Annotated in this window: 46 protein-coding genes (2 of these 46 cut by a window edge); 25 read left to right on the plus strand and 21 right to left on the minus strand. The window is 35.2% G+C overall.

Annotated elements, in window-relative coordinates:
* Positions 1–113 carry the start of an aminoacyl-histidine dipeptidase gene (locus AACZ49_RS11735; RefSeq protein WP_339654963.1) on the minus strand. It extends 1,333 nt beyond the left edge of the window, so only the first 113 of its 1,446 coding nucleotides appear in the window; its start codon is at positions 111–113; the stop codon falls past the left edge of the window.
* A 67-nt stretch (positions 114–180) separates the two neighbouring features.
* On the opposite strand from AACZ49_RS11735, the gene AACZ49_RS11740 reads away from it, so the two are divergent.
* From AACZ49_RS11740 to AACZ49_RS11755, 4 genes are all read left to right on the plus strand, one after another.
* Positions 181–1,248 carry a DUF3810 domain-containing protein gene (locus AACZ49_RS11740; RefSeq protein ID WP_339654966.1) on the plus strand — a complete coding sequence of 356 codons (1,068 nt, stop codon included), beginning with the start codon at positions 181–183 and terminating at the stop codon, positions 1,246–1,248.
* A 173-nt stretch (positions 1,249–1,421) separates the two neighbouring features.
* A complete protein-coding gene (locus AACZ49_RS11745) occupies positions 1,422–4,376 on the plus strand; it encodes an amidohydrolase family protein (protein WP_339654968.1) in 2,955 nt (984 codons plus the stop codon).
* Positions 4,377–4,421: 45 nt separating this feature from the next.
* Positions 4,422–5,714, plus strand: a complete 1,293-nt coding sequence (locus AACZ49_RS11750) for an amidohydrolase (protein WP_339654970.1) — start codon at positions 4,422–4,424, stop codon at positions 5,712–5,714.
* 205 nt (positions 5,715–5,919) lie between these two features.
* Entirely contained in the window at positions 5,920–8,319 is a 2,400-nt protein-coding gene (locus AACZ49_RS11755) for a penicillin acylase family protein (protein ID WP_339654971.1), read from the plus strand.
* Between the two features lie 297 nt (positions 8,320–8,616).
* Here AACZ49_RS11755 and AACZ49_RS11760 read toward each other — a convergent pair whose 3' ends face one another.
* The 12 genes from AACZ49_RS11760 to AACZ49_RS11815 form a co-directional block, all read right to left on the minus strand.
* Positions 8,617–9,702 (minus strand): response regulator, encoded by a 1,086-nt coding sequence (locus AACZ49_RS11760; protein WP_339654973.1) that lies wholly within the window; start codon positions 9,700–9,702, stop codon positions 8,617–8,619.
* Positions 9,695–10,792 carry a response regulator gene (locus AACZ49_RS11765; protein ID WP_339654975.1) on the minus strand — a complete coding sequence of 366 codons (1,098 nt, stop codon included), beginning with the start codon at positions 10,790–10,792 and terminating at the stop codon, positions 9,695–9,697. The genes AACZ49_RS11760 and AACZ49_RS11765 overlap by 8 nt, the downstream gene beginning before the upstream one ends.
* Positions 10,785–15,272, minus strand: a complete 4,488-nt coding sequence (locus AACZ49_RS11770) for a PAS domain S-box protein (protein ID WP_339654977.1) — start codon at positions 15,270–15,272, stop codon at positions 10,785–10,787. The genes AACZ49_RS11765 and AACZ49_RS11770 overlap by 8 nt, the downstream gene beginning before the upstream one ends.
* Positions 15,273–15,810: 538 nt before the next feature.
* Positions 15,811–16,197 (minus strand): response regulator, encoded by a 387-nt coding sequence (locus AACZ49_RS11775; protein WP_339654980.1) that lies wholly within the window; start codon positions 16,195–16,197, stop codon positions 15,811–15,813.
* A gap of 776 nt (positions 16,198–16,973) precedes the next feature.
* Positions 16,974–17,393, minus strand: coding sequence for a hypothetical protein (locus AACZ49_RS11780; RefSeq protein ID WP_339654983.1), 420 nt, complete (start codon positions 17,391–17,393; stop codon positions 16,974–16,976).
* A 63-nt stretch (positions 17,394–17,456) separates the two neighbouring features.
* Positions 17,457–18,458, minus strand: a complete 1,002-nt coding sequence (locus AACZ49_RS11785; RefSeq protein ID WP_339654986.1) for an XdhC family protein — start codon at positions 18,456–18,458, stop codon at positions 17,457–17,459.
* Complete coding sequence (locus AACZ49_RS11790; RefSeq protein WP_339654989.1) at positions 18,451–19,587, minus strand: VWA domain-containing protein; 1,137 nt, start codon at positions 19,585–19,587, stop codon at positions 18,451–18,453. The genes AACZ49_RS11785 and AACZ49_RS11790 overlap by 8 nt, the downstream gene beginning before the upstream one ends.
* Positions 19,588–19,669: 82 nt before the next feature.
* A complete protein-coding gene (locus tag AACZ49_RS11795) occupies positions 19,670–20,542 on the minus strand; it encodes a MoxR family ATPase (protein ID WP_339654992.1) in 873 nt (290 codons plus the stop codon).
* A 66-nt stretch (positions 20,543–20,608) separates the two neighbouring features.
* The gene (locus AACZ49_RS11800) at positions 20,609–21,079 is read right to left on the minus strand and encodes an SRPBCC family protein (RefSeq protein ID WP_339654995.1); all 471 of its coding nucleotides are present in this window, start codon (positions 21,077–21,079) and stop codon (positions 20,609–20,611) included.
* A 227-nt stretch (positions 21,080–21,306) separates the two neighbouring features.
* On the minus strand, positions 21,307–23,673 hold the full coding sequence (locus AACZ49_RS11805; RefSeq protein ID WP_339654998.1) for an aerobic carbon-monoxide dehydrogenase large subunit: 2,367 nt from the start codon (positions 23,671–23,673) through the stop codon (positions 21,307–21,309).
* A gap of 24 nt (positions 23,674–23,697) precedes the next feature.
* Positions 23,698–24,189: a (2Fe-2S)-binding protein gene (locus tag AACZ49_RS11810; RefSeq protein WP_339655001.1), complete on the minus strand. Its 492-nt coding sequence runs from the start codon at positions 24,187–24,189 to the stop codon at positions 23,698–23,700.
* A 6-nt stretch (positions 24,190–24,195) separates the two neighbouring features.
* Positions 24,196–25,065, minus strand: a complete 870-nt coding sequence (locus AACZ49_RS11815; protein ID WP_339655004.1) for a xanthine dehydrogenase family protein subunit M — start codon at positions 25,063–25,065, stop codon at positions 24,196–24,198.
* Between the two features lie 197 nt (positions 25,066–25,262).
* Here AACZ49_RS11815 and AACZ49_RS11820 point away from each other — a divergent pair, with 197 nt between their 5' ends.
* On the plus strand, positions 25,263–26,438 hold the full coding sequence (locus tag AACZ49_RS11820) for a cysteine desulfurase family protein (RefSeq protein ID WP_339655007.1): 1,176 nt from the start codon (positions 25,263–25,265) through the stop codon (positions 26,436–26,438).
* A 140-nt stretch (positions 26,439–26,578) separates the two neighbouring features.
* Here AACZ49_RS11820 and AACZ49_RS11825 read toward each other — a convergent pair whose 3' ends face one another.
* Complete coding sequence (locus AACZ49_RS11825; protein ID WP_339655009.1) at positions 26,579–27,685, minus strand: XdhC family protein; 1,107 nt, start codon at positions 27,683–27,685, stop codon at positions 26,579–26,581.
* Positions 27,686–27,775: 90 nt separating this feature from the next.
* Here AACZ49_RS11825 and moaA point away from each other — a divergent pair, with 90 nt between their 5' ends.
* The 4 genes from moaA to AACZ49_RS11845 all read left to right on the plus strand — a co-directional run bounded on the left by moaA (position 27,776) and on the right by AACZ49_RS11845 (position 31,075).
* Positions 27,776–28,759 (plus strand): GTP 3',8-cyclase MoaA, encoded by a 984-nt coding sequence (gene moaA / locus AACZ49_RS11830; protein ID WP_339655011.1) that lies wholly within the window; start codon positions 27,776–27,778, stop codon positions 28,757–28,759.
* An 86-nt stretch (positions 28,760–28,845) separates the two neighbouring features.
* A complete protein-coding gene (locus AACZ49_RS11835; RefSeq protein ID WP_339655013.1) occupies positions 28,846–30,060 on the plus strand; it encodes a molybdopterin molybdotransferase MoeA in 1,215 nt (404 codons plus the stop codon).
* A 9-nt stretch (positions 30,061–30,069) separates the two neighbouring features.
* Positions 30,070–30,534 carry a hypothetical protein gene (locus AACZ49_RS11840; protein ID WP_339655016.1) on the plus strand — a complete coding sequence of 155 codons (465 nt, stop codon included), beginning with the start codon at positions 30,070–30,072 and terminating at the stop codon, positions 30,532–30,534.
* 64 nt (positions 30,535–30,598) lie between these two features.
* Complete coding sequence (locus tag AACZ49_RS11845; RefSeq protein WP_339655019.1) at positions 30,599–31,075, plus strand: hypothetical protein; 477 nt, start codon at positions 30,599–30,601, stop codon at positions 31,073–31,075.
* Between the two features lie 43 nt (positions 31,076–31,118).
* Here the strand turns inward: AACZ49_RS11845 and AACZ49_RS11850 are convergent, their stop codons facing one another.
* From AACZ49_RS11850 to AACZ49_RS11875, 6 genes are all read right to left on the minus strand, one after another.
* On the minus strand, positions 31,119–31,898 hold the full coding sequence (locus AACZ49_RS11850; protein ID WP_339655022.1) for a sulfite exporter TauE/SafE family protein: 780 nt from the start codon (positions 31,896–31,898) through the stop codon (positions 31,119–31,121).
* A complete protein-coding gene (locus tag AACZ49_RS11855; protein WP_339655025.1) occupies positions 31,889–32,956 on the minus strand; it encodes a HesA/MoeB/ThiF family protein in 1,068 nt (355 codons plus the stop codon). The genes AACZ49_RS11850 and AACZ49_RS11855 overlap by 10 nt, the downstream gene beginning before the upstream one ends.
* Positions 32,957–32,958: 2 nt before the next feature.
* Positions 32,959–33,549, minus strand: a complete 591-nt coding sequence (locus AACZ49_RS11860; protein ID WP_339655027.1) for a molybdenum cofactor guanylyltransferase — start codon at positions 33,547–33,549, stop codon at positions 32,959–32,961.
* Positions 33,533–34,006: a cyclic pyranopterin monophosphate synthase MoaC gene (moaC, locus tag AACZ49_RS11865; protein ID WP_339655029.1), complete on the minus strand. Its 474-nt coding sequence runs from the start codon at positions 34,004–34,006 to the stop codon at positions 33,533–33,535. The genes AACZ49_RS11860 and moaC overlap by 17 nt, the downstream gene beginning before the upstream one ends.
* 116 nt (positions 34,007–34,122) lie before the next feature.
* The gene (locus tag AACZ49_RS11870) at positions 34,123–34,542 is read right to left on the minus strand and encodes a molybdenum cofactor biosynthesis protein MoaE (RefSeq protein WP_339655031.1); all 420 of its coding nucleotides are present in this window, start codon (positions 34,540–34,542) and stop codon (positions 34,123–34,125) included.
* Positions 34,542–34,784: a MoaD/ThiS family protein gene (locus AACZ49_RS11875; RefSeq protein WP_339655033.1), complete on the minus strand. Its 243-nt coding sequence runs from the start codon at positions 34,782–34,784 to the stop codon at positions 34,542–34,544. The genes AACZ49_RS11870 and AACZ49_RS11875 overlap by 1 nt, the downstream gene beginning before the upstream one ends.
* A gap of 207 nt (positions 34,785–34,991) precedes the next feature.
* Here AACZ49_RS11875 and AACZ49_RS11880 point away from each other — a divergent pair, with 207 nt between their 5' ends.
* The 16 genes from AACZ49_RS11880 to AACZ49_RS11955 all read left to right on the plus strand — a co-directional run bounded on the left by AACZ49_RS11880 (position 34,992) and on the right by AACZ49_RS11955 (position 57,108).
* Entirely contained in the window at positions 34,992–35,804 is an 813-nt protein-coding gene (locus AACZ49_RS11880; protein ID WP_339655034.1) for an RNA methyltransferase, read from the plus strand.
* A gap of 44 nt (positions 35,805–35,848) precedes the next feature.
* Positions 35,849–37,081 carry a M48 family metallopeptidase gene (locus AACZ49_RS11885; RefSeq protein WP_339655036.1) on the plus strand — a complete coding sequence of 411 codons (1,233 nt, stop codon included), beginning with the start codon at positions 35,849–35,851 and terminating at the stop codon, positions 37,079–37,081.
* A gap of 44 nt (positions 37,082–37,125) precedes the next feature.
* Entirely contained in the window at positions 37,126–39,330 is a 2,205-nt protein-coding gene (locus tag AACZ49_RS11890; RefSeq protein WP_339655038.1) for a RelA/SpoT family protein, read from the plus strand.
* A 50-nt stretch (positions 39,331–39,380) separates the two neighbouring features.
* Positions 39,381–39,857, plus strand: a complete 477-nt coding sequence (locus AACZ49_RS11895; protein WP_339655041.1) for a transcriptional repressor — start codon at positions 39,381–39,383, stop codon at positions 39,855–39,857.
* 19 nt (positions 39,858–39,876) lie between these two features.
* Entirely contained in the window at positions 39,877–41,148 is a 1,272-nt protein-coding gene (locus AACZ49_RS11900) for an adenylosuccinate synthase (RefSeq protein ID WP_339655044.1), read from the plus strand.
* Between the two features lie 139 nt (positions 41,149–41,287).
* Positions 41,288–42,085: a DUF1080 domain-containing protein gene (locus tag AACZ49_RS11905; RefSeq protein WP_339655047.1), complete on the plus strand. Its 798-nt coding sequence runs from the start codon at positions 41,288–41,290 to the stop codon at positions 42,083–42,085.
* A gap of 11 nt (positions 42,086–42,096) precedes the next feature.
* Positions 42,097–43,533 carry a Gfo/Idh/MocA family oxidoreductase gene (locus AACZ49_RS11910; protein WP_339655050.1) on the plus strand — a complete coding sequence of 479 codons (1,437 nt, stop codon included), beginning with the start codon at positions 42,097–42,099 and terminating at the stop codon, positions 43,531–43,533.
* Positions 43,534–43,624: 91 nt separating this feature from the next.
* Complete coding sequence (locus tag AACZ49_RS11915) at positions 43,625–46,786, plus strand: PVC-type heme-binding CxxCH protein (RefSeq protein WP_339655052.1); 3,162 nt, start codon at positions 43,625–43,627, stop codon at positions 46,784–46,786.
* Positions 46,787–46,813: 27 nt separating this feature from the next.
* Positions 46,814–47,797 carry a ThuA domain-containing protein gene (locus AACZ49_RS11920; protein WP_339655055.1) on the plus strand — a complete coding sequence of 328 codons (984 nt, stop codon included), beginning with the start codon at positions 46,814–46,816 and terminating at the stop codon, positions 47,795–47,797.
* A gap of 119 nt (positions 47,798–47,916) precedes the next feature.
* Entirely contained in the window at positions 47,917–49,572 is a 1,656-nt protein-coding gene (locus AACZ49_RS11925; RefSeq protein WP_339655079.1) for an OstA-like protein, read from the plus strand.
* A gap of 9 nt (positions 49,573–49,581) precedes the next feature.
* A complete protein-coding gene (locus AACZ49_RS11930) occupies positions 49,582–50,775 on the plus strand; it encodes an aspartate aminotransferase family protein (RefSeq protein WP_339655058.1) in 1,194 nt (397 codons plus the stop codon).
* An 84-nt stretch (positions 50,776–50,859) separates the two neighbouring features.
* Positions 50,860–52,263 carry a tetratricopeptide repeat protein gene (locus tag AACZ49_RS11935; protein WP_339655061.1) on the plus strand — a complete coding sequence of 468 codons (1,404 nt, stop codon included), beginning with the start codon at positions 50,860–50,862 and terminating at the stop codon, positions 52,261–52,263.
* Positions 52,264–52,280: 17 nt separating this feature from the next.
* Positions 52,281–53,195 carry a DUF368 domain-containing protein gene (locus AACZ49_RS11940; RefSeq protein WP_339655064.1) on the plus strand — a complete coding sequence of 305 codons (915 nt, stop codon included), beginning with the start codon at positions 52,281–52,283 and terminating at the stop codon, positions 53,193–53,195.
* Positions 53,196–53,207: 12 nt separating this feature from the next.
* Positions 53,208–54,221 carry a DUF368 domain-containing protein gene (locus AACZ49_RS11945; RefSeq protein WP_339655067.1) on the plus strand — a complete coding sequence of 338 codons (1,014 nt, stop codon included), beginning with the start codon at positions 53,208–53,210 and terminating at the stop codon, positions 54,219–54,221.
* Positions 54,199–54,951: a shikimate dehydrogenase gene (locus AACZ49_RS11950; protein ID WP_339655070.1), complete on the plus strand. Its 753-nt coding sequence runs from the start codon at positions 54,199–54,201 to the stop codon at positions 54,949–54,951. The genes AACZ49_RS11945 and AACZ49_RS11950 overlap by 23 nt, the downstream gene beginning before the upstream one ends.
* Before the next feature lie 147 nt (positions 54,952–55,098).
* A complete protein-coding gene (locus AACZ49_RS11955; protein WP_339655072.1) occupies positions 55,099–57,108 on the plus strand; it encodes a DUF349 domain-containing protein in 2,010 nt (669 codons plus the stop codon).
* 172 nt (positions 57,109–57,280) lie between these two features.
* On the opposite strand, the gene rny is transcribed toward AACZ49_RS11955, so the two are convergent.
* Positions 57,281–57,671: part of a ribonuclease Y coding region (rny, locus tag AACZ49_RS11960; RefSeq protein ID WP_339655074.1), annotated on the minus strand (this coding region is incomplete at its 5' end). 1,177 nt of the annotated region lie beyond the right edge of the window; the window shows 391 of its 1,568 annotated nt.

A 57,671-nucleotide genomic window follows, 5' to 3' on the forward strand; every position in this document is an offset into this window, starting at 1 on the left:
AAACTTAACATAAAAGCAATCACCCTTTCTTCCTTTTTTGAAGGTCTTGGCACTGCATTTAATTTTGAGAAATTATGCCAAACCGATTTAGGTTCTAACTGATCAATATTCATAGCTTATTTTCATAGTTAATGACCACAAAAATACTGATAGAAAAAGGATTTCGCTATTTTTGAGATAATGAAGATATCATTTAAAAATGCCGTAGCACTTTCATTGATTCCCCAAATCATAATCGTAAAATGGGTTGGCAATTACTCAAATTTCGTTGAAAATTATTACAGCACAGGTTTTTATCCATTTATCTCAAGACTTTTTAGAACATTGTTTGGTTGGATTCCTTTTTCTATCGGTGACCTTATCTATTTCGCCCTAATAATACTGGCTCTAGCTTATCTATATCGAAATAGAAAATCTATCTGGAAAAACAAATTGGCTTTTGCCCGAAACGTATTAATGATACTTTCTGTCTCATATTTCACCTTTCATTTTATGTGGGGCATGAACTATTATAGAGCGCCATTAGCAAATAAGTTAGACTTGACAGAAACTAGAGACTATCAAGAACTATTGGATTTTACTCAGCAATTAATTCGAAAAACCAACGATGCGCAATTAAAAATTACTAATGATTCTAGTTTAGCCGTTAATATTCCATATAGTCATAAGAAAATTTTTGACAAGACTATTATTGGGTATGATAAGCTTAAAACCAAACATCCATTTTTAACCTATACTACCCCTAGCGTAAAAACTTCTTTGTTTAGTACTGGACTAACATATATGGGTTACGCTGGCTATTTAAACCCTTTCACCAATGAAGCTCAAGTAAACGGTTTACTTCCAAATTTTAGATTTCCAGTGGTAGTAGGTCATGAAATTGGTCATCAATTGGGCTATTCCGCAGAAAACGAAACAAACTTCATAGGCTATTTAGCTACTGCTAATAATGATGATATTTATTTTCAATATGCAGCTTACGCATATGCTTTAGGATATTGTTTAAGTGATATACGAAGAGCAGACAAAGAAGAATTCAATAGATTATTATCAACTTTAAATCCTGGGGTTAAAAACAACTTTCAGGAAGTGTCCGATTTTTGGAATTCTTATGCGAATCCGATGGAGCCTTTTTTCAAATCTATTTTCAATTCATTCCTAAAAGCGAATAATCAAACTGAAGGCATTAGAAGTTACAATGCTGTAGTTTCTCTTTTAGTAGCCTACCACAAACAACATCCATTATAATTGATTTATACATTCCGCAGTCAAATTAAGTAATAACAATCTTTTATATAATATTTTAAGATTAAAATACATATTATGAATTAAAGAACTTTCAACTGTTAAACAAAAGTGAAATAGACCGTACATACTGGTAAATCCAAGTATTTTTAAAATACTAATTCAAACCAAACATAATGAAAAAACTAATTTTCACACTATGCCTTCTTTGGTGTAGTACTTTTTTAACTGCTCAAGAATATTTCCCTGAAAATGCCGGGGTAAAAGTCAAAAACAATAACTACACGGCTTTTACGAACGCTAAAATTTATGTAACTCCAACACAAATAATTGAAAAAGGAACATTACTAATTCAACATGGTAAGATTGTAAGTGCCTCTAGCACCGCCAGCATACCAGAAAACTCAATAATTATTGACCTAAATGGAAAGTCAATATACCCTTCTTTTATTGATGTCTATTCTAAATTTGGTGTTGAACAACCTAAAAAGAAACCAGGTAGTGGACGATCTGCAGAATACGCGCCTTCAAGGGATGGCTATTATTGGAACGACCACATTATGCCAGAGAACGAAGCAATTACCAAATTTAAATATGATGATAAGGAGGCTAAAGTTTTACGTGAAGCTGGTTTTGGTGTCGTAAATTCTCATATACAAGACGGTATTGCAAGAGGAACCGGAGTCTTAATTGCCCTAAACGGTGAAGGTACAGACGCTAATCGTATTCTAGACAATAAATCTGCACAGTACTTTTCTTTTGATAAAAGTATTGCTAAAGGTCAATCATATCCTAGCTCATTAATGGGCTCCTTAGCACTATTAAGACAAATGTATAACGATGCCGTATGGTATTCAAAAGGTAATTCGACAACTACCGACCTATCATTGGAAGCGTTAAATGCTAATAAAAATTTAGTTCAAATTTTTGAAGCGAAAGATAAAGGAAATGATTTACGTGCCGATAAAATTGGTGATGCCAATGGAATTCAATACACCATTTTAGGCGGCGGCAATGAGTTTGAAAGAATCGAAGAAATTAAAGCAACAAATGCGAAGTTTATAATTCCGATTAATTTCCCTGATGCCTATGACGTTTCCGACCCATATGCAATCGGTTATGTTTCCTTACAAGATATGCGTTTCTGGAATCAAGCACCTACCAACCCAAAAGTATTGGCAGATAACGGCATTCAGTTTTCACTAACTACCTATGATTTAAAATCTCCTTCAAATTTTAAGGAAAAATTACTGAAAGCCATTGAATATGGACTACCTAAAACTAAGGCTTTAGAAGCGTTAACCACTATACCGGCTCAAATTTTAGGAAAATCAAATCAAATTGGTTCTTTAAAAACGGGTGCATACGCAAACTTCTTAATTACCTCGGGTGATGTATTTGAAAGTTCAACTACCTTATTCGAAAACTGGGTACAAGGTTCTAAAAGTGTCATCAGTTCTATGGATACAAAGGATATTCGAGGAGATTACAACTTAAACGTTCAAGGTAAAATGTACGCGATATCGATAACGGGTGAAATTTCAAAACCTTCAATAGCGGTAAAACAAGACACCATGAAACTTACCTCTAAAATTGCATATGACAACAATTGGTTGACAATGTCATTTGCTACAGATAAAGGTGAGAATACGTATAGAATGACCGGAGCCATAATTGAAAGCTCTGATAATCTTTCTGGTCTGTTAGTTCTTCCAAACGGAACTGAAACTCAATTCACAGCCACTAAATCTAAAGCTTTTGAAGAAAAAGAAGGGGGAAATGACAAAGCTAAGGACGCACCAAAAGTAATGCCTGTAATGTACCCGAATGTAGGGTATGGCTTTGCTGTCAAACCAAAATCAGAAACGGTATTATTCAAAAATGCTACTGTATGGACCAGTGAAGAAGCCGGTGTTTTAAAAAATACCGATGTACTCATCAAAAATGGAAAAATAGCCAAGATTGGAATAAACTTAAGCTCAGGAGGTGCTAAAGTAATAGATGCTACAGGAAAGCATTTAACAGCTGGCATTATTGACGAGCACAGCCATATAGCAGCATTAGCAATAAACGAATCAGGTCATAATAGCACTGCCGAAGTAAAAATGGAAGATGTTGTTGACCCGGAACATATGGGTATATATCATTCCCTTGCAGGCGGAGTAACATCCCTTCAATTATTACATGGCTCCGCTAACCCAATAGGCGGTAGATCTGCAATTCTAAAATTAAAATGGGGTGAAGAAGCCGATGGTTTAATCTATGAGAACTCACCAAAGTTTATAAAATTTGCCTTAGGTGAGAATGTAAAGCAAAGTAATTGGAGTAGTTACTCACGTTTTCCACAAACAAGAATGGGTGTAGAACAACTTTACATGAACTATTTTCAAAGAGCAAAGGAATATGATACCAAAAAGAAAAATGGAGAGCCCTATCGTTATGATGAGGAAATGGAAGTTTTAGCAGAAATACTAAATGGCGAACGTTATATTTCATGTCACTCTTATGTTCAGAGCGAAATAAATATGATGATGAAAGTTGCAGAACATTTCGGATTTAGAATAAATACCTTCACCCATATTCTTGAAGGTTATAAAGTTGCCGATAAAATGGCAGAGCATGGTGTAGGTGCCGGTACATTTAGTGATTGGTGGGCCTATAAATACGAAGTTAATGATGCAATACCATACAACGCCGCTATAATGCAAAAGCAAGGTGTTGTTACCGCAATTAATAGCGATGACCGAGAAATGATAAGAAGGTTAAATCAAGAAGCTGCAAAAACTATTAAGTATGGCGGCATGACCGAATTGGAAGCATGGAAAATGGTCACCATCAACCCTGCTAAATTATTACACTTAGACGATCGTGTAGGTAGTATAAAAGAAGGAAAGGATGCAGATGTAGTTTTATGGTCTGGCAGTCCATTATCGGTTTATTCAAAAGCAGAAAGAACAATGATAGAAGGAACTACGTATTTTGATTTGGAAACAGATAAGCAAAACCGTGAAACCATTAAAAAAGAGCGCAATGAGTTGGTTACTATGATGCTTAAAGAAAAAAGCGGTGGTAAAAAAACACAAGGCCCTAAGCAAAGTGTTAAAAGAGATTTCACTTGTGAAAGTCTTTAATTAAATCAACTTATGCGAAGTATCACAAAATCTAAAACAACAGAAATGAAAAAATATACAACCTTATTAATAGCCTTTGGTTTGGTCTTACAGACCATGGCACAACAAACGCCGGCACCAAAACAAACAGAAGCCATCTCCATTGAAGGTGCAACAGCTCATTTGGGTAATGGAGAAGTAATTGAAAGTTCCCTTATCATGTTCGAAGATGGCAAACTAACTTTTGTTGGAGATTCTAAAATGAAAATCGCCCGTAAAGGAAAGATAATCGATGCAACTGGCAAACATGTATATCCAGGATTTATTGCACCTGCAAAAACCTTAGGATTAGTTGAAATTGATGCGGTAAGAGCAACTCAAGATGAAGATGAAATCGGAGATTTTATTCCGCATGTACGTAGTTTGATAGCATATAATGCAGAATCAAAAGTTGTAGAAAGCATGCGACCTAATGGAGTTTTAATTGCCCAGATAGCACCTACTGGCGGTAGAATTTCCGGCACCTCATCTATTGTGCAATTTGATGCATGGAACTGGGAAGACGCAGCTATAAAAGTAGATGATGGTGTGCATTTAAATTGGCCAAATACATTTAGACAAGGTCGTTGGTGGGCTGGCGAAGAAAGAGGATACCAACCAAATAAAGATTACAGTGCACAGACACAAGCGATTGTAACTTTTTTCAAAAATGCCGCTGCTTATGATAAGTCAACACCAAAAGAGGTGAATCCAGCTTTTGCAGCAATGAAAGGTGTTTTTGATGGTAGCCAGAAGCTTTACGTACACGCCGATGGTGAAAAGGAAATCATTGATGCCATTAATACATTAAAAGCCAATGGCACCAAAGAGATTGTTCTTGTAGGAGGATATCACGCCTATAAAATTCCTGAATTTCTTAAAAGTAACAACATTCCAATTTTAGTTCAATATACACATAACTTACCTGTATATGATGATGATGATTATGACCTACCGTATAAACTTCCTAAATTATTGGTAGATGCGGGATTGATGGTAGCCATTCAAAATTCGGATGCAGCGAATTTTCAGACCAGAAACTTGCCTTTCTATGCTGGGCAAGTTGTACAGCAGGGCTTAGATAAAGAAGTAGCTGTACAGCTTTTAACCGGTAATACAGCAAAAATTTTAGGCATCGATGACCTATATGGAACTTTAGAGAATGGAAAAAGTGCAACGCTGTTTGTATCTGAAGGCGATGCCTTAGATATGGCAGGTAATCAACTAACACATGCTTTCATAGATGGTAGATCAGTTTCATTAGAAACACATCAAACCGAACTATGGAAACGTTATTTGGGTAAATACGAAGGAGAATAAAAAAGTAGCACGAAGAATAAAATAAAACTGTAAATTTAAGCTTATACCCATTGGCTTTAAAGTCACATTTTTAATACAATTTTGAAAATAAACATGAAGAGGGTATTTAAAAAGTCCGATTAATTCGAATAGTCAAAAGATTCAATTGATCTGTGTATGGACTTTTTATATACCCTTTATTTATATTCAACAAACCTATAGGCTCATGAAAAACATTTTTATTCTTTTTGTAATGGTCTTAGTATTTTCCTGTAAAAAATCTAAGACCACCAATTCAGATATGTTGCTGTTAGACAAACTGCAAGAACCTGTTGAATTGGTTAGGGATGAATGGGGCATTAACCATATTTACGCAAAAAATCAACATGATCTTTTTTTTGCCCAAGGATATGCGGCTGCTGCAGACCGTCTTTTTCAATTTGAAATTTGGCGAAGACAAGCTACAGGTACTGTTTCTGAAATATTAGGAGAACGTGAACTAAAAAGAGATATCGGAACGCGTCTCTTCAAATTTAGGGGCGACATGAAGACCGAAATGAATCATTACCATGAAGATGGGGTTGAAATAATTACCGCCTATACCGATGGAGTAAATGCGTATATAGAAAACATTTTAAAAACCCCAGAACAATTACCTATTGAATTTCAAATTTTAGACATCAAACCTCAGAAGTGGACACCAGAAGTTGTTATTTCAAGACATCAGGGACTTTTAGGAAATATAGGCGAGGAACTACAGATAGGTCGTACCGTCGCAAAGTTAGGTACTATCAAAACAAAAGAGCTTTTTTGGCTACATCCAAAAGAACCGAATATAGAAATTGATCCCGTAATAAATACTCGTTTATTGAATAATGACATACTAGAACTTTATAATGCCTATCGTAAAACCGTAAAGTTTAAAACTGAAGACATTATACCAACATTTCGAAATACAAGTGAAGAGAAAGCGATAATGTCACGATTAAGCCTTAAATCTGATTCCTTAGGTATAGGAAGCAATAATTGGGTTGTAGATGGTTCGCAAATGGAAGATGGTAATACCTACATGGCAAATGATCCCCATAGAACCATTGCAGTACCTTCTTTGCGCTATATGACACACTTAGTTGCTCCTGGCTGGAATGTTATAGGAGGTGGAGAACCCGAAATCCCAGGCATATCTATTGGGCATAATGAATATGGTGCTTGGGGCCTAACAGTATTTGAAACTGATGGGGAAGATTTATATGTGTATGAATTAAATCCTGAGAATCAAAATCAATATAAGTATAAGGATCAATGGGTAGACATGACACATATTTCAGAAAATATAAAAATAAAAGGTCAAAAAGATAGTATTGTAAATTTATCCTATACCCTTCATGGTCCTGTAACTTATCAAGACAAAGAGAACAATGTTGCTTATGCCGTTCGCTGTGCATGGCTTGAACCTGGCGGATCTCCTTATTTAGCGTCACTAAGAATGAACCAAGCTAAAAATTGGGAAGAATTTAGAGAAGCGTGTAATTATAGTCATATTCCAGGAGAGAATATGATTTGGGCAGATAAGGAAGGAACAATAGGATGGCAAGCTGTAGGCATTGCTCCTATTCGTAGAAATTTCAGTGGTCTAGTTCCAGTACCTGGAGATGGGCGTTATGAATGGGATGGATATTTACCCATTATAGAAAAACCCCACAGTGTAAATCCTAAAGAAGGCTTCATAGCTACCGCTAACCAAAACGTTACACCAAACGATTACACCCATTGGGATGCTATAGGATATTCTTGGGCCGACCCTTATCGAGGTGAGCGCATTAAGGAAGTGCTAGAAACAGGCGATAAAATGACCATGAATGATATGAAGGCTCTTCAAACAGATTATCTTTCTATTCCTGCCCGTGAACTAGTACCATTATTAGTTCCAATTAGTTTTGATGAGAAGTTTTTAGAAGCAAAAAATAAACTGAACCAATGGAATTATAAATTAGAGGCTAATTCTATTTCTGCGGCAATTTATGTTGCATGGGAAGAGCAAATAATGCAGAAGGCCTATGACATGTTTGTGCCCATTGCTGGTAAAGGCATTGTTCCAGATTTACAGTTGAAGCGAGTACTAGATTGGCTTATTAAACCAGACAACAAATTTGGAACAGACCCAATAGTAGGTAGAAATAAATTTTTAGATGAAACTTTCAAAGCTGCCGTGACCAATTTAGAAACCAGACTAGGATTAGATATGAACCTTTGGAAATATGGTCAAGTGAACAATAAGCATACGTATATGGAACATGCTTTAGGAAGTGTAGTAAATGAGACAACCAAAAATAAATTAGACCTAGGCCCATTACCAAGGGGAGGAAACGGCCAAACTGTAGGCTCTACAGGTGGAAATTCAAGACAAAGTAGTGGCGCCTCATTTAGAGTAATAATCAATACTGGTGATTGGGATGCCTCGGTAGCCACAAATGGCCCTGGGCAATCAGGAAATTCAGACAGCCAATTTTATAGCAATCTATTTGAACCTTGGGCAAATGACCAATATTTCCCTTTATATTATTCTAAATCTAAAATTGATTCTGTAGCGGTAAGTACCCAAATTATAAACCCGGCGAAAAAATAATTGCTATAATACTAAGAGCTAAAAAAGGGATTAATTTCCTCTTTAATATGGATGAATTATCTCCAATAAAGTGGAATATATTGATTACAAAATAAGGAAAATAAAAGAAATTTATTTTCCACATTCAATTTACATTCTAAATAGGCCATTTAAATGTTCGCCACTAAAATGTCTTATTATTAGAGCAATAATAATGTGTATCCTATTGAAAAATTTCTAAATCTCGACACATTAAATAATTATTAACCTATTATTTCAAGAAGTAAATGTACCATGTTTCCAAAAGAATTTGGATAATTAGTGATCAAATGGAAAAAATATTTTTACTTGGAAATATTTTTTGACTTCACTATTAAATTCAATTTTACCTCCAAATTTATCAACCAAAAGTTTTACAATACTCAACCCTAAGCCACCACCTTGCTGTTCCCTCTGCTCTCTATCAAATTGTATAAATCCACCAATAAGTGGAATACGTTCAGGTGCCATACCCAAACCTTCATTAAAGACATCAATAACTATATTGGAATTGGCACTATAAGTAGCGAATTTAATCTTGTTTCCAGGTTCTGAAAACTTAACACAATTGCTAAAAAGTTCTAAAATAATTTTAGCCAAAACCTCTTTATTGATCTTTAACGTATAATCCTTAATATCACATTGTATATCATTGCCCCGTTGCGTATTGTCCTTACATTCATTTATCGTATTCTCAATAATTTCTTTACAACAAACAACGGGCGAATCCACCATAATGTCATTGTTTTTTTTAGAATAGGATTCACTTAAAAGCGTAGAATATAGAATATAATTTTCAATTAGTTTATGAAGTCTTTTACCACTTTCCAAAATTGGCAAAGCCATTGTATTTACAAATTCCTTATCTAATTTATCCCTAGAGTCCTCTATAAGTAATTTAGAAAAACCAAGTATTGAATTAAGCGGAGTCAAGAACTCATGCGGCAAACTCTGACCGATCCTATATCTAAGACTGTCTAGGTTTTGATTGATTAAGTTTACCTTCTTTAACTTATTTTTGACTGCGTTAACGAGCTCATCTGCATTTAAAGGCTTGATCAAATAATCATCTGCACCCAAATTCATTCCCTTTCTTAAATCCTTGGCTTGTGATTTGGCGGTCAAAAATATAAAGGGAGTGATTGCTGTTTTAGGGAATTCCCTTATGTTGCTCAACAATTGCAAGCCATTTATTTCTGGCATATTTATGTCGGATATAATGAGACTTGGTAATTCCTTTTTGGCTTTAATTAGACCTTCAGCCCCATTCCTTGCCTCAATAACGTCAAAACCTTCAAAACCTAAAATATCACAAATTTCTTCCCTGACACTTTTAAAATCTTCAACAACAAGTATTTTAAACATGATTATTGGGTTTTGGCAGATGAATATAAACTGATGTTCCTTGGCCTGGAATACTTTTTAGGTTTATTTCACCGTTATACAAAACCACTATTTTTTCTATAATGGACAACCCTATGCCTGTTGAGTTCGCCCTTTCCGTAACAACATAAAAGGGTTTAAAAACGTTTTTTAGATATCTCTCATTAATCCCTTCACCGTTATCCACAATAGAGAATGTGTATTTAGAATCTTCTTCTTCACAATCGACTTTAATAGTAACATCAGATTTCTCAGAATGGATGATTGCGTTGTTTATTAGCTCATTAAAAACCATTTTCATTAATACTTCGTCCGCATAAAGATCCGGCAATTCATTGCTGATTTCAAAATTTACTATGTTGTCCTTGTTTACTTCTTTGATAATCTTTTTTACAAGATTTAAGGTATTGATGTTGGTATTGTTCACAAGGTTAGGGTTTACTTCGTTATACCTCTTCATCGATTCTATAAAAAAGTCCATTTTATCAATCCTTTCCTCTAGGAGATCAAGATTAAAATTAGAGTTTTCATCTAGATTTCCGGACAGACCTTCTTTGGTCCAGCACAATAAATCTGAAAAATTTCTTAAGGAGCTCTTAAAATTATGTGAAATTACATGGGTATAACTATTAAGTTCCGTTTCTTTTATTTCCAATACTTGTAATAGCTCAGCTGTTTTATCCTGTATCCTTTTCTCTATCAAATGTTGTTTTTGTATCTTGACATCAACCGCTGCTACAAGGTCATCTACATTAAGTGGCTTTGGCAAATAATCCTCCGCCCCGAGATTCATACCTTCTCTAATATCTTTTTTATCCGCTTTTGCAGAAAGAAAAATTAATGGGATAGTGGAAGTTTCATGATTACTTTTTAATTCCCTAAACATTTCAAAACCATTTAACTCTGGCATTAAAATATCGGAAATAATAAGATCTGGTTTTGTTTTAATGGCAAGATCAAGCCCAATTTTACCATTTTCCGCTTCAAATACGTGATACCCCTCCATTTTCAAGATATCACAAATTTCAATTCTAATCTCTTTGGTATCTTCTACAACTAGTATTTTATTCATTATTTGGTTTGTTAGGAAGTTTTACGGTAAATGTGGATCCTTTACCTTTTTTACTAATTACATCTATAGTGCCTTGAATAACGTCTACAGCTTCTTTAACTATGGACAGGCCTAAACCTGTCCCTTGGATTAAATCTACATTTTTACCTCTGGTAAAAGGCGTAAATATATTTTTCTGTTCTGATTTTAGTATACCAATTCCATAATCCGTTATGGATATTCCTATTTTGTCTTCTTCCCTGAATAGACCAATGACAATGTAGTCTACTCCCGGTGAAAATTTAATTGCGTTGCCTATTAGGTTCACAAAGACATTTCTCCCCAATTTTTCATCGATATAGATTGTTGAATCCATTAATGATCCTGGATCCTCTAACTTAATTTCATGGGACTTGCCTGTAGCTGACGATACCTCATCAATAATGGTGCTTAAAAAAGTCCCTAAGTCTGTTTTAACTGGATTGTTTCTAAACTTACGTGCATCGGCCTGTCCAACAATTAACACATCATCTAACAATTTGGTCATGTGTGAAACCTGATCTTCAATTTTATGGAGTTTTTTTTGAACAACCTCAGGATCCATACGGTCCCAATATTTTTTAATAGATCCGGCAGCAAAATTAATTGCGGACAAAGGTGTCCTAAATTCATGTGAAGCGATGCTTACGAATCTTGATTTCAGTTCATTTAGTTCTTTTTCCTTGCGAAGTGCATTATTTATTTTTTTTGTTCTTTGAATGACCTTTGCCTCTAGTTCATTGCGATAACCTACTAATTCCGTAATATCCTGTCCAACCCCTAGAACCCCTACAATGTTACCATTAGCATCCCTTCTGGTACTGGAGTTGAGGAGTACGATTACCCTATCTCCATTTTTGGTAAACAGCGGAAACTCATAGTTGGCCGTCTCCTTGCCCTGTAATGCATTGTCCAATACTTCTTGTACAGCTTTTCGGTAGTCCTCCGTAATATAGTTCTGTACCAAGTCCTTGCCCATTACTTCTTGTTTCTTGTACCCTGTAATCACTTCCGAGGTCTGGTTCCATTCATTGACGAGACCATTTCCATCGATACCAAAAATTGGCGCGTTCGCTGTCTCTATAAACTGTCTTAGCTCCTGGGCGATGTTCATGGTAACCGTTCTTAGCCTGTCTATTTCCGTAATATCTTGCCCAACCCCTAGCACCCCTACAATGTTGCCATTAGAATCCCTTCTGGTACTGGAGTTGAGTAGTACCATTACCCTATCTCCATTTTTGGTAAACAGCGGAAACTCATAGTTGGCCGTCTCCTTGCCCTGTAATGCATTGTCCAATACTTCTTGTACAGCTTTTCGGTAGTCCTCCGTAATATAGTTCTGTACCAAGTCCTTGCCCATTACTTCTTGTTTCTTGTACCCTGTAATCACTTCCGAGGTCTGGTTCCATTCATTGACGAGACCATTGCTATCGATACCAAAAATTGGCGCGTTCGCTGTCTCTATAAACTGCCTTAACTCATGGGCAATGGTCTGGGTCTGTAATTGCAATTCTTTTCTATACGCTTCTTCTTTACTTTGCTTTATCAACGTATTACCAATATTTAGATAAGGCTGAATTGATTCTACATCCTTATTGGTGTACCCGTGTTCTTTATTGATAATAATTACTATGCCTATGAGATCATCTTGATTAATTAATGGAATACTCATAAAAGTTTTTATCATTGGTAAGCCATTAAGAAAATCCTTTTTTATTAAGGATTTACTTTGCTGTACGCTATTATTGATATGCACCTTTTTCGATTCTAAACTTTCGGCATACAGGAAATCCAACTCATTTATAATTACACTTTCTTCGTTTTTTAGGTCTTCTCTTACTTTATAGGACATTTTGTCTAACGCGACATCTGAAATGGCATTTATAATATATTGCTGTTGGCCTTTAATATGTTCTACCGTGCCAAAGAAACCAAAGCCACTTCCTGTTTCATTAATAATCTTGCCCAATAACCTATTGTAGAAAGCCAATGGCGTACTATTATCTATAAAGCCTGTAAGGGCTTTGTTGATCATTGAGTAAGATCTATTTCTTTCCTCTAGCTCCTTTAACAAGTTAATTTTAACCCGCTTGTTTTCTTCTTGTTCCGTGATGTCCCTTACCGTGGCAGCGGAATGCCATTTGTTCTCTATTTTAAAAGTAGAAGTCGATATTTCAACAATTATTTTTTCACCGTTTTTTTTAAGTCCATTAATTATCGCAATTCCTTGATCTTTTTGTTCCGCATCATCACTATCTAATTTTAATGTCTGTAGTGAATTGTTATTGTCATTAAAATTGAAATCAAATAGATCATTTACCATCTTTCCTATGGCCTCATCCTTTGAGTACCCAAAAATATACGCTGCAGCATTGTTCCAAAAGGTAATTTTAGAATTGTGGTCTATAAGGATTATCCCTTCACTTGCCGAGGATGAAATTAACCTGAACTTTTCTTCAGACTGTCGGAGTTCCATTTCTGCTTTCTGTCGCAAGGAAATATCGATGCCATTGCCAATGGCAAATGTTTTATTGGAACGTTTTAATATCTGTGATGTAAACCGGTATGGAATGGTACTATTGTCCTTTAAAACTAATTTAATTGTTACTTGGGTCGTATCAAGAACCTCTAGTTTAGATAAAGCCTCTATGGCCTTAGGCATATCTTCCTCATGTATTAGGTCAAAAACAGATCTATTCCTTAACTCCTCTTTTGTATATCCCGTAACCTTCTCAAGGTTACCATTCCACTGAATTAAGTTAACATTTTTCTCTTGAATCTCACACACATAAAAAATTCCAGGAATATTATCAATTAATTCCGTGGTGAAATTCATTTCCTTGATTAAATTGATTTCAGAATCCCTAAGTTGGTTTTCTAAAAATACCTCTGTGGTAATATCCCTTAAACTCCCCCTTTGAAAAATGATATTCCCAAATTCATCATATTCATTATACCCCAGATCTTCAACCCAAATCTTGGTGCCATCTTTTCGTTTTAACCGATACCTACATTTTTCACCATCCACAAATTCATCTTGCACATTATCTCGTTGATCTTCAGAATCATACAACTGGGTATTTAGGTCAATATTTAAAAGTTCTTCCTTGGAGTCATACCCCAAAAGATCTACCAATGCTTTATTTACATCAACAAATTTTCCCTTAAATACTGATTTATAAATTCCATCAAAGGAATTTTCATAGAATAACCTATATTCTTGTTCTGATTTTAGAATTCGTTTTCTCTCTAAAACAAGCGCTGTAATATCATTTACGGTAACCAATATAGCAGGTTCTCCGTTGTAATCTATTGAGTGGGAAGTTACCTGGACATGGATCAATTGTCCATTTTTATGAGCATGTACCCACTCACCATACTCTAAATGCGTTTCCCTGCCTTGCTTTAGGTTTTGTTCTAGTCTTTTATGCTCACTTTCTGGACGAATATCGAAAATGGACATGGATAAAAATTCATTACGACTGTACCCATATTTTAAAACTGCAGCATTGTTGATCTCGATAAACGCAAGGGTATTGGGTTCATATATCCACATGGGACTCGGATTATTTTCAAATAATAGCCTAAATTCCTCCTCCCTTTTGCTAATTAAACGATCTGAAGTGATTTGATCCGTAACATCTTGGACAATGGACACTATACAATTCTCATGAAACTCGCATTGGTTTAGATAGTTGTACTCATTTTTTAGATAAGCAATTTGGCCGTTTTGTTTTATTATCCTTATGGTACATGCAGGTTGAATGATATTTTTACAGGCATTCACATACCATACATTGGCCATGGCAAAGTCATCTGGGTGTATAAGTTGGCCAATATTATCTATTGTAAGCTCAAATGTAGATTTGTCCACTCCTAACAACCTGTAGGTATTATCTGTACATGATAGCTTAAACGTTTCCAAATTTAACTTTACGGTACCCGTTTTTGAGATTTTTTCGGATTCCTGAAGTATAGTATTGGTTTCCTTTAGCTTGTGGCTAACCAATTTTAATTCACTATTATCCTTAGTAAATAGAAGTACAGCCTTTTTATTCTTATAGACAGTTAAGAATGATTGTATTTGTAAAGGCATTACCTTGCCATTTTTACAAATAACACCAGAATTATAGCTATTTTTATTTTTAACACCGTTAAGCTTGTCCGTATAACTTTTTAAAACTTGTGACAAGGATTCCTTTTCAACGAAATTTATAAACAACCTTCCTAATAGCTCGGTTTTTGAGTAACCCGTAAATTCGTAAAATTGGTCATTGGCATAAACTATTTTATCGAGTTGGATTAAGATGACACCCTGATCACTAAGCTTGCCTATCTCTTCAAAAAAATTCAATTCGCCTATATCAAAATTGAAATCTTCTGAAATTGGACCATTTAATATTTGTTTTAAAGCTTTTATCTCTTGAAGTAGTTCCTTTTTAGTTTTATCTGTAGTATTCATAAAAATGTCCAGTACTTATGTTTAAAAAAAAGCCCAAGTCTTTTACCAATTTAATTGAGTTATTTAGTTGGTTCATTAGATACCATAAACAGTATTTTATTTGATCTTATAGCGCCTAAACAGATGGTATTACAAGATGACAACAATTCCTGTTCCATATTTCAAAAGACATTAAAAATGGCTTGCTTTACATTAATTTACTATTGGGCCATCCTTAATGTGTAATTTAAATTTTAAACTAAACGTAGGATTTTTCCTATTATTGTAAAATTCATGTGTTTTGTTATAATAACAAATTAAGCCAATTTTTATGGGATGAGAAGCATTAAAAAAAATAATTTTGTAGGCTTATTCCTATTTTAACAATCTTTAGATTCAAGTTGCCCAAGATTGGTTTTAATCTTAAATCAGTATAAAATGCAAGGTATTACCGAAAGAAGGGTTGACACTAAAGCCAATAAAACAATAAAGCTTTTATAATATTCTGCATAAATATGGCTACCAAAAAAAAATACCCTAACACTGCAATAACTTACCCTTACGAGCTACACAATTCAAGATCTTTGAACTCTTTTTCAATAATATTTTGCAACAATTCCTTTTCAACAGGCTTCGGCAAATGATAGTTGAAACCTTCTGACAATGCTTTTTCTTTATCTTCCAACAGGCAGTATGCGGTTTGGGCAACAATAACAACATCATTGTTAAATTGTCGAATATTCTTGGTAGCCTCATAACCATCCATTATCGGCATCCTTATATCCATTAAAATAAGGTCTATGTCCAAATTTTCTTTACAATAGTCAACTGCTTCCAAACCATTTTCTACAACAACAATTTCTTTTGCGAATGGCTTGCTCAAAACTTGTAAAATAAACTGTGAAAATTTATCATCTTCAACAATCAAGATTTTTATTTTTTTCATACGGTGTATTGGGTGTACCAACGAACAAGTTAACAATAGAAAAATGCGTCATTAAGTTAATTTACAAAAATAAAAGATAGCTTTGATATTAAAATTGAAATCATCTTAGTTTGCACATATGTGTCGTTCAAATTCATTTTGATGACGACAAATGGTTAAAACGATAAGATGTATATATAAATTAAAAATAATATCGTTGTAATACTAAAGAATGATCATGAAGACTACTATTCTTATTTAAAAAGTCTATTACAATAGTACAGGCCAATTTTCTATCGCAGTACCTTAGGTAATTTCAATTTCTCCATCTAAAATTCCATAATGTCCGATAGACAACTATTTTTCGGAATTGATCTCCACTAGCTCTAATACCATCCCACCACGTTTACCATTATTATTAGTTCCTGAAAAATACATTTTAGCACCATTTTCCCATTTACCCTCCTATTGTTGAAGTAGGGTCAAATACTACTGTCCAATCCTCATATATTTTCTTATGTTATTATCCTAACATAATGTTAAAAACTCAAATTTCTGGTGCCTTAATACTTTTCTTAAAATAGATTCTTTTCATGGCTTACTATTTGTCTTTTGATTTTAAAAGAGTCCATAATTTGAAAAAGTCTTTGAGGTTACATGACAGCTGCTTAGATACAAGAAACTTATAAAAGTAAACCATATGGCAAAGAGTAGGTTTGTTACTATTAAAAATTTATACTCCCTTAACAATTAACAGAACAGATTAAAATTGAAAGCCGGCTTTCTCTTTGATTCTTTTAACCATAAGAGTTTCTTAAGGAAAACTTACCTCCTAAATATGCCATTGGAATATAAGCTATAAGTAAGTCTAAAGCATTGAACCACATAGGGCCGCCTAACATTGCTATATTTATAGAACCACCGATTAAGAAAAACACACCAATTAATAAGGCCATAAGTTGTTTTCTGGTAGCGGCAATTTTTGCCGCTACCAAAGCGCCAACCAAGGTGCCTAAGGCATGTGCCAGAAACGGAAATATAAAATTTTTGGGCTCAAATAGATGCATAGTTGCTTTCAAACCTTGCATTGTAGTAATATCTCCACCTTCTGGAGGTGGAATTATGGAACCACTAATCATAATGATACCCATATTAACGATGCTACCAATGACTATGCCTACAAGTACAGCCAGAACATTTTTTAGTATTGGATTCATTACAGTGAATTAATTTCTTTGATTCTTAATTAAATAAATAGTAAAATATTGGCTTTACAAAATCTACATTTTTATGTATTTCTCAGGATCGTTCTCAAAACTGACCTTGCAACCATCACAACAGAAATACACCTTCTCACCTGCATATTCTATAACATGTTTTGGATTCTTCTTGGACACCGGTACGTTACAAACTGGATTAATATAATACTCCTCGTTAAATGTATTATTAACTTCTGCCTCTGTTTTGGAGCTTTCAGAGCTACCACAACAAGAACCACTACTAGTTTTTTCTTTACGAAAATCGTCAATGACCTCTGCCAAAATACTGATGGCCACTTCACTAGCTAGTTTTGCATTAATATTCAATCCTACCGGGCTGCGTAACTCGGCAATACGTTCTTCGGAAATACCTGTGTTGGTCAAATACGTTTTTATGTCAACTGACTTTTTAGCACTAGCTACAAATCCTACATAGTTTACTGAAGTTTCTAAGGCTTTCTTTACAGAGAGCTCATCGTCTTCGCCTTGGGTAGTAATAATTACATACGTATTCGTCAAACTTTTAAAAGTACTAAAATCAACTTTATCCGAAACACTGTTGGCAGATGGAAACATTTGTATATCCGCATCTGTCGCCATCACAGAAACTCTAAAATCGGCAGCCGAAGCCATTTGCACTAATTTACGGGCAATATTACTTTTACCCACTACAATTAATTCTGGTTGAGGTATTATAGGTTCTATCATAATTTCTAGGGTTCCTTTACTTTGACATGACATAACGTATTCTATAAATGTGGCCGTGGAACGCGTACCCCCTTCAGGTGAAATACGCACGCGGCGGAAGCGTTTGCTTTTAATAACGTTTAAGGCTTCTTTGATAACAATACCACGTACACACCCCCCACCGATCCAACCGATAAGCTCCCCGGTTTCTAAAATAAGTGCTTTATCCCCTACTTTACCAGAACATGGGGCTATACGGTCTATCACTTGTGCAATCGCAAAATTGGAGCCTTTGGCCAAGTGTTTTTCTATTTGCAAAGCGAGTTCGTTAAACATCCATCAATAATTTTTCTAATTTTAATAAACTATCCAAGTTGTGTGCTGATTCAAATGCATCTAAATGCGGCATAACATTCACCATTCCTTTTTGAATAGGCTGATAGCCTTCCATTCCTTTTAACGGATTCAACCATACCAAGGTCTTGCATTTTCTGCGTATCGTTCTAACGGCCTCCTTCAGCACTGTTACGTTCCCGGTTTCTAGTCCGTCACTGAGAATCACGACAATATGTTTTTGGCTCAAAAATTTATTTCCGTATTCGGAAAGAAATTCTGTGAGCGACTCCCCTATCTTAGTACCACTTGACCACGAATTCACATTCTTACCGATCAGCTTTAAGACTTCCTGCTCATTGTTGTGTCGAAGCATTGGTGTAACATGCGTCAAGGTTGTACTAAAGGTAAAAAATTCAAGGCTCTTAAAATACTTCTTTAACACCATTACATATCGTAAAAGATAATAGCTATAGGTATCCATAGATCCACTTACATCGAGAATGAAAATTACTTTTCGCTTTTCTTTTCGCTTTCTTTTATAGGATAAATCCAACAACATTCCACCTTTAGAAATTCCGTGGCGAATTGTATTTCGAATATTAATTGTTCCCTTGTTAGCATTCTCAAGCCTACGTTTAAAACGCATACTCATTTGATGAAAAAGTTCTTCGGCCAATTCTTCCAACTTTTCCTTATCGGCAATATTTACCTTAGAAAAATCTGTCAATCTTAGTCGTATACTATCATTTGCGCCCACCGTTTCTTTAGCCTCTTGCTCTTTAACTTCTTTTTTGGGTATTTTAAATTCTGTTCCCAAAAATATAACTGTGGCAGTTTCTTTTTCCTTTTTAAGTTGTTTGATTTGCTTTTTACGTTGTTCTAATTTTTCTTCGTAATAGCGACTCCAAAAACGGTCGAACATTTCATCAAAGCGATCAAAATGCTCTTTACGTTTACAATAAATTGCCTTTAAACTGTACTGAAACAATTTACGATCTAGAACCCAACCTCGTTCTGCAACTTCAAAAGCATCTCTAGTTTCTTGTGGACCCAAAACAAACTGACGCTCTCGACAATACATGGTAAAGTCGATGAGGCGTTCTTTAAAAGTTTTTTCTACAGCTTGCACGGATTATAGAAATTTTCGTTTTTGAAATTGAACTCATTTTTTATAATGCTACTAACCTAGGATTCCACATAAGGATGACATACTAATCAATAGGATATAAAAATTCTTGAACAGACTTGTTCCTCACAAACTCTACATCATCTTTATGTTTCAAAACACTACCAATGGTTGTTTTTACAATCTCATCAGTAATATTCTTTTGATTCATCAACAACAAGGTTTTTGCCCAATCTAGAGATTCTGCAATACCTGGTGGTTTGTGTAAACTTGATTTTCTCAAATTATGAATAAAAGTAACCACCTGGGTTGCCAATGCTTCATCTATATTGGGAAGTTTTTTTGCAATGATATTAATCTCCCCCATTTTTGATGGAAAGTCAACCCAATGATACAAACATCTTCGTCTTAGAGCATCACTGAGCTCTCGTGTTCGATTGGAAGTTAAAATTACCAATGGTTTTGATTTTGCTTTTATCGTTCCCAATTCAGGTATACTAATTTGAAAATCCGAAAGCAGTTCTAACAAATATGCTTCAAACTCTTCATCGGCCCTATCAATTTCATCTATTAAAAGTACCACAGGTTTATCTGCACTAATTGATTGTAACAATGGGCGCTGAAGAAGATAATCCATTCCGAAAATCTGATTTTGGAGTGCCAGCTTATCCTCGTCTTGCTCAAAAAGCTTAATATGTAAAAGTTGCTTTTGGTAGTTCCATTCGTAAATTGTTGTACTTACATCCAAACCTTCATAACATTGCAACCGAATTAAATTTGTACCCAAATGTTCTGCCAAGGTTTTGGCCAACATTGTCTTCCCAACCCCAGGATTACCTTCTAATAACAATGGTTTCTCCAAATTTTTCAACAGAAAAATTGACGTTGCCAGTTCTTCATTTAAAATATAGTCATGCTCATAAAAATCTTTTATAAGCTTTTCAATGTCTTTGTTCAATAGCTTTAATTTAGAAAAGCTACGCTGTCACCAGCATAGCTTTATTATTATAGAAAATGAGACTAGCTATGCTGTTGCCTCTGCCTCGGCAAGTTTTTTTGAGAAATTTGAAACAAACTGTTTAAATAACTGATTTGATACCGTAGTAATTAAACGAGAACCGAATTGAGCTATTTTTCCGTTTATGGTAACATCCATTACGGCATCTAATTTGACTCCACCTTCAGCACGTTCGGTTAAGTCAATGGTCATCATCATTTCAGCATTTCCATTACCCTTAGAATCGACCCCCTCTCCTGCTATTATAATTTTTCGGTTCGCTGTATCAATTTCATTATAATGTATATCTGCATCGTATTTAACGCCCATAGGACCGAATTTCATACCAACTTTCCCCTTATAATGGTTATCACCCACTTTTTCATCTATGGTGACACCAGGTACGCAGTCCATTATTTTTTCTGGGTCGATAAGGTGCTCCCAGACTAATTCAGTACTTTGGGGCACTTCGAAAGATTTATCTAATTGTGTTTTCATATTTGTGCAATTTTATTTTATTCCCACAGCGGTGAGCACCTTCTTATTTTTACAAAATGGTTAATTCGAATAATGGAATCTTTGAGTTAACAACTAACTTACCCCATTGGTTTAAGTTATCGAACCCTCACCTTTTCAAAGTTGGAAACCTCCCAATGCTTGAAGGGAGGAACCACAATATTTCTAAGATGTTCTTTTGTACTCGACCCTTTTAACCAAATACGTTATTATGCTTTCGCTTTTGCCACTTGAATAGCATCCCAAACTTTATCAGGAGTAATAGGAATATCCAAATGCTTAATTCCTAACGGATACAATGCATCGATAATCGCGTTGGCAATTGCCGGTGGCGCACCTACCGTTGGAGATTCCGCAACACCTTTAGCACCTAATGGATGGTGAGGTGATGGGGTAATCGTATGACCCGTTTCCCAATGTGGCGATTCTACTGCGGTTGGCACTAAGTAATCCATAAGAGTACCATTAAGTACATTACCTTCATCATCATAAACAATACCTTCATACATGGCAGGCGCAATTCCTTGTGTTAATCCGCCGTGAATCTGACCTTCTACAATCATTGGATTAATAATATTTCCACAATCATCTATAGCCACAAAGCGTTTTACATCAATAGCACCTGTTTCTTCCTCAACCTCAACCACACAGATATAAGCACCATTAGGGAAGGTTAAATTTGGTGGATCATAGTAATGTGTTGCTTCAAATCCGGGTTCCATTCCTTCAGGAAAATTAGTATATGCTGCAAATGCTACATCTTGAATCGTTTTAGATTTTTCTGGAGCACCTTTTACAAAGTATTTGCCTACTTCCCATTCAATGTCCTCTTCGCTTACTTCTAGCAAATGAGCTGCAATTTTCTTGCCCTTATCACGTAATTTACGGGCAGCTATTGCTGCTGCCGCACCAGCCGTTGGCGTGCTTCTACTCGCATAAGTACCTAAACCATATGGAGATGTATCGGTATCGCCTTCATCAATTTCAATGTCAGTATAAGGTATTCCCAATTCTTCGGCTAGAATCTGAGCGTAAGTCGTTTCATGACCTTGACCTTGCGACTTCGTACCAAAGCGTGCCAATGCCTTACCTGTAGGATGAACACGTATTTCAGCACTATCGAACATCTTGATTCCTAAAATATCAAAATCTTTAGAGGGACCTGCGCCCACTACTTCGGTAAAGGTGCAAATACCAATACCCATTAATTTTCCTTGGGCACGCTTTTCAGCTTGCTCCTTTTTATAATCGGCATAGCCAACCATATCCATGGCTTTTTCCAACGTTTGTTTGTAATCGCCACTATCATAGCTCCATCCTAAGGGAGAGGCATATGGAAATTGTTCTTTCTTTATAAAGTTTTCGAAACGTAACTGCGCAGGATCTTTACCAATTTCAGCAGCAAGCTTATCAACCATACGCTCAATAGCATGAACCGCTTCTGTAACACGGAAAGAGCAACGATAGGCTACACCCCCTGGAGCTTTGTTCGTATATACGGCGTCTAATTCTGCAAAAGCATGTTCGTAATCATACGAACCTGTACAGATAGAGAACATTCCTGTAGGGTATTTAGAGGGGTTCGCGGAAGAATCGGTATACCCATGATCAGCTAAAGTCGAAACTTTAAAGGCCTGAATTTTACCATCTTTGGTAGCCGCTAATTCACAGTCCATATGATAATCACGAGCAAAACCATTGACCAAATTCTCAGAACGATCTTCAATCCATTTTACAGGTTTTCCTATTAAGAAAGAAGCTGCAATAGCTATCACATAGCCAGGATATACAGGCACCTTTCCTCCAAAACCACCCCCAATGTCAGGAGCAATAATTCGAATTTTTTCTTCAGATAGACCAACATGTCCGGCAACCAAGGCTAGAATAGTACGAATTGCGTGAGGTGCCTGAGATGTCAAATAAATTAACATTTTTTCCGTATCCTTATCATAGGAAGCAACCACTCCACAAGTTTCTATAGAAGCAACATGAATTCTTGGAAGATGAATTCGTTCTTTTACAACCACTTCAGCAGCAGCAATAGCTGCATCTGTTTTTTCCCTTTCGCCACGTTCCCAATGGTAAATATGGTTGTCTTTTTGGCCTTCTTTATCTGGGCGCAACAATGGGGCATCTTCATCTAGCGCTTTAAATGGATTAACGATAGCTTTCATCGGCTCGTATTGAACATCTACAGCTTCTGCACCATCGACAGCAATATATCTATCTGTAGCAATAACCGCACATACTTCTTGCGATTGGTGCATTACAGTATCAGTTGGCAATACCATTTGCGAATCTGAAAGTAATGTAGGCATCCAATGCAAATTGTATTGCGCTAAGTCTTCTCCAGTAATAACGGCTAAAACCCCATCTATGGCCAATGCTTTTTCCTTATTGATACTTAAGATTTTGGCATACGCGTAAGGACTTCGCACTAGCACCATATGCAACATGCCAGGTAATTTCACATCATCGGTATACTTGCCTTTGCCGTGTAAAAACCGTGCATCTTCTTTTCGTTTTACAGAGTGGCCCATTCCGCCAACCTCTGGTGATGTTTTACATTTAAACATAATTAATTTATTTAGAGGTTAGACTTAGACAGAAGCTTCTTTTTCTTTGGCCATTTCTGCAGCAGCTTGCTGCACAGATTTTACGATATTATTATAACCAGTACACCGACAAAGATTACCTGAAATACCCCAACGTATTTCCTTTTCAGTTGGGTTCGGATTATTTTCTAACATATCGATTGACCTCATAATCATACCAGGTGTACAGAAACCACAATGCAGACCATGCTGTTCGTGAAAGGCTTTTTGTAATGGGTGATTTGTTCCATCGGCAGCAACTCCCTCTATTGTTGTAATATTAGCACCGTCCGCTCGAACCGCTAAATAGGTACAAGACTTCACCGATTTACCATCAATTAAAATGGTACATGCACCACAACTCGATGTATCGCAACCAATATGCGTACCCGTCATATCTAAATTTTCACGTATAAAATGAACCAAGAGCAAGCGCGAATCTACCTCGGCAGTAACACTCTCTCCGTTAATTGTCATAGTTACTTTATGTTTCGCCATAATTCTTTATTTTCTTGCTCTTTCCAAAGCCTTGTTCAACATTCGTTTTGTTATCGTATTTACTATCGATCGCTTATAGGCTTCTGAACCTCTTAAATCAGATTCTGGTTCACAATCTTCACTTGCAATTACACCAACCTGATCAATTAACTCGTTGGTTATTTTTTTACCGCGCAGTATTTCCTCACCTCTTTCCAATCGCATAGGCACTGCGCTAACATTAGTTAGTCCGATACCGATTTCTTGACAAACCCCGGCGCCGTCTAGTTCAACATAAACGGCAACACCAGCCGTTGCATAATCACCAACTTTACGTTCTACTTTATGATAGGCGCCGCCACTATTCTTTTTTGATTTTGGAATTTGTATTTCAGTCAATATATCACCAGGCTCCAAAGCCGTCATATAAAATCCGTGGAAAAAATCATCGATTGGAATTGATTTTTTTCCATCGACACCTTCAGCAATTATCGTCGCTCGTAATGCTAACATTAATGCAGGCTGATCATTGGCCGCATCACCATGGGCGATATTACCGCCTATAGTTCCACAGTTTCTTACCGAAGGGTCGGCAGTTAACCAAACCGCATCACCAAAAATGGGATAATTTTCTTTTAAATTCGCATTGTGTTCTAATTCAGTTTGGGTAGTCAATGCCCCAATTTTCAAAAGGTCACCTTCCTCTTTAATATAAGATAGCCCTTTAATTTTACTGATATCGATAATATGTTCTGGAGTGGCAAAACGAAGTTTCATCATCGGCAATAGACTGTGTCCGCCTGACATATATTTCGCTTCTTCGCCAAGCTCTTGTGACAAGGCAATCGCTTCTTTCAAAGTATTAGCCTTATGGTAATTGAAATTAGCTGGAATCATAACATTTTATGAATTAAATTACGTAATAGATAATAAATATAACTTAAACACATTAAAATAACAATGATACATATCATGTGTTGATAATTTAACAAAAAATACTTATGACTAATCCTCATCCCAATATTGTGAATCTTGTAAGCATTAAAATTTATTTAATCCTTACCTTTAATGAAGAAATTGACTAAGCTCAAAAAATGTACTCCCCACTCTATTTTGATTACAACGCCACCACTCCTTGCCTTAAAGAAGTTGTAGATAGTATGTTACCATATTTTAATCAGGATTTTGGAAATCCATCAAGTAGTCATCACCCCTATGGTTGGTTAGCAAAAAGTGCTGTAGAAGATGCTACGGTAGCTATAGCCAATAATTTAGGTGTTACACCAAGTAGTTTAGTATATACTTCTGGTGCTACAGAAAGCATTAATATGGTTTTAATAGGGGTTGCTCGAAAAATGCAATCCAAAGGAAATCATATCATTACGACAAAAGCAGAGCATAAGGCAGTTTTGGATACTTGTGCTTTTTTAGAAGAAAATGGTTTTGAAGTAACTTATTTGGATGTTGATTCTAAAGGATTGATTTCCACAGAAATGTTAAGCGACATGTTGCGCCCTGAAACCATTCTAGTCTCTATTTTATACGCCAACAATGAAACCGGTACTATTCAACCCTTAGATGAAATATCAAAACTGACACATGAAAATGGAAGTCTGCTATTTTCCGATACTACCCAAGCTTTGGGAAAATTGGATTTAACCAAAGTATTTCAATTTGTAGATTTCGCCTGTTTTTCAGCCCATAAAGTATATGGCCCTAAGGGTATTGGTTTGGTATTTATTAAGGATAATGAGGGCGGAAATGGATTACCTAGTTTTATTCATGGAGGAGGTCAACAAAAAAAGCAAAGAGGTGGTACCCTTAACACGCCTTTAATAATAGGTTTCTCAAAAGCTATTGAATTAGCCCATGATAATTTAAATACAGAAATACAGCGCTTGGAAACTTTGCGAAATAAACTGGAAAAAGGTTTGCTGAAAATTGACTTGTCCATATCGAACAGTGCTCCCCCACGGCGATTATCAAATACAGTACATATTTCTTTCCCTTATGTGGACGGAACCAATCTATTGACCGCTCTTAGTAGGCAAATTGCCGTGTCTAATGGCTCGGCCTGTAATTCCGCCTCGGTAGAACCATCTCATGTTTTAACAGCTATGGGTATTGAACGTAGTTTAGCGTATGCCTCATTACGCTTGAGTATTGGACGCTTTACCACCGCAAATGAAATTGACAAAGCGATTGAAATTATAACCAATGAAGTTGCTAAGCAGAGAGAGCAAAACATTCTTTGGGAGCGACGCAAGTAACTTTAATCATAAAGAAAAGACCTCCTATAACCCATCATATTATGAAGGAAGCTCTTGCTTTAGAAAAAATAATAAAATTCCGTCCGAGCTACCAAGCTAGACCTCCTCTACTATACAAGTCATACCCAAACTTATAAAAATTAATTTCTTTCATGAATAGGACCAACCTTGTTCCGTAGCATACCTCCATTATTTCCAGAAAAAACACTAAGAATTTCGCCGAACAAACTCAAGGCTATTTCTTCGGGAGTATTTGCCCCGATTTCTAAACCACAAGGAGCGAAAATACATTCTGCTTCTTGCTCGGAAAATTCTATTCCGTTTGCCTTGAATTCAGCAACCATTTTGTCAAAACGTTTTCTCGGACCCAAAGAAGCAATATATGGTGAAGCACTTTTTACTGATTTTTGTAAATTGGCATAATCCGTCTTATAGTCATGGGCCATTAAAATGATAGCTGTTCTGTTATCTATTACTGGCCTTTCTTCAAAATCTTTTGGATATATATATTTTACAGACTTTAGCTTTTCCTTTTTGAGTTTTTGAACATTACCGACCAAACTCACATCCCAGTCCATCAACTTAGCCATTTCCAGTAACGGATAAACATCATAATTGTCGCCATAAATTGCCAAGTGAAATTGTGGCGGAATCATTTCAATAAAAACACTTGCATACACCCCATCCTCCTTAAAATGAAAGGTCTTTGATTTTTGATTTCCAAGAACGTCTTGAATTTTATGTTGAAGAAAATTCCGCAATCCATCATGCTTACATTCTTCTAAAGATGCCGAATTCTTATCATAGTAAAAGCTTCTACCTAAAGGTATAGCTTCAATTTCAGTATTTATTGCGGTTACAGTAGCTATTATGTGATAGGCCCTGTCAGAAATACATTTCTGCAGCATTTTTAAAGTAGAGGAGTCTTCCGAAATTGGCGAAATCAAAACATCGATAACCCCATTACAGCCAAGACCCACACCTATTTCGTTTTCCTTAGATGTATCATAGGTAACGATTGATGGTTGTTGTTTGAGAATCGCAATTTGAGAGCGCTTTAAAGCATCACCCTCTAAACATCCTCCACTTATTCCACCTTCAAAAACTCCAGATTCAAAGACAAGCATTCTTGCTCCTTCCCTTCTATACGATGACTCTTCCACACGAACTACCTGGGCTATTGCGCATTTCTCGTTAGAATTTTTAAAAGAATTGTATAGTTGAAGTATCGATTTTATTTCTTTCATATTCGTAGCAGTTCTTATTTCTTTCTTAAATAGCCCTCCTAATATATCGAAAATTAGCTATATTGACTATTCTTATTCCCGAGTAATACGATGAAGGATTCCTTTGACAGAACTATAGACTATGTACGTATCGCAGTAACAGACCGCTGTAACTTGAGATGCTTTTACTGTATGCCGGCTGAAGGCATACCCTATGAACCTAAAGCACACTTACTTAGTTACGAAGAGATTACGCGATTATTAAAAATATTAGGCGAACTGGGTTTTCAAAAAGTAAGGTTTACTGGTGGAGAGCCATTTCTTCGTAAAGATTTCATGAAGTTATTAGAGAATACTGCTAATCTAGATGATTATAAATCTATTCACATTACATCAAATGGCACCCTTTTACAAAAAAATATTCCGAAATTAAAAGAATTGGGAATCACCAAAATTAACTTAAGTATTGATTCTTTGGATAAGGAACGCTTTCATAAAATTACGCGTCGCGATGATTTTGAAAAAGTGATGCAGACCTTTCATATGTTAGTTGACAACGGTTTTAAAATAAAACTTAATGCGGTTATCATGAAAGGTATCAATACACAGGATATTATATCCTTGGCTGAATTGGCCAAAGACTATCCCGTAGATGTTCGTTTTATTGAAGAAATGCCATTTAATGGAGGTTATAAAAAAAATGTAGAAATGTATTCTGCTCGTGATATTTATGCGGATTTAAAAGCGCATTATTCTGAATTGGAAAAACTTCCAAGCAAGCATGGTGATACCGCGAGTTTGCTTTCCATTCCTGGATATAAAGGAAATATCGGTGTTATTGCAGCATTTTCAAGGACGTTCTGTAATACGTGTAATCGACTACGGATTTCATCCAAAGGAGAGATTAAAAGTTGCTTATATGATGATGGCGTTTTTAATATCCGTGACTATATGCGTTCAGGGGTTTCCGACAAAGAACTTGCAAATAAATTTAGAGAAATTGTTCGCTTGAAACCAAAAGACGGATTTGACGCTGAAAAATTGCGTGCTACTCCTACAGCAGCAATGCAAAGTATGAGCAGTATAGGCGGATAAACTTATTTTCTCTCACTTATAATTCGAATTACTTAAAGAAACATAGAGACCAACTTTAAAAACTTTGATTACGCTCAATACACCAAATGGAAAACATTTTTATCCCATACGAAAAAGCCCTTTCAATTTTAGAAGAACATAAAGGTGTTTTCATTACGGAAAAAAGAAATTTAGAAGACTGCATTGGTGCTTATCTTGCTGAAGACCTAATCGCTGACCGTGACTTCCCTCCTTTTGATCGGGTGACTATGGATGGAATCGCTATTTCATATGAAGCCTTCGAAAAGGGGCAACGAACGTTCACCATTGAAGCAACAGCTCCTGCCGGTACTCCAAAACAATCATTAATAGATAGTTCTAAGTGTATCGAAGTGATGACTGGTGCCATTATGCCAAATGGTGTTGATACCGTAATCCGTTATGAAGACCTTACAATTGAGGATAATCAGGCTACCATTAATCTTGACATCTTAAATCACAAACAAAATGTTCATTTCAAAGGCATAGATATTGCACAAGGAAGCATAATTGTAAAACAAGGAGAAAAGCTTTCGAGTGCAGAAATAAATATTGCCGCAGCAATAGGAAAAGCTACTTTAATGGTCAAAAAAATGCCCAAAGTAGTTATTTTTTCAACGGGAGATGAATTAGTACCTGTATATCAAACACCAAAACTACATCAAATTCGAAGGTCTAATATCTATGGCATTCAAGCAACATTAAAAGAATGGGGAATTTCATCTGAACTTCAACATCTTGCTGACGACAAAGAAGAAATGTTAATTACCATTTCTCAATTATTGAAAAAATATGATCTTTTTATTTTTACGGGAGGTGTTTCTAAAGGAAAGTTCGACTACCTACCCGATGTTTTGGAAGAGCTAAAAGTAAAAAAACATTTTCATAAAATTCAACAACGACCAGGTAAGCCTTTTTGGTTTGGAAGTAACACAAATGGAAAAAAGATTTTTGCCCTGCCAGGGAATCCGGTTTCTTCCTTTGTTTGTGTTTATATGTACCTACAGTTTTGGTTGCAAAAGTCTCTAGGAGTAGAATCAAAAACGCTTTATGTACAACTTAAAAACGATGTGGAATTCAAACCTGACCTTGTCTATTTCTTAGAAGCCACTTTAGAAAGCACGACAGATGGGAAATTAGTAGCCGAAGCAATTAATGGGAACGGCTCAGGTGATTTTGCAAATCTTGTTAAAACCGACGGATTTTTAATATTACCGCAAAATAAAAGCCATTTTTTTGCGAATGAAGCATATCCTTTTGTAACTTACCGTATAAAATGGTAAACTACTGTTATGGAAACCATAAAGACAAGTTGCTGTAAAAATAAATTTGCTTCAACAAAAAAAATAGAAGCTGCAAACGGCTCTATGTCTTTTCTTTCTACCATTTTATTGATTCTCATCCCTAAATGTCCGCTTTGTTTAACCGCCTATATGAGCGCCTTTATCTTATTCTTTGATGTTGAATATTCTACCTTGGTTCCTGTATTACTGCACACCAAACCTATTATGGGGCTATTAATTATCACTCTGATTTTGCTGAATAGGAAAGATAAGAGAACCTATATTTCTTTAGCGATAGCAGGACTTTCATTGATCTTTTTGATTTCAAAAACCTATTTCGCTACCGTTTTGTTGTTACCTGATTGGATATTGTATTTCGCATTTATATTTGCAATTTGGTATAATGGCAATTTTCAATATTTTTATAGATTTGTAAAATCCAAAACGAAGAAAATGACAGTTTCAAGAACCTAACAAATAGCCTTACAATAGTTAGCCCACCCATTAAAAACCAATTAATTTTTTAAAAGACCAAAAAGTGACCTCCCGAAATAAAAGAGAATTTCTTACCAATACATTTCCTGAGCTTTTGAACAGCTTAACGTTAGACACAAAAGCTAATTTTGGACTCATGACGCCTCAGCATATGGTAGAACATTTAATTATGGCTTTAGGAAGCGCGACAACTAAATTTGAAGGCGAGAGGATAAAACCCGCTACTGAGCCGCAATTAGGTATGCAAAAATTCATTCAAAACGGTTCTGTTTTGGTTCACAGACCAAGTAAAAAAACAAAAGCAGATTTACCGCCATTGAAATATGCATCACTAGAAGAAGCTATTACAAACATTCCTGATGCAGTCGAAAAATATTATGCCTTTAAAGACAATAACCCAGATTACACACCCTACGCTTCTTTCATGGGCGAGGTCTCATATGAAGATGTCGAATTATTCCACTACATGCATATTAAATACCATTTATGGCAGTTTAATTTGCTTTCTCAGTATCCTTAAATAATGAATATTTTATAAAAATTTAAGTTGGGCGAGATACTATTTAAAATTCCAATTGGAGGCCATTTACCACTAAAACACGAATTCCTACGACTAAAACTAAAATAGCGGTTACTACTTTAATTCCATTGCCAGTTAGCTTGCTTAGGCTTAAACGAATACCTATTTGTCCGCCAATGAATACGGCAACTATAAGTCCTGTGGCCTCGACCCAAGGAAGTTCAAGCGTACCCTTTGTCAATAATCCACCAATACCAGAGATAGAATTCACTAAAATAAAAAAGCTAGCCAATGCCGCAATTTTAATAGACTTATCCCATTTCATATGATTTAGAATAGGCGCTAAAAAAATACCTCCACCAATACCTACTAAACCAGATAAAAGGCCAATTCCTGCTCCTAATAAATACGTTACATATGGTTGGTAATTTGGATTCACCTCTTCAGATTTTTTTAGAGTCAACGTCTGAACTATTAGTGCCAAAGCGGAAATGATTAACGCACTTCCTAAAATGATAAAGAATACATGTTCTGATAATCGAAAACGGGCTCCAATAAAAGCTAATGGAATACTTGAAACTATAAAAGGTAAAAACTTTTTAAAATCTAAATGCCCATTTTTCCAATACAGATATGTACTTCCTGAAACGACAATAAGATTACAAATTAATGCAATACTTCTAATAGCAAAAAAACTCGTCAATACTAATGCCAACAAGGCCAAATAACTAGAACCTCCGCCAAAACCTACTGAAGAATACAGCGTGGCAATTACCAAAAAACCAAGCATTAACAATAAAAATTCTGGAAGATTTAAGAGCATACAGCCATATACTGGTTTAGTCCTCCTAAAATACTAAAAAGCGAACTTTCAGGGTGCTGTTCACGCAATTGTTTTAAGGCGGTCTCACTTCGCTTACCTGATTGGCATAATAAATATACCGGAAGCGAAAAGTTAATTTTATCAGATTTAGCCTTTAGTTCCTTTAAAGGGATATGAACAGAATTCGGTAAATGATAATTTTCAAATTCCTGGATCGTACGTACGTCAATTATTTGCGCATTATCAACCAGCAATTTTTGAATTTCTTTCGCTTCAATTGTTGGAACAATTTCACAAGGATCATTCCACTCATAAAAATCATGTAGCTTCTCGATTTTCAAATATTCAGGCTGTAATTTGAATTTTATTTTTTGATAAGATTGTTGAAGTCCATCAAAAATCAAAAGTTTTCCTGAAAGTACCTCTCCTATTCCTGTGAGTACTTTAATAGTTTCTAAAGCCTGTAAGTTTCCTATGATTCCGGGGATAATTCCCAGTACCCCATGTTCATTACAATTCGGAACCTCATTTTCATTAGGCATATTTGGAAAAAGACAGCGGTAGGTTGGTCCATCCTTATAATTAAAAACACTTACTTGTCCTTCGTAACCATGTAATGCACCATACACAAAAGGCTTTTTAAGAATTACGCAAGCATCATTCACCAAATACCGGGTTGGAAAGTTGTCTGAAGCATCGACCACAATATCAAAATCCGCTATAATTTCAAGGGCATTTTTTGTGTTTAAAAATTTATTAAATACTACTATCTCGGTATTTGGATTTTGCGCCATTAATTTCTCCTTCGCAGCAGCAACCTTCGATTTGCCTATATCCCTTTCCGAATATAATACTTGGCGATGTAAGTTGGTAATGGAAACCACATCATTATCCACTATTCCAATGGAACCAACACCCATTGCGTTCAAGTATGTAAGTACAGGAACACCTAAACCTCCGGCGCCAACCACCAAAACTTTTGCTTTGGTAAGTTTCAATTGGTTTTCAGTGCCAAAGCCCTTAAGAATGGTTTGCCTAGTATAGCGTTCGTAGTTCATGCCTATGCTAATTTCTCCAATGCCTTTTTATAGTCCTCCTCAGAATTAGCGTTCAATAAAACATTCTCATATTTTGGAAACACCAATTTAGTATCATGATTGATTAGATATTTTCTTGGGCAAGACCCATTCCCACTTTCTAAATACTCAATTGATTGTTGTAACGCTTGTGGCTCCCATATTGCACATAAAGGTTCTGGTAACGGATTCCCTTTTAAAGCAAAAGCCGTAGCAACCTTTGCGCTATTGCGTTGTAAAATCAATTCTTTTAAGGCGTCGATACCCATAAGAGGAAGATCACAGGCTAAAACCAACCAAGCCACCTCTGGATATTTTTTGTGTGCAGACAAAAGTCCGTTGTAAGGACCTTTAAATTCATTTAAATCAACAATCGTTTTAATATCTGTTGGTAGTTCAGCTTCCTGTTCTTCACGCAGACTTATGAAAGTATTTTCACAAACTTGACTTAGTAAATCGTATAAGTATTCTCGTTGGGGAACGCCGTGATATTCAATCAATCCTTTGTCCGTACCCATTCGAGTACTTTTCCCTCCAGATAAAACGAGACCATATAATTTAGCGATTGAAGTCATTCTTACCTCCTGTTTTTTGTTCTAATAGTATTTCAGAAATTTTGATATCATGCGACAAGGCCTTACACATATCATAAATAGTCAATGCACTTACAGAAACTCCTGTCAGTGCCTCCATCTCAACCCCCGTTTGTTCGTTACATTTTACTTTACATCTAATTTGCAAAGCATTTTTCACCGGAGCAATATCTATCTGTATTTTGGAAAGATTGAGTTGGTGACAAAGTGGAATTAGCTCTGCAGTCTTTTTAACTGCTTGAATTCCTGCAATTACGGCTGTTTGAATTATACTTCCCTTATGGCCTAAAAAGTCTTTAGAGGCCAGTGTGTCAAAAACATCTGAAGGAAAAACAACTTTTCCTGAAGCAACTGCGGTTCGAACTGTTGCTTGTTTATTTGACACATCTACCATTGAGGCATTACCCGTTTCATCTATATGTGTAAGTTGTTTAGTCATAATGTATTATTAATTTCCTAAAAGATGGGGATTACTTTATTCTTAGGTTTATTGAGTTTATTTCATATTCAAATAAAAGCATTTTCGACTCCATAAGTCAAAAAAGTATCTAAAATCTATGGATGTGCGGATACCCAAACAGATTTGTTCTCAAACCTCTCCTTTTTCCAAATAGGTACCGTTTTTTTAAGGGTATCTATTAAATATCTACATGCTTCAAAACAAGCATCCCTATGTGCCGAAGAAGCCCCCACAACAACGACAGGCACTTCAACCTCTTTTAAACCAACGGCATGGCGAATAATCACTTTATTTAAATTCCATTTAACCATGGCATCCGTAGCTATTTTGTCCATTTCCTTTAAGGCCATTTTCTCATACGTCTCAAATTCTAATGAAACCACTTCTTCTTCCTTGGTAAATTCTCTTACAGTACCTACAAACACGCAAATACCGCCACTCTCAGGATGAGAAAGCTCCTTAAACACTTGTGAAGCATCAATATCATCAACTATTTCAACTATTTTATCATCCATTATCCTCCACTTACAGGTGGTATGATTGCTATTTCATCATCCACAGTTAAAAATACGTCATCTTCTGCATACTCACTATTTACAGCAACCGCAATAGAGGTTAATCGCGAAAATTCTGGATAAGACCTTATTAATTGGGCCTTTAAGTCTGCTACCGAATTAAGCTGTTTCAATTCATCAGAAAATGTAATTTGAGAACTGCCCACTATATCCTTGGCAATTCCAAAAAAAAGTACATTCATTTTTCTTTAATATTAAATAAATTTCAAGTTACTTATAAAAATTAAGTTGCCATAGAAAAGGATATGTTTTAAGAAACTATTTAACGTGTATGGTTAGAACAAATTAGTATAACGCTTTCTTGGCAACACCTATTTCGTTCATGATATATTTCTCGGTTAAACGAAATATTATGTTTCAATTAACAGATTACATTACTTTTGCACCTCATGTATTCATTAAAACATATTACTAGCCTACATAACCCATTAATAAAGAAGGTTTTTCTATTAAAAGAAAAATCGAGGGAAAGAAAAAAAACCGGACTCTTTGTTTTGGAAGGAATGCGGGAACTAATGATTGCCAGTCGAACAAATTATGAAATAGATATTGTTTTTTACTGTTCTGACATTATTAATGAAGCTCAAAGCGATAATTTTTTAAAGTCATTTAGCCCAGAAAAATTAATTTCTGTTAGCAACGAAGTTTATAAAAAATTGGCTTATCGAAATACAACTGAAGGTGTATTAGCGATTGTGAAAAGTAAAGACCACTTGCTAACCTCATTGAAATTCAACCATAAAAACCCTTTGGTTCTTGTAGCAGAAGCTCCTGAAAAACCTGGTAATATTGGTGCATTATTACGTACTGCTGATGCTGCTAACCTTGATGCAGTATTAATTGCCAATCCTAAAACAGATTTATATAACCCTAATATTATTCGTTCTAGTGTTGGATGTGTTTTTTCTGGAAACATTAAAATGGGGAGTACAACAGAAATAGTCTCCTACTTAAAAGAAGAAGGGTTTAAAGTTTACTGTGCGGCTTTATCTGCCTCTAAAGAGTATACAACAGTAGATTTCAAAGGACCTACCGCTATCGTAGTTGGAACAGAAAATTCTGGTCTAAGTGATGAATGGCTGCAGAATTCCACTCAGAATATTATTATACCCATGGAGGGTGAAATTGATTCTATGAACGTTTCTGTATCTGCAGCAATACTTATCTTTGAAGCTAAACGCCAGCGAAAATTGAATACCTAAAAATCTTAAAATCATTATTTAAGATTTCGTTTTAAATATATTCCATGGACAAAACATTTATATTTTTCTGTATTCTTTTTATTCTAATCGGCGAATTTATTCTCGCCACTGTAATGAATTATCTGAATGCCAAACACTTCAAAGACCCTATACCAAATGACCTAAACGACGTATATAATGTTGAAGAATATGAAAAGTCCCAAGCATATAAATTAAGAAATTACAAATTCGGCATAATAACTTCTATATTCTCTTTGGCACTTATTCTCAGTTTTTTATTTTTTGGAGGTTTTGCCTGGGTAGATGAAGTCGCTTTAAATTTCACAAGCAATACCATAATACAAGCTTTAATTTTCTTCGGAATAATAATGCTCGGTAGCGATATTTTAAATACCCCATTTTCGTACTATCAAACATTTGTAATCGAAGAAAAATTCGGATTTAACAAAACCACTCACAAAACATTCTTGATTGACAAATTGAAGCAATGGGCCATGACCATTATTATTGGAGGAGGCATTTTATCCCTGGTAATTTGGTTCTTTCAATGGGCTAGTACAAATTTCTGGCTATATACATGGGGTCTAATTACAATTTTTATACTGTTCATGAACTTGTTCTATAGTAAACTAATTGTGCCCTTGTTTAACAAACAAGAGCCACTAGAAGAAGGTAGCTTAAAAGAAAAAATCGAACAATATGCTACAAATGTTGGATTTGACTTGCAACATATTTTTGTCATTAATGGCTCTAAACGTTCAACCAAAGCCAATGCTTATTTTTCTGGTTTTGGAAAAGAAAAAAGAGTAACACTTTATGATACATTGATCAATGATTTGGAAGAGGAAGAAATTGTTGCTGTTTTAGCGCATGAGATTGGTCACTATAAGCGAAAACACATCATTTTCAATTTGGCAGCATCAATTTTACTAACTGGTTTTATGCTGTTCCTATTATCCCTTTTTATTAACAATCCTGAAGTTTCATTAGCCATGGGTGTTGATAGACCCAGCTTTCATGCTGCCCTAATTGGTTTTGGTATTTTATATAGTCCGATTTCAGAAATCACTGGCCTATTAATGAACTATTTCTCAAGAAAATTCGAATATCAAGCAGATGATTATGCCAAAAAAACATATGCTTCCAACCCATTAATCTCTTCTTTAAAAAAACTATCTAAAAACAGTCTAAGTAATTTAACACCACATCCTGCATATGTATTTATGCACTATTCCCATCCGCCACTAATTGACCGCGTACGTAATTTAAAGGCATAATTTTTGTTGCCTATCATTTTAGTTTATATTATTTTTAATATGGTATGACACAGGCAGCAATAGAAGAAGAGAATAAGCTTATAGCTCAGGAGTACAAAGAGTTATTACGCATTAGTTACCAGACCCTCAGCGATGAGGATAAAAAACTTATACGTAGTGCTTTTGAAGTGGCTGTTGACGCTCATAAAAATCAACGTAGAAAATCTGGTGAAGCTTACATATTTCACCCTATTGCAGTAGCAAAGATTGTTGCCTCAGAGATTGGCCTTGACGCTGTTTCGATAGCCTCTGCCTTACTTCATGATGTTGTTGAAGATACCGAGTATACTTTAGATGACATTGATCGCATATTCGGTGAAACAGTTGCCCGTATAGTGGACGGTCTTACCAAAATATCACATTTAAAAAAAGACATGAACATTTCTCAGCAAGCTGAGAATTTTAGAAAAATGTTATTGACTTTGAATGATGATGTACGTGTTATCATTATTAAGATTGCAGACCGCTTCCACAATATGCTTACCATGGACTCTATGCCAGAGCATAAACAGGTTAAAATAGCATCTGAAACCTTATACATCTACGCTCCTTTAGCCCATAGAATTGGACTCTATAACATTAAAACAGAGCTAGAAGATTTAAGTTTAAAGTATACAGAACCAGAAGTATATAAATCTATTAAAGATAAAATAGAGGACAGCAAAGAAGAGCAACAAGCTTATATCAATGCTTTTTCGGACACAATAGATAATTCCCTTAAAAAAGAAGGTCTTAACTACGTGATTAAAGGAAGAATGAAGTCCATTTTTTCTATGCGAAGAAAAATGCTTAATCAGAACGTAACTTTTGAGGAAATCTACGATAAGTTTGCTATTAGAATAATTTATAAGTCCGATGCAGAGAATGAAAAATTTCTCGCTTGGAAGATCTATTCAATAGTAACGGACCACTTTACTCCAAACCCCGTTCGTTTAAGAGATTGGATATCTTCACCAAAATCAACCGGTTATGAAGCCTTACACATTACAGTAATGGGACCCAAAGGTAAGTGGGTAGAAGTGCAGATTAGAAGTGAACGCATGCATGAAATAGCCGAAAAAGGGTATGCTGCGCATTTCAAATATAAGCATGGCGACCAAAAAGAACAAGGTATAGAAGTATGGTTGAACAAACTTCAAGAAGCCTTAGAAAATGCAAATACCAATGCCGTAGATTTTGTTGAAGAATTCAAACTCAATCTTTATTCAAAAGAAATTTTCGTTTTTACACCAAAGGGAGAGTTAAAATCTTTACCAAAAGGCGCTACCCCATTAGATTTTGCTTTTAATATTCATACCGAGGTAGGTATGCGCACCAGAGGCGCTAAAGTAAATGGAAAATTAGTACCTCTAAATACCACATTACAGAGTGGTGATCAAGTAGAAATTATTACTTCAGAGCATGCCACTCCCAACCAAAACTGGTTAGATTATGCCACCACCGCAAGAGCGAGGGCAAAAATAAAATCAGTTTTAAGAGAGGAAAAAAAGTCTGTTGCTGAAGATGGAAAAGAAATTCTACGCAGAAAACTAAAATCACAAAAAGTAAGTTTAAATGAAAATTCCATCAATAAAATGGTCACCTTTTTTAAACTTAAAACTAGTTTAGACCTCTTTTATCGTGTAGGTATCGGCTCAATAGATAATACCATGTTAAAGGACTTTGCTTCTTCCTATAATAATGCATTTATAAGTTTCTTTAAAAATCGTATGCGCCGAACTCCGGTTCCTGAAGATATCAATAGAGATGAAATTACCTCTAAATATGATATGCTGGTTTTTGGTAAAGAGGAAGAAAAATTGGAGTATAAACTTTCTCAATGTTGCAACCCTATACCTGGCGACGAAGTATTCGGGTTCGTAAGTGTTTCTGAAGGTATTAAAGTTCATAAAAAAAATTGTCCAAATGCAATATCCTTGCAATCTAATTATGCATATCGTATTATTAGTGCTAAATGGATAGATTCTTCACAACAGGAATATCAGGCAGATATAGAGTTAACAGGTATCGACAATCTAGGCTTAGTCAGTGACATTACAGAAGTCATATCAGACATTATGCACGTGAATATGCGTAATCTAAACTTTAGCACAGATGGCGGCACCTTTAAAGGGAAAATTACCGTGGTGGTAAAAAACAAGGCTATTCTTAAAAAATTGACCGATACATTAAGAGATATTAATGGTATTGATAAAGTAACCCGAATTTAGAAAAAGGAAATTAAAATTTAACTGTACATTTGTATATTAATGCAGTAAATATGTCTTCGGATAAAAATCAAGAAATTGTTAAAAACGTCTTCACTACCTTTTTAGAGGACAAAGGACATAGAAAAACCCCTGAACGCTACGCTATACTTCAAGAAATTTATGAAAGTGACGAACATTTCGATATAGAATCGCTTTACATTAACATGAAGAACAAGAAATATAGAGTAAGTAGAGCTACTTTATATAACACCATAGAACTTCTTTTAGATTGCAAACTAGTGCGTAAGCATCAGTTTGGCAAAAATCAAGCACAATATGAAAAGTCTTATTTTGACCACCAACATGACCATGTTATACTTACCGATACCGGTGAGGTAATGGAGTTCTGCGATCCTAGAATTCAATCTATAAAAAAAACAATTGAAGAAGTATTTAATATTAAGATAAATGCACATTCCCTTTATTTTTATGGGATTAAAAATACACCGAACATAGAAGTAGGTACGAAAGAAAATAAAAAGAACTAACCAAGTATATAATATTTAGATGGCAGTAGATTTATTGTTAGGCCTGCAATGGGGTGACGAAGGAAAAGGAAAAATCGTTGATGTATTAACCGAAAATTATGACATTATTGCTCGTTTTCAAGGCGGGCCAAATGCTGGTCATACATTAGAGTTTGATGGAATAAAGCATGTATTGCATACTATACCATCAGGAATTTTTCATAAAAATGCAGTTAACGTTGTTGGTAACGGTGTTGTTATCGACCCTGTTATTTTTCAAAAAGAATTGGATGCATTAAAGAAATTTAAACTGGATATAAAGTCCAAATTATTCATTTCTAGAAAGGCCCACCTAATTTTACCTACACACCGTTTGTTAGATGCTGCTTCTGAAGCATCTAAAGGAAAAGCAAAAATCGGTTCCACCTTAAAAGGAATAGGTCCTACTTATATGGACAAAACTGGTAGAAACGGAATGCGTATTGGTGATTTAGAACTAAGCGATTGGAAAGAAAAATATCGTAGTCTGGCAAATAAGCATGAAGCTATGATTAGTTTCTACGATGTTGATATTCAATATGACCTTGCTGAACTAGAAGCCGATTTCTTTAAAGCAGTAACAGAGTTAAAAGCATTAACTTTTATAGATAGTGAAGAATATTTATACCAAGCACAAAAAGAAGGTAAAAAAATATTGGCCGAAGGCGCACAGGGATCTCTTCTAGATATTGATTTTGGAACCTACCCTTTCGTAACTTCATCTAATACTACCGCAGCTGGCGCATGTACTGGTTTAGGTGTTGCTCCAAATCAAATTGGCGAAGTAAAAGGAATATTCAAGGCATATACAACAAGAGTAGGTAGCGGTCCTTTCCCAACCGAATTATTTGATGAGGATGGTGAAACAATGGGTCGTGTAGGTAATGAATTTGGAGCTACAACCGGTAGACCAAGACGTTGTGGTTGGTTAGACCTAGTGGCTTTAAAATATGCAGTTCGCATAAATGGCGTTACTGAATTAATGATGATGAAGGGTGATGTATTGAGCGGTTTCGAAAAATTAAAAATATGTACTGCTTACAACTATAAAGGAGAAAAAATTGAGCATTTCCCATACAATATAGAAGCAGAAAACGTAACTCCGATATACACAGAAATGAATGGTTGGAAAGAAGATTTGACAAAAATGACTGCTGCCGACCAATTACCAAAGTCCTTGAACGATTATATCGATTTTCTAGAAAAAGAATTAGAAGTGCCTATTAAAATTGTTTCTGTTGGTCCAGACAGAACTCAAACAATTCACCGATAAACATTTAGCGGCCTAAAAAGGTTGTTCGACTAACGAGAATGGCGATATAGGGAAATACCTTTATCGCCATTCTTTTTTTTTGTAATTTCAGTACGGTGTGAGATTTTCACCCACACTATTAAAACACCGCTAAAAAAAAATGAAAAAATTCACGTACCCCACTATATTATTTTTGTTACTTTCCATAGCATCCTGTAAAACAGATAAAAGCAAAAAAGAAGATTCGATAATCTCTACTGAAGAAGATTCTAAAAATGAATGGATCACTTTATTCGATGGAAAAACGACAAAAGGATGGCGTGCGTATAATGGCCAAGAATTACCTCCCGGTTGGATAGCTAGAGATGGAGAACTACAATTTGATACCGAATTAGGAAAAGAACAAGATTATACAGGTGGAACTGATATTATTTATGGTGCTGAAGAATTTGATAACTTCGAACTATACGTAGAGTGGAAGTTACCCAAAGGAGGGAATAGCGGTATTTTTTATCACTTAAAAGAAGGTTATGACAGCCCTCCAGAAGTTTCCCCCGAATATCAATTAATAGATGATGAAAATTATGCTAGCATACATGACTTAACATCTTATAATCTAAGTCTAGGTTATACCGACAAACCAGAAGAGTTAAAACCATTACAACAAACAGCCTCAGATTATGCTATGCATGCCGCTGATCCTAATAACAAAATTTTAAATCCTGTTGGAGAATGGAATACCACTAAAATAATCTTTACACCAGAACAAGTAGAACACTGGTTGAACGGGAAAAAAGTAGTATCTTTTGTACCATGGGACCAAGCTTGGTACGAGAAAAAAAATTCTGACAAATGGAAAAACAGTAAAGATTACGGAATATTCAAAACAGGCTTTATAGGTTTTCAAGATCATTCTAGTCCAATTTGGTTCCGTAATATAAAAATCAAAAAACTTTAACCACCACACCAATGAACAAAAGAGATTTTCTAAAAAATGCAGCGGCACTTTCCACATTTGTATTATTACCATCTGGTTTATGGTCATGTAAAAAAGAAGTGAAAAAATTAACTAGATTACGTACCGCACATATTGGCGTTGGTAATATGGGAGCCGAAGACTTAAAGGCAATTTCATCACATAGTAAGGTAGATGTTACCGTTTTGTGTGATGTAGACGCTAATAATTTGGCCGCAGCAAAAGAACTGCATCCAAATGCAAAAACATATACCGATTATAGAGTAATGTTAAAGGAAATGGGTGATGAAATAGATGCAGTGATAGTATCAACCCCAGACCATACACACGCACCCGCATCAATGATGGCGATGGAAATGAATAAACCTGTGTATTGTCAAAAACCACTTACCCATTATGTATCTGAAGCCAGGGCAATGAACAAGCTAGCTGCAGAAAAAGGACTGGTAACACAAATGGGAATTCAGGTTCATTCATTCTACGATTATAAACTAGCCACCCTATTAATTCAATCAGGAATTATTGGCAAGGTACATACAGTTCGTGCCTGGTCACCTAAAGATTGGGGTTATGACGGACCTGAACCAACAGGTTCCGACCCAATTCCTAAATCATTAGATTGGAATCTTTGGTTGGGCACTTCGGCCGAAAGACCCTACAAAGAAGGTTTTTATCATCCAGGAAATTGGAGAAAATTAGTGGATTATGGTTGTGGCACTTTAGGTGATATGGGAGTTCATATTTTTGACACGCCGTATAACGCATTAGATTTACAGGTGCCCATGACCATTAAAAATGAATGTAGAGAACCTAATGGATTCGGATTTCCACAAAATAATATAGTAACCTACGAATTTCCACAAACCGATTACACTACAGAAACTTTGAAATGGGTTTGGTATGATGGCCCAGGTGCTCCACAAGACCATGAAGATTTAATACTACCAGGTGCAGAAGAAATAGCAACCTCAACCGACGTTACCGAAGATTCTATGGAAGACAAAATGTCATTAGAAACTAAAACAGCAAGTGAAGGAACCCTACCAGACCAAGGCGCTATGTTCATAGGTGAAAAAGGCAGACTGTTATTACCACATTTTATGCAGTTACCAAAGAAAATTGTCGATGGGGAATATGTAGATATTTCAGCGGAAATTGAAGCAGTCGAAAAAGCCAATAATATGGGAAAACCTATTCGTGATTATGATTCTGAAGGACCTAAACATTACCATCAGTTTGTAGATGCTTGTTTAGGTGACGATGAGACAACAGCTCCTTTTTCATACGCATCAAGACTTACAGAAACAATACTTCTCGGTGTAATAGCTGGAAGATTCCCTAATCAAGTTTTACACTGGGATAGTGAAAATGCTAAATTCGCTGAAGATGAAGCAAATGCTTATTTAGAAGGCGATTATAGAAATTTCTAAATCTCATTTTTAATATCACAAAAACCACTTTCGAGTGGTTTTTTTATATCTATATTTAAAGAAGAAATTAATTAACCCACCAACATCGACCATGAAAGAAATCTTCAAAATATCTTTTAGATTTGCTTTACTATTATTTTCAATACTGATTTTTCATAGTTGCACGAAGAAATTAGAACCGTTAATAGTGGTAAAGCCACATTCTTCGATTATTTTAATTGGAAATAATTTAGGGTCTAGAATGTTAAATTTCGGCACATTTGAAACCGAAATGCAACTTCGCTATCCTACAGATTCGTTAGTAATAAGAAACATGTGCGATGGTGGTGATACACCCGGGTTTCGCCCACATTCAGGTAGAGTATCGCCATGGGCTTTTCCAGGCGCAGAGAAATTTCAAAACGAGCTAGCTCAGAATTCTGGAAGTGAAGGTGTTTTTGAAACGCCCGATGAATGGTTATCACGATTAAAAGCTGATATTATATTAGGCTTTTTTGGCTATAACGAATCTTTTGAAGGCCCAGAAGGTATAGAAAACTATAAGGCAGAATTAGATGCTTTTATTAAGCACTCCTTAAAACAAAAATATAATGGCGCAACACCACCTCAACTAATAATCGTTTCCCCTATTGCTTTTGAAGACATTTCTGACCATGTAGATGTACCAAATGGTGAAACTGCAAATCAGCATCTCAAATTGTATTCTGAGGCTATGAAAGAAGTTTGCTTGGCAAATAACATTCCCTTCATAAATGCATTTCAAGCATCAAAGAGTTGGTACGACACAGATAATAATGACCTTACCATAGATGGTTCACAATTGAACAAAGTTGGATATGAAAAATTTGCTCAATTCTTAGCCGATGAGCTCACCGGAAATGAATCCGTAAAGTCAAAAGACAAAAGACTTGCCGTAAATAAAGCTATCCAAGAAAAAAATTTTTACTGGCATAATGACTATAAAATTCCGAACGGAGTACATGTTTTCGGTAGGCGTCATGCACCATACGGGCCAGACAATTATCCATATGAAATAAAGAAAACTAGAGAACTCACTGCTATACGTGATACATTGATTTGGGCTACTGTTCAAAATAAATCGTATGATATAGCTTCTGCAGATGCAATGACCAGTAAATTACCCCCTGTAGAAACCAATTATAATCTTGGTGACAAGGAAACTATTTTACAATACAAATATGGAGATGAAGCCCTAAAAACGTTGACAGTACCTAAAGGATATGAAGTTTCTCTTTTTGCTTCAGAGAAAGAATTTCCAGATTTGGCGAATCCTGCTCAAATTTCTTTTGATAACAAAGGTCGTTTATGGGTGGCAACGCTCCCCTCCTATCCTCATTATAAACCCGGAGACCCAAAACCTAATGATAAAATTATTATTTTAGAAGATACCGATAATGATGGTAAGGCCGATAAGGAAACAGTGTTTGTTGACAAACTACATTTACCTATCGGATTTGAATTTGCACCAGAAGGTGTCTATGTTAGTCAAGGCACGAATCTAAAATTATATACAGATACCGATGGTGATGACAAAGCCGACAAGGTAGAAATAGTATTGAGTGGTTTTGATGACCATGACACACACCATGCTATTTCTGCATTTTGCGCAGATCCTTCTGGGGCATTTTACATGTCCGAAGGTATTTTTCTTCACACGAATGTAGAAACTTCCTATGGCCCAGTTAGAGCAACTAATGGCGGGTTTTACAGATATAATCCGCAGCGAAAACAATTAGAGCGTACATTACAGGTAGCGATACCAAATCCATGGGGAATTGCCTTTGACGAATGGGGCCAAGATTTCTTTTTACATACTTCGGGACCAAAGGTGAATTGGATGATGCCTAGTTCGCTAAAACCTATTTATGGAATTTCTTCTCCTTTAACTGAAGAACTTATTGAAGAAGCCCATCGAGTTCGACCTACTTCTGGTATGGAATTTATATCTAGTAGCCACTTCCCCGAAGAGGTACAAGGCGACATGCTTCTAGCTAACTCTATAGGTTTTCTTGGCCTTAAACAGCATCAAATGATGGAAGATGGAACAGGATACAGCTCTAAACATCGCCAAGATTTAATTACCAGTAATGACCCGAATTTTAGACCAGTAGAAATGGAATTCGCTCCCGATGGCTCTTTATACATTGTTGATTGGCATAATGTCTTAATTGGGCATATGCAACATAATGCCCGTGATCCATTACGAGATCATGTGCATGGTAGAATATATAGAATTACGTATCCTTCTAGGCCGTTGGTAAAACCAGCGAAAATAGATGGAGCTTCTATTGACAAACTATTTGAAAATCTAAAATTACCAGAATACAGAACTCGATATAGAACACGTCGTGAACTGCGCGGAAGAAATGTTGATGAAGTTTTAACAGCGATGAAGGATTGGGTTTCAAATCTTGATACATCAGACCCTAATTACGACCACAACCGGCTTGAAGCTTTATGGGTGTCTTGGGGTATGAACAAAGTTGATGCACATCTATTGGAAGCCTTATTAAAATCAGATGACCATAAAGTACGTGCTGCTACAGTACGTGTAGTTCGCTATATGGGTCATCAATTAAACAATGTGATAGACTTATTAAAATTTGCTGCTTCAGATACACATGGCAGGGTAAGACTTGAAGCAATTACCGCAGCATCATGGTTACCAAAATCTCAAGGAATAGAGATATTAGAAGTTGCCAGAAAACATCCTTTAGATGAATGGATGCAAGATTCTTTTAACTTTGCCGAAACAAGATTGACAGGTAATTTCTTAGAAAAGACAGATGAAAAAATACTAGCCTCACATTTAAAGGGAGCTGAACTTGAGGTTTTTGCAAAAGGAAAGAAAATATATGAGACAGAAGGCTATTGCATTACATGTCATCAGGAAGGAGGTACTGGTTTGCAAAAAGCAGGATACCCAACTTTGGTGGGGCAAGAATGGGTTTTAGGTGATGAAGAAAGATTGATAAAATTAGTGCTTCACGGTCTTTATGGCCCAATGAATATTATGGGTAACCATTATGAAGGTCAGGTTCCTATGATGGCTTTTAAAGGGTTGTTAAAAGATGATGAAATTGCTGCTGTTCTTACCTATGCAAGAAATGCTTTTGGCAACAAGGCATCAGTAATTAATTCGGAGCAAGTGAAACGAGTACGAGAAGCAACAAAAGACCGAAATAGCTTCTACACTCCAGAAGAATTACTAAAAGAACATCCAATGAAATAATCGAACACTAATAAAAAAAACCAAAGAATGAATTTTAAATACGTTTTCCTGTTTTTCACTTCCATCCTTATTTCTTGTGGTGAAAAGACAAAAGAGAAAGTTGCATCTAAACAAGATAACAACTACCCACTTCATATAGTTTTCGTGACAGGTGAAGAGGAATACAGGTCTGAAGAATCTTTTCCGATGTTAGCAAAACTGGCAAAAAGAGAACTGGGCGCCAAGGTGACTGTGGTTTACTCTTTAGATAGCTTAGGATTTATAGACCCTAACAGAACTGACCATATTTCAGGATTAGAAGCATTAGAAACAGCAGATTTAATGGTGATTTTCATAAGATTTAGAAATCTCCCAAAAAATGAACGGGATTATATTACCAGTTATGCAGAATCTGGAAAACCCATGGTTGGTTTTAGAACAACAACCCATGCCTTTAAATATGATAACGATTCAACATTAGTAGAATTTAATGAAGAGTGGCCTGCAAAAGTATTCGGCCAACAATGGATTACCCACCATGGTCATTTTGATGATGGTAAATTTCCAGTAACAGATATCTCAATAATAGAAAGCCAATCTGAAAATCCCATATTGAACGGATTTGAGAAATTTGAAGCATACTCCTGGCTATATCATGTAGATGGCGGAGATTGGAAACTACAAGGGGATAGCAAACCATTGTTGATGGGACACTCAACAAAGTCTCAACATGAAATCGACGGTGACCTAGACAAATTTTCTTTAGACAATCCTGTGGCATGGACCAAAAGTTATACGGGTACTTCAGGAGATAAAGCCAGAGTTTTCTTTACAACTTTAGGCCACCCATACGATTTTAAAATACCCGTTGTACGCAAAATAGCCATGAATGGAATATATTGGGCATTAGGAAAAGAAGGTGAAATTCCTGAAGATGGTGTAAAAGTAACCTTAGACGAACCATTCTTGCCAAATAATTCTGGTTTCGGGCAAAAGTTTAAAAAGAACCAAAAACCCACACCTATAAAATAGCTCTTTACTAAATGTATGCTAATAGTGTTATTCGCTCTTTTAAAATGTTCTATTTTTGAAAAAAAAGTAGATTGAAAACCTTTTGCGCATCCATCCTTTTATTTTTTGGTTTCTCTTTATTGGGTCAAGCCCAAGAAAAAGGTGATGAAGAAGAATCAAAACAAATCAATATAGTATATGGTGCCAACTTCACTAAAAATGAAGTTGAATATCCTGGTGCTTCAATTTTCAGTAAAGATGACCGTCAGGTTCAATTCGAACATCAAGGCGCAGACCTTTGGTGCGATGTTGCCATTTTTTACCAAAAAGACAACCGGTTAGAAGCCATAGGAAATGTTATATTAAAGCAAGGTGACTCGGTAGAAATGACCAGTAAAAAAATCAACTATTTAGGGGATGTTAAACTTGCTAAGGCATGGGGCAATGTGGTTTTGACCAATTCTGACATGACCTTACGAACAGATACCTTGCGTTTAGACCGTGAAAAACAAGAAGCTTATTATCAGGATAATGGCACTGTAATTGATTCCTCAAATACCTTGACCAGTAAAATTGGTAAGTATTTTATGGAATTGAAAAAATACCAATTCTTAGATAGTGTACATGTTCAAAACCCTGAATACACCTTAGATTCAGAGCAGTTAGATTACTATACCACCTCAAAAAATGCGTACATGTATGGGCCATCTACTATAAATGGAGATACCTATAAAATTTATTGTGAAAGAGGATTTTATGACACCAAAGTAGAGAGTGGCTATGGTATAAAAAACACACGGATAGATTATAACAATAGAATTATTGAAGGGGATAGTGTATACTTCAATAAGGCGAATGAATTTGCCTCAGCTACAAACAATATTACCGTTACCGACACCATAAATAATGGAATCATAAGAGCTCACTATGCAGAAGTATATAAAGCTAAAGATTCTGTTTTCGCAACTAGAAGAGCAGTATCAATTTCTGTTCAAGAACGAGATTCTCTTTACGTTCATGGTGACACATTAATGGTTACAGGAAAACCTGAAAACCGCCTGCTTAGGGCATTCAGAAACGCCAAGTTTTACAAAACAGATTTAAGTGGTAAATGTGATAGCATACATTCTGAACAAAAAACAGGTATTACCCAACTCATAAAGAATCCGATTATTTGGAACGGAGCAAATCAAATGACTGGCGACAGTATTCATTTAAAATCGAATTTAGAAACTGAAAAATTAGACTCCTTAAAAGTACTAGAAAATGCATTTATTATTTCTTTAGATAGTGTTAGTATGACCGGATATAACCAAGCTAAAGGAATAAATCTATTCGGACGATTTATTGAAAACAAGTTAAAAATCATTGATCTTATCCAAAATACCGAGGTTGTTTATTATATGTATAATGATGACGATGAACTTATAGGCATTGATAAAACCGTTTGTAGTAAAATTCGAATTACGATGGCTGAAAATGACATTGAAGACCTAACTTTTTACACAGATCCCGATGGCGATATTTTCCCGGAAAAAGATTTGCCAGAGAACAGCAGGATCTTAAAGGGATTTGTCTGGCGTGGCGATGAACGCATTTTATCCAAAGATGATATATTTGATGAGGATGATAATAATTTGGAACTTGTAGTCATAAAAGGGATTGATAATCCTATTGATATCGATGCAGAAGAACTACAACGTAGCCAAAATGAAACGGACCCAATAAATAATATTTCTTCAAAAAATAAAACAATAGACCCAAAAAAGTCTACCAACCCTAAAAAAGTGAAATAGAAATTTCACATGAAAAACGATTTTTTAAAATATCAAGCACAAACTTCACCTCACCCTTTGGGAATGAAAATTTCACATGCCAGTGGAAGCTATATTTATGATACCGATGGCAATACTCATTTAGATTTTGTAGCTGGTGTTTCGGCCTGTACACTTGGTCACTGTCACCCAGAAGTAGTTGGTGCTATTAAAGAACAAGTAGAAAAATACATGCATGTAATGGTATATGGTGAATATGCACAATCACCAGCTACCAATTACACCAAGTTACTGGCAGAAAATTTACCTAAACCTCTAGAAGTTACTTATTTGGTGAATTCGGGAACGGAAGCTATCGAAGGTGCTTTAAAATTAGCACGTAGATTTACAGGGCGTTCACAAATTATTTCAGCTAAATCAGCTTACCATGGTAATACCATGGGAAGTTTAAGCTTGATGGATTTCGAAGAACGCAAAAGTGTTTTTAGACCTTTATTACCAGATATTTATCACATCAGGTTTAATAATGAAGAAGATTTAGATAAAATTACCAATAAAACAGCCTGTGTAATTTTAGAGACCATACAAGGTGGTGCAGGTTTCATTGTTCCGAAAAATGATTATTTAAGGAAAGTAAAAAAACGTTGTACAGAAATGGGCGCATTACTTATTCTTGATGAAATACAACCAGGTTTTGGTAGAACAGGAAAGTTATTTGCTTTTGAACATTTTAATTGTACTCCAGATATTCTAGTAATAGGGAAAGGAATGGCATCTGGGTTGCCTGTAGGTGCATTTACGTCTAGTAAAAAAATAATGGAAACCTTAAGTGAAAATCCTAAAATGGGCCATATAACAACATTTGGAGGAAATCCTGTAATTGCAGCATCCAGTTTAGCAACTTTACAAGTTCTACTGAAAACATCATTAATTGAAGACACCCTAAAAAAGGAGAAACTCTTTAAAGAATTATTGAAACATCCTAGGATAAAAGAAATTCGAGGCAAAGGATTAATGTTAGCTTTAATAATGGAATCTGCTGAAGCAGCCAATGAATTGGTCTTGCGTGCAAAAGAAGAAAAACTAATTTTATTTTGGCTATTATTTGAAAAAAAGGCGGTAAGAATATCACCTCCCCTAACTATTTCGAATACAGAAATTCACGAAGGTTGCACTACTATTTTAAAGATTTTAAATTCGCTCCAAACTATCGTTGTTAACTAATTTGTTAATAATAAAGGACCGAACAAAGGTTCAACCCTCTTACAAACACTTACTTTTAATTATCTAGTAAAACTAAAAGTTTCTATGGCGTTAGAATCTAACGAGAGACCGGACAAGCCTATCACCAAATTCGAATCAATGTTAAAGACAGATGATGTCTACTTCTTTGATGCCGAAGATTTTGAGGATATTGTGCACCACTATTTAAACCATGGTAAAATCTCTTTGGCTAAAAAAGGGATTAAAATTGGCCTACAACAACATCCTGGTTCTATAGAATTGAAACTACTTCTAGTAGAGGTTATGGTTTTTGAAAATCAAACAGAAAAAGCAGAAGCACTTTTAGACGAATTACAACTTTTAGATAATCAGAACGAAGAAATTTATATTCAACGAGCGAATATTTATTCAAAAAAAGATAATCACGAAGGGGCTGTTGAACTTTTGCAGCAAGCATTAAAAATAACTACGAATAGTTTTGATATTTATAGCCTTCTCGGAATGGAGTATTTATTCATGGATAACTTCAAACAGGCCAAAGATAGTTTCATGAAATGTGTTGAGTTTGATGAAGAAGATTACTCTTCGCTATACAATGTAATTTACTGTTTTGAGTTTTTAGAAGATTATGATGGCGCCATAATTTACCTTAACAAATACTTAGAAAAAAATCCGTATTGTGAAGTAGCATGGCATCAACTAGGTAAACAATATTACTATAAGGAATTATATACCGATGCATTAACATCTTTTGATTTTGCTATTATTTCAGATGACTCATTTGTAGGTGCTTATTTTGAAAAAGGAAAAGTACTTGAAAAATTAGGCCGACATAAAGAAGCAATAGAAAATTACGAGACCACCATTTCAATTGAAGACCCAACATCTCATGCATTTCTTAGAATTGGAAAATGTTATGAAAAATTGAAAGATACAGAAATGGCAAAATACTATTTCTATCAAACAGTTCATGAAGATCCTTTATTGGATAAAGGCTGGTTGGCTATTACTAAATTATATTTTAATACAAAAGATTATGAAAAGGCTGTTTACTATATTAATAAGGCATTAAACATAGACGGTGAAAATCCATCATATTGGAAAAAATGCGCCCAAATACATACCGCTTTAAAAAATTACGATCAAGCTGATTTTGCTTTTAAACAGGCTGTAGATTTAGGTAATTATGAATTGGATACTTGGTTGAAATGGGCCGACGTGGTCCATACAAACGGAGAAACTATTGCTGCCGTTCAAATCTTATCTCAGGGAAGGGAATTTTATCCTGAGAGCCTTAAGTTGTTATATAAATCTGTCGGATTTCAACTAATAGCTGAAGATCCAATAAATGCTAGAATAACTTTAATGAATGCCTTAAAAGTTGATAAGAACCAAAAAAAACTACATCTTTTTACCGATAAATTTCCTGAATTCGGCAATTCTGCCTGGACCAAAGAAATTATAAAAAAATACAAAAAAGCCTCGTAGAACGGGTTCTACATTTCATGGAAAATAGAAAATTAAAACATTACATATTTATCACTCTAAAAGGTATGGCCATGGGCATAGCAGAATTAGTTCCTGGTGTATCTGGCGGAACCATTGCTTTTGTTACTGGAATTTACGAAGAGTTCATTACCTCTATCAATAATGTTAATCTTAGCACTTTAAAGGTTTTAAAGGAAGAAGGATTTAAACAGTTTTGGCAGAAATTGAACGGTAACTTTCTAGTGGCCTTATTGGTTGGCATGATGATTAGCATCTTTTCTTTGTCGAAAGTTATTGCATGGCTTTTAGAGGAACATCCAATACCTACATGGGCATTCTTTTTTGGATTAGTATTAGCAAGCGTAATTTTTGTTGCAAAGTCAATTAACAAATGGAATTTTTTAGCTATTTTTCTATTTATTGTTGGCACAGCAAGTGCATTTTTCATAACTACTATTCCTCCCTCTACAGGTTCGGGTAGCTTACCATTTATTTTCTTTTCTGGTGCAATAGCCATTTGTGCTATGGTTTTACCAGGAATTTCAGGTTCCTTTATTTTAGTGCTATTAGGCTCATACAAAACTGTATTAGAAGCCGTAAATGAAAAAGAAATTAGCATTATAGCAACTTTCGCCTTTGGAGCCGTGTTCGGTCTTTTAAGCTTTGCAAGAATTTTAAAATGGATGTTCACTAACTATAAAGATGCTACACTTGCTATTTTAACAGGCTTTATATTAGGGTCATTAAATAAAATTTGGCCTTGGAAAAATGTAATTGAAATAATTCAAATTGGTAAAAAAGAAATTATAATAGATGAAAATATTTCTCCAATTGCTTTTAACGGAGATAATCAATTAACCTTTGCCATTGTTACCGCTATTATCGGTTTTTCTCTTATTTTTATATTAGAAAAATCCGCTTCAAGGAAGTAAGCGAACACCTACATGAATGAACCCAGATCCTTAACCGATAAATTTTTCTTGGTCATTAAGGGGCTATGCATGGGTACTGCTAATAAAGTGCCTGGGGTTTCTGGCGGTATTGTTGCTTTTGTCGGAGGTTTCTACGAAGAATTCATTTATTCGCTTCAAAAAATTAATGCTAAGGCTTTTAAATTATTAATTAGCGGAAGATTTAAAAGTTTTTATCGTTATATAAATGGCTCCTTTTTAACCCTTCTCATTTTTGGAATGCTGATTAGCTATTTTAGCATCTCTAAAATTCTAGATTATTTTTTAGAAAAAAGAGAACTATATGTATGGGCCTCCTTTTTCGGAATGATTTTAGGATCCATCTATTATATTGGAAAAGATCTCGATTATTGGAAAAAGAAGACATTTACCGCCGCCATCATAGGTCTAAGCATTGGTGTAGCTATTAGTTTTCTAAGCCCTGCAAAAGAAAATGACAACCTATTATTCATCTTTCTTTGTGGTATGATAAGTGTTTCTGGAATGACCTTACCTGGCCTTTCCGGGTCATTTATCCTTATATTATTAGGTAATTATGTACTGTTATTAGTTGATTCGGTAAACGCTTTGTATGATTCATTTTCAGAACTAATTGTTGGCGATTTCAGCGTTACTTCAAACTCAGAAAGACTTCATACACTTAAAATTTTAGCCGTATTCACTTTAGGTTCTGCAACTGGCCTTGTTACTTTATCTCATTTATTGACTTACGTTCTTAAACATTTTAAACATGTAACTACGGCAACAATCTTAGGTTTTATTACCGGTTCGCTTGGTGTTGTATGGCCATGGAAAAAAACCATTTATAAGACTGGAATTGATGGAGAAATCATATTTGATTCGAACGGAAAGCAAATAATAATGAACTATGAGCGATTTCTACCAGATATGACCACTTTAGAAAATTGGACAACCATTTTCTTTATTATTTTTGGTATTAGCATTTTGCTCCTTTTAGATTGGTATGGAAAAAACAGAAAAACATAAAGTAAATTTTGGTTTAGTAGGTAAGAATATTTCCTACTCTTTTTCGAAAGGTTATTTCAAAAAAAAATTCGATGCGCTAGGCTTGACTAATTACTCATATAATAATTTTGACCTAAAATCAATATCAGAATTTCCCGCCATTTCTGAAAACACTTCCAATATACAAGGTATCAATGTCACCATTCCCTTCAAAGAAGAGGTAATTCAGTTTCTTGATGATATCGATTTGGCCGCAAAAAAAATTGGAGCCGTCAATACCATAAAATTTACTGAAAATGGTTTGATAGGATACAATACCGACGCTTACGGATTTCAAAAATCAATAGAACCATATTTGAAGAAGCATCACAAGAAAGCATTGATACTTGGTACTGGCGGAGCCTCAAAGGCAATAGCTTTTGTCTTAGAAGAGCTAGGTATAGCGTTCTCATTTGTTTCTAGAAGTGGTAAGAATAATGGATTCAAATATGAAGAAGTAACCGATAATATTATTAGTGATCACACTTTAATTATCAATTGTTCACCTGTAGGTACTTTTCCAAATATCGAAGAAAAACCAGCTATACCCTATAATTCCATAAATAAAGAACATTTACTTTTCGACCTAATTTACAATCCTGACGAGACCGCTTTTTTAGCTTTGGGAAAAGCAAAAGGAGCTGCAATCTGTAATGGTCATCGGATGTTGGAATATCAAGCCGAAAAATCTTGGGAAATTTGGAATCAATAATTCAAGTATATTAAACATAAAGTTTTTAAATACTAGAGAATAGTATAGTTGCCAAAGTTTATCCTGTAAAATCACACCTAAAAAGAACCCTCAATTCTTTGCCATTCTTGAGGTAGTCACTATCTTGTAAAGATATAATATAGGATTATGTCTGAGGAAAAAGAACAACAATTACCTGAAAATTCAATAGAAGAAAAAACTGTACCCGAAACTTCTAAAAATAAAGTAGAAGAAACAGTTGACACCAATGAAATTTCAACCGAATTACCATCAGATTCATCAGCTGATAAAAAGATTCAAGAGGATGAAAAAGATGTCATGGATGAGATTGATGATTCCAATGCAGAAGATGCCGAGGATACCGACACCGTAAAACGTCATGAAATACCAATGCCTGATTATCATGAGATGAGCATGGAAAATCTGGTGGGTGAATTGCAGCGTTTAGTAAAAAATGAAAAGGTTCAGGCAATTAGAAAACATGTTGATACCATAAAAGATGAGTTCAATCAAAAGTTCGATGCGTTTTTAGAAGAGAAAAAAGAGGAATTTATATCTAATGGCGGTAATGAAATTGATTTCACATATAATTCGGTAGATAAGAGGCAATTCAACGAAGTATATAATGAATATCGTGATAAACGAAATCAATATTACAAAAGTTTAGAAAAAAGCCACAAAGAAAACTTAGCGTATCGCTTAGACTTAATTGAGCAATTAAAAGCTTTGGTAAATATTGAAGAAGATATAAATACTACCTATAACAACTTTAAAGATATACAGGCCAAATGGAGACATGCAGGACCAATACCGAAGGCCGATTATAATAATGTTTGGAAAACATATCATCATCATATCGAAATTTTCTACGATTTCTTAAATATAAATAGAGAATTTCGAGACCTAGATTTTAAGCATAATCTAGAGGAAAAAGGCAAGATAGTGGCCAGAGCTGAAGAACTTGGTCAAGAACCAGATTTAAACCGTGCATTTAGAGAATTACAAGTATTACATAAAATCTGGAAAGAAGATTTGGGCCCAGTAGGTAGAGACCATAGGAAAGAAATATGGGATAGGTTTAGTGCTGCAACAAAAATTATTCATGAAAGAAGACAAGACTATTTTAAAAATCTTGACAAAATAAAAGAAGGGAATTTAGAACGTAAAAATGGTATAATCGAGGAAATAAGTAATATTTCAGAAACCGTTTCTACCAACCACCGTACCTTACAACAACAAATTAAAAAAATTGAAGAGCTACGAGAAGCATTTTTTAAAGCTGGCCAAGTACCTCAAAAAGTAAATTCAAAAACCTGGAATTCATTTAAAGGTGCGGTTCGCAAGTTTAATCACAACAAGAATGCATTTTACAAGAATCTTAAAAAAGACCAACAAGAGAATTTAGATATAAAAAGAGCATTATTAGAAATAGCTATTTCTCTTAAGGAGAGTGAAGATTGGGATGCTGCTACATCGGAAATGAAGCGTATACAAGGAGAATGGAAAAAAGTCGGACATGTTCCTCGAAAATATTCAGATAAATTATGGAAAGATTTTAAGAATGCTTGTAACCATTATTTCGATAGGTTAAATGCGCTAAAAAATGATGCGTTTAAAGAGGAAGAAGATAACTACAAACAAAAAGACGATTGTATTGAAAGGCTTAAAGGTTTTGAATTAAGTGGTAATCAAGAGAAGGACTTGGCCTTAATCAAAAAATTTACAGAAGAATGGAAAACTTATGGAAGAGTGCCTTTTAAAAAGAAAAGTATTAATCAAAAGTTCGATAAAATAATAGATGCGTTATTCCTAAAAATGGGAGTTAGCAAGCAAGAATCTGAACTGTTGAAATATGGTAATAAAATTCAGCAACTTTCTAATGATGACAATCAAGAAAGAGCGATACAAAACGAGCGCGCATTTATTAGAAAAAAGATTGATGAGAGTAAAACTGAAATAAGACAATTAGAAAATAATTTAGAATTTTTCTCTAATGCATCTGAAAACAATCCCTTAGTTCAGGACGTAATTAAAAGAGTAAATCAGCATAAAGAAGCATTAGATGCCTGGAAAAACAAATTAAAAAAACTTAACATCTTAAAGAATAATTTAAATAAAGAGGTTGAAGAAAGTGAAATTTCATCAGAAGAAGAATAGTTAAACATTGTTCGCACCGCATGTATTTTTGACAATATTCTGAACTAGAGAAGCATGTATAGTTTAACCATAAACGAAAAAGAAAACTTAAAAATACAATCACCCTCTTTTAAAAATTCTATAAAAAAAAGCCTCTATTAAATAGAGGCTTTTTTTATGATACATGGTGAAATTACTTAGCTACGTTGACAGCCCTTGTCTCCCGTATTACCGTAACTTTTACCTGACCAGGATAAGTCATATCTGTTTGTATTTTTTGTGAGATTTCAAATGATAATTGTGAAGCTCTATCATCAGTCACTTTTTCACTTTCAACTATAACACGTAGTTCTCTACCTGCCTGTATCGCATAAGCTTTTTGTACTCCACTAAATCCAAAAGCAACCTCTTCAAGGTCTTTTAAACGTTGTATGTAAGAATCCAACACCTGTCTTCGTGCACCTGGCCTAGCTCCGCTAATAGCATCACAAACTTGTACTATAGGAGCTATTAAGGTCTTCATTTCTATCTCATCATGGTGGGCACCAATTGCATTACAGACTTCCTCTTTTTCACCGAATTTT

Origin of the sequence: uncultured Maribacter sp. (assembly GCF_963975365.1) — a bacterium.
Lineage (GTDB): Bacteria > Bacteroidota > Bacteroidia > Flavobacteriales > Flavobacteriaceae > Maribacter.

What these genes read in the sequence shown, in the direction of transcription:
- AACZ49_RS11740 (WP_339654966.1), top strand. Translation starts at nt 181, where the DNA reads ATGAAGATATCATTTAAAAATGCCGTAGCACTTTCATTGATTCCCCAA.
- AACZ49_RS11745 (WP_339654968.1), top strand. Translation starts at nt 1,422, where the DNA reads ATGAAAAAACTAATTTTCACACTATGCCTTCTTTGGTGTAGTACTTTT.
- AACZ49_RS11750 (WP_339654970.1), top strand. Translation starts at nt 4,422, where the DNA reads ATGAAAAAATATACAACCTTATTAATAGCCTTTGGTTTGGTCTTACAG.
- AACZ49_RS11755 (WP_339654971.1), top strand. Translation starts at nt 5,920, where the DNA reads ATGAAAAACATTTTTATTCTTTTTGTAATGGTCTTAGTATTTTCCTGT.
- AACZ49_RS11760 (WP_339654973.1), bottom strand. Translation starts at nt 9,702, where the DNA reads ATGTTTAAAATACTTGTTGTTGAAGATTTTAAAAGTGTCAGGGAAGAA.
- AACZ49_RS11765 (WP_339654975.1), bottom strand. Translation starts at nt 10,792, where the DNA reads ATGAATAAAATACTAGTTGTAGAAGATACCAAAGAGATTAGAATTGAA.
- AACZ49_RS11770 (WP_339654977.1), bottom strand. Translation starts at nt 15,272, where the DNA reads ATGAATACTACAGATAAAACTAAAAAGGAACTACTTCAAGAGATAAAA.
- AACZ49_RS11775 (WP_339654980.1), bottom strand. Translation starts at nt 16,197, where the DNA reads ATGAAAAAAATAAAAATCTTGATTGTTGAAGATGATAAATTTTCACAG.
- AACZ49_RS11780 (WP_339654983.1), bottom strand. Translation starts at nt 17,393, where the DNA reads ATGAATCCAATACTAAAAAATGTTCTGGCTGTACTTGTAGGCATAGTC.
- AACZ49_RS11785 (WP_339654986.1), bottom strand. Translation starts at nt 18,458, where the DNA reads ATGTTTAACGAACTCGCTTTGCAAATAGAAAAACACTTGGCCAAAGGC.
- AACZ49_RS11800 (WP_339654995.1), bottom strand. Translation starts at nt 21,079, where the DNA reads ATGAAAACACAATTAGATAAATCTTTCGAAGTGCCCCAAAGTACTGAA.
- AACZ49_RS11805 (WP_339654998.1), bottom strand. Translation starts at nt 23,673, where the DNA reads ATGTTTAAATGTAAAACATCACCAGAGGTTGGCGGAATGGGCCACTCT.
- AACZ49_RS11810 (WP_339655001.1), bottom strand. Translation starts at nt 24,189, where the DNA reads ATGGCGAAACATAAAGTAACTATGACAATTAACGGAGAGAGTGTTACT.
- AACZ49_RS11815 (WP_339655004.1), bottom strand. Translation starts at nt 25,065, where the DNA reads ATGATTCCAGCTAATTTCAATTACCATAAGGCTAATACTTTGAAAGAA.
- AACZ49_RS11820 (WP_339655007.1), top strand. Translation starts at nt 25,263, where the DNA reads ATGTACTCCCCACTCTATTTTGATTACAACGCCACCACTCCTTGCCTT.
- AACZ49_RS11825 (WP_339655009.1), bottom strand. Translation starts at nt 27,685, where the DNA reads ATGAAAGAAATAAAATCGATACTTCAACTATACAATTCTTTTAAAAAT.
- moaA (WP_339655011.1), top strand. Translation starts at nt 27,776, where the DNA reads ATGAAGGATTCCTTTGACAGAACTATAGACTATGTACGTATCGCAGTA.
- AACZ49_RS11835 (WP_339655013.1), top strand. Translation starts at nt 28,846, where the DNA reads ATGGAAAACATTTTTATCCCATACGAAAAAGCCCTTTCAATTTTAGAA.
- AACZ49_RS11840 (WP_339655016.1), top strand. Translation starts at nt 30,070, where the DNA reads ATGGAAACCATAAAGACAAGTTGCTGTAAAAATAAATTTGCTTCAACA.
- AACZ49_RS11850 (WP_339655022.1), bottom strand. Translation starts at nt 31,898, where the DNA reads ATGCTCTTAAATCTTCCAGAATTTTTATTGTTAATGCTTGGTTTTTTG.
- AACZ49_RS11855 (WP_339655025.1), bottom strand. Translation starts at nt 32,956, where the DNA reads ATGAACTACGAACGCTATACTAGGCAAACCATTCTTAAGGGCTTTGGC.
- AACZ49_RS11860 (WP_339655027.1), bottom strand. Translation starts at nt 33,549, where the DNA reads ATGACTTCAATCGCTAAATTATATGGTCTCGTTTTATCTGGAGGGAAA.
- moaC (WP_339655029.1), bottom strand. Translation starts at nt 34,006, where the DNA reads ATGACTAAACAACTTACACATATAGATGAAACGGGTAATGCCTCAATG.
- AACZ49_RS11870 (WP_339655031.1), bottom strand. Translation starts at nt 34,542, where the DNA reads ATGGATGATAAAATAGTTGAAATAGTTGATGATATTGATGCTTCACAA.
- AACZ49_RS11875 (WP_339655033.1), bottom strand. Translation starts at nt 34,784, where the DNA reads ATGAATGTACTTTTTTTTGGAATTGCCAAGGATATAGTGGGCAGTTCT.
- AACZ49_RS11880 (WP_339655034.1), top strand. Translation starts at nt 34,992, where the DNA reads ATGTATTCATTAAAACATATTACTAGCCTACATAACCCATTAATAAAG.
- AACZ49_RS11885 (WP_339655036.1), top strand. Translation starts at nt 35,849, where the DNA reads ATGGACAAAACATTTATATTTTTCTGTATTCTTTTTATTCTAATCGGC.
- AACZ49_RS11890 (WP_339655038.1), top strand. Translation starts at nt 37,126, where the DNA reads ATGACACAGGCAGCAATAGAAGAAGAGAATAAGCTTATAGCTCAGGAG.
- AACZ49_RS11895 (WP_339655041.1), top strand. Translation starts at nt 39,381, where the DNA reads ATGTCTTCGGATAAAAATCAAGAAATTGTTAAAAACGTCTTCACTACC.
- AACZ49_RS11900 (WP_339655044.1), top strand. Translation starts at nt 39,877, where the DNA reads ATGGCAGTAGATTTATTGTTAGGCCTGCAATGGGGTGACGAAGGAAAA.
- AACZ49_RS11905 (WP_339655047.1), top strand. Translation starts at nt 41,288, where the DNA reads ATGAAAAAATTCACGTACCCCACTATATTATTTTTGTTACTTTCCATA.
- AACZ49_RS11910 (WP_339655050.1), top strand. Translation starts at nt 42,097, where the DNA reads ATGAACAAAAGAGATTTTCTAAAAAATGCAGCGGCACTTTCCACATTT.
- AACZ49_RS11915 (WP_339655052.1), top strand. Translation starts at nt 43,625, where the DNA reads ATGAAAGAAATCTTCAAAATATCTTTTAGATTTGCTTTACTATTATTT.
- AACZ49_RS11920 (WP_339655055.1), top strand. Translation starts at nt 46,814, where the DNA reads ATGAATTTTAAATACGTTTTCCTGTTTTTCACTTCCATCCTTATTTCT.
- AACZ49_RS11930 (WP_339655058.1), top strand. Translation starts at nt 49,582, where the DNA reads ATGAAAAACGATTTTTTAAAATATCAAGCACAAACTTCACCTCACCCT.
- AACZ49_RS11935 (WP_339655061.1), top strand. Translation starts at nt 50,860, where the DNA reads ATGGCGTTAGAATCTAACGAGAGACCGGACAAGCCTATCACCAAATTC.
- AACZ49_RS11940 (WP_339655064.1), top strand. Translation starts at nt 52,281, where the DNA reads ATGGAAAATAGAAAATTAAAACATTACATATTTATCACTCTAAAAGGT.
- AACZ49_RS11945 (WP_339655067.1), top strand. Translation starts at nt 53,208, where the DNA reads ATGAATGAACCCAGATCCTTAACCGATAAATTTTTCTTGGTCATTAAG.
- AACZ49_RS11950 (WP_339655070.1), top strand. Translation starts at nt 54,199, where the DNA reads ATGGAAAAAACAGAAAAACATAAAGTAAATTTTGGTTTAGTAGGTAAG.
- AACZ49_RS11955 (WP_339655072.1), top strand. Translation starts at nt 55,099, where the DNA reads ATGTCTGAGGAAAAAGAACAACAATTACCTGAAAATTCAATAGAAGAA.